The organism is Amycolatopsis sp. NPDC028719 (genome assembly GCF_055565395.1).
This window is the reverse complement of the sequence record NZ_JBVHUL010000003.1, coordinates 913,226-969,959: the sequence shown is the minus strand read 5'-3', so window position 1 is coordinate 969,959 and position 56,734 is coordinate 913,226. Positions and strand designations below refer to the sequence as shown.

At 71.0% G+C, this 56,734-nt stretch carries 48 protein-coding genes and 3 tRNA genes; 29 read left to right on the top strand and 22 right to left on the bottom strand.

Going from position 1 to position 56,734, the window contains the following annotated elements:
- Window positions 1-34 precede the first annotated feature (34 nt).
- A complete protein-coding gene (locus ACZ4TR_RS18045; RefSeq protein ID WP_465288048.1) occupies window positions 35-1,219 on the top strand; it encodes an acyltransferase family protein in 1,185 nt (394 codons plus the stop codon).
- A gap of 54 nt (window positions 1,220-1,273) precedes the next feature.
- Here the strand turns inward: ACZ4TR_RS18045 and ACZ4TR_RS18040 are convergent, their stop codons facing one another.
- The 4 genes from ACZ4TR_RS18040 to ACZ4TR_RS18025 all read right to left on the bottom strand — a co-directional run bounded on the left by ACZ4TR_RS18040 (window position 1,274) and on the right by ACZ4TR_RS18025 (window position 6,496).
- A complete protein-coding gene (locus ACZ4TR_RS18040; protein WP_465288047.1) occupies window positions 1,274-2,116 on the bottom strand; it encodes an SCO6745 family protein in 843 nt (280 codons plus the stop codon).
- A 168-nt stretch (window positions 2,117-2,284) separates the two neighbouring features.
- A complete protein-coding gene (locus ACZ4TR_RS18035; protein WP_465288046.1) occupies window positions 2,285-3,625 on the bottom strand; it encodes an extracellular solute-binding protein in 1,341 nt (446 codons plus the stop codon).
- The gene (locus ACZ4TR_RS18030; protein WP_465288045.1) at window positions 3,622-4,983 is read right to left on the bottom strand and encodes a condensation domain-containing protein; all 1,362 of its coding nucleotides are present in this window, start codon (window positions 4,981-4,983) and stop codon (window positions 3,622-3,624) included. Before ACZ4TR_RS18030 ends, ACZ4TR_RS18035 begins: the two co-directional genes overlap by 4 nt.
- 16 nt (window positions 4,984-4,999) lie before the next feature.
- The gene (locus tag ACZ4TR_RS18025) at window positions 5,000-6,496 is read right to left on the bottom strand and encodes a 4-hydroxyphenylacetate 3-hydroxylase family protein (protein WP_364524428.1); all 1,497 of its coding nucleotides are present in this window, start codon (window positions 6,494-6,496) and stop codon (window positions 5,000-5,002) included.
- A gap of 279 nt (window positions 6,497-6,775) precedes the next feature.
- Between ACZ4TR_RS18025 and ACZ4TR_RS18020 the strand changes: the two genes are divergently transcribed.
- From ACZ4TR_RS18020 to ACZ4TR_RS18005, 4 genes are read left to right on the top strand one after another with little or no spacing between them, the layout of a single operon-like run.
- A complete protein-coding gene (locus ACZ4TR_RS18020) occupies window positions 6,776-7,687 on the top strand; it encodes a hypothetical protein (protein WP_465288044.1) in 912 nt (303 codons plus the stop codon).
- On the top strand, window positions 7,684-8,727 hold the full coding sequence (gene dmpG, locus ACZ4TR_RS18015; protein WP_465288043.1) for a 4-hydroxy-2-oxovalerate aldolase: 1,044 nt from the start codon (window positions 7,684-7,686) through the stop codon (window positions 8,725-8,727). The genes ACZ4TR_RS18020 and dmpG overlap by 4 nt, the downstream gene beginning before the upstream one ends.
- Window positions 8,724-9,740 (top strand): beta-ketoacyl-ACP synthase III, encoded by a 1,017-nt coding sequence (locus tag ACZ4TR_RS18010; RefSeq protein ID WP_364524434.1) that lies wholly within the window; start codon window positions 8,724-8,726, stop codon window positions 9,738-9,740. The genes dmpG and ACZ4TR_RS18010 overlap by 4 nt, the downstream gene beginning before the upstream one ends.
- Window positions 9,741-9,769: 29 nt before the next feature.
- On the top strand, window positions 9,770-10,006 hold the full coding sequence (locus tag ACZ4TR_RS18005) for an acyl carrier protein (RefSeq protein ID WP_364524436.1): 237 nt from the start codon (window positions 9,770-9,772) through the stop codon (window positions 10,004-10,006).
- 22 nt (window positions 10,007-10,028) lie between these two features.
- On the opposite strand, the gene ACZ4TR_RS18000 is transcribed toward ACZ4TR_RS18005, so the two are convergent.
- Genes ACZ4TR_RS18000 through ACZ4TR_RS17990 form a run of 3 tightly spaced genes read right to left on the bottom strand, consistent with a single transcriptional unit; the run spans window position 10,029 to window position 12,494 of the window.
- The gene (locus ACZ4TR_RS18000; protein WP_465288042.1) at window positions 10,029-10,796 is read right to left on the bottom strand and encodes an SDR family NAD(P)-dependent oxidoreductase; all 768 of its coding nucleotides are present in this window, start codon (window positions 10,794-10,796) and stop codon (window positions 10,029-10,031) included.
- Entirely contained in the window at window positions 10,789-11,952 is a 1,164-nt protein-coding gene (locus ACZ4TR_RS17995; protein ID WP_465288041.1) for a pyridoxal phosphate-dependent aminotransferase, read from the bottom strand. Before ACZ4TR_RS17995 ends, ACZ4TR_RS18000 begins: the two co-directional genes overlap by 8 nt.
- 2 nt (window positions 11,953-11,954) lie before the next feature.
- Window positions 11,955-12,494: a phosphopantetheine-binding protein gene (locus ACZ4TR_RS17990; protein ID WP_465288040.1), complete on the bottom strand. Its 540-nt coding sequence runs from the start codon at window positions 12,492-12,494 to the stop codon at window positions 11,955-11,957.
- A gap of 328 nt (window positions 12,495-12,822) precedes the next feature.
- Between ACZ4TR_RS17990 and ACZ4TR_RS17985 the strand changes: the two genes are divergently transcribed.
- A complete protein-coding gene (locus ACZ4TR_RS17985) occupies window positions 12,823-13,989 on the top strand; it encodes an epoxide hydrolase family protein (protein ID WP_465288039.1) in 1,167 nt (388 codons plus the stop codon).
- Window positions 13,990-13,994: 5 nt separating this feature from the next.
- Window positions 13,995-15,239: a cytochrome P450 family protein gene (locus ACZ4TR_RS17980; protein ID WP_465288038.1), complete on the top strand. Its 1,245-nt coding sequence runs from the start codon at window positions 13,995-13,997 to the stop codon at window positions 15,237-15,239.
- 351 nt (window positions 15,240-15,590) lie between these two features.
- Here the strand turns inward: ACZ4TR_RS17980 and ACZ4TR_RS17975 are convergent, their stop codons facing one another.
- From ACZ4TR_RS17975 to ACZ4TR_RS17965, 3 genes are all read right to left on the bottom strand, one after another.
- A complete protein-coding gene (locus ACZ4TR_RS17975) occupies window positions 15,591-15,794 on the bottom strand; it encodes a hypothetical protein (RefSeq protein ID WP_465288037.1) in 204 nt (67 codons plus the stop codon).
- Window positions 15,795-16,141: 347 nt separating this feature from the next.
- Window positions 16,142-16,218, bottom strand: a tRNA-Arg gene (locus ACZ4TR_RS17970).
- A gap of 749 nt (window positions 16,219-16,967) precedes the next feature.
- A complete protein-coding gene (locus tag ACZ4TR_RS17965; protein ID WP_465288036.1) occupies window positions 16,968-17,351 on the bottom strand; it encodes a peptidase inhibitor family I36 protein in 384 nt (127 codons plus the stop codon).
- 254 nt (window positions 17,352-17,605) lie between these two features.
- Here ACZ4TR_RS17965 and ACZ4TR_RS17960 point away from each other — a divergent pair, with 254 nt between their 5' ends.
- Together ACZ4TR_RS17960 and ACZ4TR_RS17955 are read left to right on the top strand one after the other, a co-directional pair.
- On the top strand, window positions 17,606-18,781 hold the full coding sequence (locus ACZ4TR_RS17960) for an MFS transporter (protein ID WP_465288035.1): 1,176 nt from the start codon (window positions 17,606-17,608) through the stop codon (window positions 18,779-18,781).
- A 199-nt stretch (window positions 18,782-18,980) separates the two neighbouring features.
- Entirely contained in the window at window positions 18,981-20,141 is a 1,161-nt protein-coding gene (locus tag ACZ4TR_RS17955) for a sensor histidine kinase (RefSeq protein ID WP_465288132.1), read from the top strand.
- Here the strand turns inward: ACZ4TR_RS17955 and ACZ4TR_RS17950 are convergent.
- Entirely contained in the window at window positions 20,115-20,753 is a 639-nt protein-coding gene (locus tag ACZ4TR_RS17950; protein WP_465288034.1) for a histidine phosphatase family protein, read from the bottom strand. The two genes, ACZ4TR_RS17955 and ACZ4TR_RS17950, sit on opposite strands and share 27 nt — an antisense overlap.
- A gap of 56 nt (window positions 20,754-20,809) precedes the next feature.
- Between ACZ4TR_RS17950 and ACZ4TR_RS17945 the strand changes: the two genes are divergently transcribed.
- From ACZ4TR_RS17945 to ACZ4TR_RS17910, 8 genes are all read left to right on the top strand, one after another.
- A complete protein-coding gene (locus tag ACZ4TR_RS17945) occupies window positions 20,810-22,828 on the top strand; it encodes a bifunctional copper resistance protein CopD/cytochrome c oxidase assembly protein (protein WP_465288033.1) in 2,019 nt (672 codons plus the stop codon).
- A 136-nt stretch (window positions 22,829-22,964) separates the two neighbouring features.
- The gene (gene ettA, locus ACZ4TR_RS17940) at window positions 22,965-24,641 is read left to right on the top strand and encodes an energy-dependent translational throttle protein EttA (RefSeq protein WP_364524457.1); all 1,677 of its coding nucleotides are present in this window, start codon (window positions 22,965-22,967) and stop codon (window positions 24,639-24,641) included.
- 16 nt (window positions 24,642-24,657) lie between these two features.
- Window positions 24,658-27,324, top strand: a complete 2,667-nt coding sequence (locus tag ACZ4TR_RS17935; RefSeq protein ID WP_465288032.1) for a hypothetical protein — start codon at window positions 24,658-24,660, stop codon at window positions 27,322-27,324.
- 467 nt (window positions 27,325-27,791) lie between these two features.
- Window positions 27,792-32,777: an NAD-glutamate dehydrogenase gene (locus ACZ4TR_RS17930; RefSeq protein ID WP_465288031.1), complete on the top strand. Its 4,986-nt coding sequence runs from the start codon at window positions 27,792-27,794 to the stop codon at window positions 32,775-32,777.
- The gene (locus ACZ4TR_RS17925) at window positions 32,774-33,193 is read left to right on the top strand and encodes an acyl-CoA thioesterase (protein WP_155545552.1); all 420 of its coding nucleotides are present in this window, start codon (window positions 32,774-32,776) and stop codon (window positions 33,191-33,193) included. Before ACZ4TR_RS17930 ends, ACZ4TR_RS17925 begins: the two co-directional genes overlap by 4 nt.
- Window positions 33,186-33,821 carry a DUF8010 domain-containing protein gene (locus ACZ4TR_RS17920; RefSeq protein WP_465288030.1) on the top strand — a complete coding sequence of 212 codons (636 nt, stop codon included), beginning with the start codon at window positions 33,186-33,188 and terminating at the stop codon, window positions 33,819-33,821. Before ACZ4TR_RS17925 ends, ACZ4TR_RS17920 begins: the two co-directional genes overlap by 8 nt.
- A 55-nt stretch (window positions 33,822-33,876) precedes the next feature.
- On the top strand, window positions 33,877-34,125 hold the full coding sequence (locus tag ACZ4TR_RS17915) for a hypothetical protein (protein WP_465288029.1): 249 nt from the start codon (window positions 33,877-33,879) through the stop codon (window positions 34,123-34,125).
- Window positions 34,126-34,179: 54 nt separating this feature from the next.
- A complete protein-coding gene (locus tag ACZ4TR_RS17910) occupies window positions 34,180-34,617 on the top strand; it encodes a hypothetical protein (RefSeq protein WP_465288028.1) in 438 nt (145 codons plus the stop codon).
- Here ACZ4TR_RS17910 and ACZ4TR_RS17905 read toward each other — a convergent pair.
- The 3 genes from ACZ4TR_RS17905 to ACZ4TR_RS17895 all read right to left on the bottom strand — a co-directional run bounded on the left by ACZ4TR_RS17905 (window position 34,614) and on the right by ACZ4TR_RS17895 (window position 37,646).
- Window positions 34,614-36,176 carry a glycoside hydrolase family 13 protein gene (locus ACZ4TR_RS17905; protein ID WP_465288027.1) on the bottom strand — a complete coding sequence of 521 codons (1,563 nt, stop codon included), beginning with the start codon at window positions 36,174-36,176 and terminating at the stop codon, window positions 34,614-34,616. The genes ACZ4TR_RS17910 and ACZ4TR_RS17905 overlap by 4 nt on opposite strands.
- The gene (locus ACZ4TR_RS17900; protein WP_364524483.1) at window positions 36,176-36,559 is read right to left on the bottom strand and encodes a globin; all 384 of its coding nucleotides are present in this window, start codon (window positions 36,557-36,559) and stop codon (window positions 36,176-36,178) included. The genes ACZ4TR_RS17905 and ACZ4TR_RS17900 overlap by 1 nt, the downstream gene beginning before the upstream one ends.
- 142 nt (window positions 36,560-36,701) lie before the next feature.
- Complete coding sequence (locus ACZ4TR_RS17895; RefSeq protein ID WP_465288026.1) at window positions 36,702-37,646, bottom strand: mechanosensitive ion channel family protein; 945 nt, start codon at window positions 37,644-37,646, stop codon at window positions 36,702-36,704.
- Window positions 37,647-38,046: 400 nt separating this feature from the next.
- Here ACZ4TR_RS17895 and ACZ4TR_RS17890 point away from each other — a divergent pair, with 400 nt between their 5' ends.
- Window positions 38,047-38,544 carry an HNH endonuclease gene (locus ACZ4TR_RS17890; RefSeq protein ID WP_350310664.1) on the top strand — a complete coding sequence of 166 codons (498 nt, stop codon included), beginning with the start codon at window positions 38,047-38,049 and terminating at the stop codon, window positions 38,542-38,544.
- A gap of 175 nt (window positions 38,545-38,719) precedes the next feature.
- Here ACZ4TR_RS17890 and ACZ4TR_RS17885 read toward each other — a convergent pair whose 3' ends face one another.
- Window positions 38,720-39,082 carry a hypothetical protein gene (locus ACZ4TR_RS17885; RefSeq protein ID WP_465288025.1) on the bottom strand — a complete coding sequence of 121 codons (363 nt, stop codon included), beginning with the start codon at window positions 39,080-39,082 and terminating at the stop codon, window positions 38,720-38,722.
- A gap of 278 nt (window positions 39,083-39,360) precedes the next feature.
- On the opposite strand from ACZ4TR_RS17885, the gene ctaJ reads away from it, so the two are divergent.
- Both ctaJ and ACZ4TR_RS17875 read left to right on the top strand, forming a co-directional pair.
- Entirely contained in the window at window positions 39,361-39,612 is a 252-nt protein-coding gene (ctaJ, locus tag ACZ4TR_RS17880) for an aa3-type cytochrome oxidase subunit CtaJ (protein WP_284742167.1), read from the top strand.
- The gene (locus ACZ4TR_RS17875) at window positions 39,599-40,087 is read left to right on the top strand and encodes a DUF5130 family protein (protein ID WP_465288024.1); all 489 of its coding nucleotides are present in this window, start codon (window positions 39,599-39,601) and stop codon (window positions 40,085-40,087) included. Before ctaJ ends, ACZ4TR_RS17875 begins: the two co-directional genes overlap by 14 nt.
- Before the next feature lie 1,151 nt (window positions 40,088-41,238).
- Here ACZ4TR_RS17875 and pepN read toward each other — a convergent pair.
- Window positions 41,239-43,806, bottom strand: coding sequence for an aminopeptidase N (pepN, locus tag ACZ4TR_RS17870; protein WP_465288131.1), 2,568 nt, complete (start codon window positions 43,804-43,806; stop codon window positions 41,239-41,241).
- Between the two features lie 161 nt (window positions 43,807-43,967).
- Between pepN and ACZ4TR_RS17865 the strand changes: the two genes are divergently transcribed.
- On the top strand, window positions 43,968-44,588 hold the full coding sequence (locus ACZ4TR_RS17865; RefSeq protein ID WP_465288023.1) for a mycothiol-dependent nitroreductase Rv2466c family protein: 621 nt from the start codon (window positions 43,968-43,970) through the stop codon (window positions 44,586-44,588).
- A gap of 7 nt (window positions 44,589-44,595) precedes the next feature.
- On the opposite strand, the gene ACZ4TR_RS17860 is transcribed toward ACZ4TR_RS17865, so the two are convergent.
- Together ACZ4TR_RS17860 and ACZ4TR_RS17855 are read right to left on the bottom strand one after the other, a co-directional pair.
- Window positions 44,596-45,405, bottom strand: a complete 810-nt coding sequence (locus tag ACZ4TR_RS17860; protein ID WP_465288022.1) for an MBL fold metallo-hydrolase — start codon at window positions 45,403-45,405, stop codon at window positions 44,596-44,598.
- Window positions 45,402-46,124 carry a 2-phosphosulfolactate phosphatase gene (locus tag ACZ4TR_RS17855; protein WP_465288021.1) on the bottom strand — a complete coding sequence of 241 codons (723 nt, stop codon included), beginning with the start codon at window positions 46,122-46,124 and terminating at the stop codon, window positions 45,402-45,404. The genes ACZ4TR_RS17860 and ACZ4TR_RS17855 overlap by 4 nt, the downstream gene beginning before the upstream one ends.
- A gap of 45 nt (window positions 46,125-46,169) precedes the next feature.
- On the opposite strand from ACZ4TR_RS17855, the gene ACZ4TR_RS17850 reads away from it, so the two are divergent.
- Window positions 46,170-46,643 (top strand): ribose-5-phosphate isomerase, encoded by a 474-nt coding sequence (locus ACZ4TR_RS17850; RefSeq protein ID WP_465288020.1) that lies wholly within the window; start codon window positions 46,170-46,172, stop codon window positions 46,641-46,643.
- On the top strand, window positions 46,643-47,452 hold the full coding sequence (locus ACZ4TR_RS17845) for an Fpg/Nei family DNA glycosylase (RefSeq protein ID WP_465288019.1): 810 nt from the start codon (window positions 46,643-46,645) through the stop codon (window positions 47,450-47,452). The genes ACZ4TR_RS17850 and ACZ4TR_RS17845 overlap by 1 nt, the downstream gene beginning before the upstream one ends.
- An 85-nt stretch (window positions 47,453-47,537) precedes the next feature.
- Here the strand turns inward: ACZ4TR_RS17845 and ACZ4TR_RS17840 are convergent, their stop codons facing one another.
- Window positions 47,538-48,368: a hypothetical protein gene (locus tag ACZ4TR_RS17840; protein WP_465288018.1), complete on the bottom strand. Its 831-nt coding sequence runs from the start codon at window positions 48,366-48,368 to the stop codon at window positions 47,538-47,540.
- 148 nt (window positions 48,369-48,516) lie between these two features.
- On the opposite strand from ACZ4TR_RS17840, the gene ACZ4TR_RS17835 reads away from it, so the two are divergent.
- Both ACZ4TR_RS17835 and ACZ4TR_RS17830 read left to right on the top strand, forming a co-directional pair.
- A complete protein-coding gene (locus tag ACZ4TR_RS17835; protein WP_465288017.1) occupies window positions 48,517-49,392 on the top strand; it encodes an LLM class F420-dependent oxidoreductase in 876 nt (291 codons plus the stop codon).
- A 5-nt stretch (window positions 49,393-49,397) separates the two neighbouring features.
- Complete coding sequence (locus ACZ4TR_RS17830) at window positions 49,398-49,844, top strand: nuclear transport factor 2 family protein (protein ID WP_465288016.1); 447 nt, start codon at window positions 49,398-49,400, stop codon at window positions 49,842-49,844.
- Window positions 49,845-49,919: 75 nt separating this feature from the next.
- Here ACZ4TR_RS17830 and ACZ4TR_RS17825 read toward each other — a convergent pair whose 3' ends face one another.
- Entirely contained in the window at window positions 49,920-50,300 is a 381-nt protein-coding gene (locus tag ACZ4TR_RS17825; protein ID WP_465288015.1) for a winged helix-turn-helix transcriptional regulator, read from the bottom strand.
- Between the two features lie 52 nt (window positions 50,301-50,352).
- Here ACZ4TR_RS17825 and ACZ4TR_RS17820 point away from each other — a divergent pair, with 52 nt between their 5' ends.
- The 3 genes from ACZ4TR_RS17820 (at window position 50,353) to ACZ4TR_RS17810 (ending at window position 53,398) form a co-directional block, all read left to right on the top strand.
- Entirely contained in the window at window positions 50,353-51,132 is a 780-nt protein-coding gene (locus tag ACZ4TR_RS17820) for an NAD(P)H-binding protein (RefSeq protein WP_465288014.1), read from the top strand.
- Window positions 51,129-51,926, top strand: a complete 798-nt coding sequence (locus tag ACZ4TR_RS17815; RefSeq protein ID WP_465288013.1) for an alpha/beta fold hydrolase — start codon at window positions 51,129-51,131, stop codon at window positions 51,924-51,926. The genes ACZ4TR_RS17820 and ACZ4TR_RS17815 overlap by 4 nt, the downstream gene beginning before the upstream one ends.
- Window positions 51,927-52,240: 314 nt before the next feature.
- Window positions 52,241-53,398 (top strand): outer membrane protein assembly factor BamB family protein, encoded by a 1,158-nt coding sequence (locus ACZ4TR_RS17810; RefSeq protein WP_465288012.1) that lies wholly within the window; start codon window positions 52,241-52,243, stop codon window positions 53,396-53,398.
- Window positions 53,399-53,768: 370 nt separating this feature from the next.
- Here ACZ4TR_RS17810 and ACZ4TR_RS17805 read toward each other — a convergent pair.
- Window positions 53,769-53,842: transfer RNA gene (locus ACZ4TR_RS17805), tRNA-Pro, on the bottom strand.
- 79 nt (window positions 53,843-53,921) lie between these two features.
- Here ACZ4TR_RS17805 and ACZ4TR_RS17800 point away from each other — a divergent pair.
- Window positions 53,922-53,995 (top strand) — tRNA-Gly (locus tag ACZ4TR_RS17800).
- Here ACZ4TR_RS17800 and ACZ4TR_RS17795 read toward each other — a convergent pair.
- A partial coding sequence (locus ACZ4TR_RS17795) for a HAMP domain-containing protein (RefSeq protein ID WP_465288130.1) occupies window positions 53,947-56,734 on the bottom strand: 2,788 nt, incomplete at its 5' end. The genes ACZ4TR_RS17800 and ACZ4TR_RS17795 overlap by 49 nt on opposite strands.

The following is a 56,734-nucleotide window of genomic DNA, read 5'->3' as shown; positions in this document are numbered from 1 at the left end:
GCCAATCACGAAAGCAGGAGCAGGGAGTAGATCCATGTCGCAGGAAGCAACCCAATCCCGTTCGGGGCCGGCCCCGGCGCGAAATCTGACCACGCGTTTGCCGTCGCTGACCGGACTCCGTTTCATCGCGGCCTTGATGGTGTTCGCCTTCCACGCGATCGTATTGGCTCCCTTCGCCTCGAAAGGCGCCCAGACCGTCACGAACACGGTGTTCGGCGGCGGCGGCTTCACCGGCGTGACCTTCTTCTTCATCCTGAGCGGGTTCGTCCTCACCTGCGCCCTGCGGCCGCGGGACACCGCCCCGAAGTTCTGGCGCAGAAGGTTCTTCAAGATCTACCCCAACCACCTGATCACCTTCGCGGTCGCGCTCATCCCGGTGACGGCGATCACCGGCACGGTGCTCCAGGGCGGCGTGCTGAACGCGCTGCTGCTGCAGAGCTGGAGCCCCAGCCTCGACGTCCGCACCAGCTTCAACCCGGTCGCCTGGTCGCTGTCGTGCGAGCTGCTGATGTACGCCGCGTTCCCGTTCATCATCAAGCTGATCAACAAGGTCCGGCCGGAGCGGCTGTGGCTCTGGACGCTCATCTCGGCCGCCTCGGTGCTGTCGCTCCCGAGCTTCGCCAAGCTGCTGCCGGCCGGCCAGCAGTTCCCGCAGGGCTTCAGCGACCTCGAGCTGTGGTTCGTCTTCCACTGCCCGGCGGGCCAGCTGCTGACGTTCGTCTTCGGCATCTTCATGGCGAAGGTCGTGCTCGCCGGGCGCAAGCTCCCGCTGAAGCTCGGCGGAGCGGTCGCCCTGACCGTCGGCGCCTACTTCGTCACCCCGCTGTTCGGACCGCTCTACCAGTTCAGCGCGGTCATGCTGATCCCGCTCGGCCTGCTCATCGCCGCCGGCGCGCGGGCCGACCTCGACCGGTTGCCGACGTTCCTCGGCAGCCGGCTGATGGTGTGGCTGGGCGACATTTCGTTCGCCTTCTACATGTGGCACCACCTGGTGCTCGTCACCGGCCACAACCTGCTGGGCCAGGGCGAGAACTGGAGCACGCTGACCTCGGCCGCCGTGCTGGCGCTGCTGTTCGCGGTGACCCTGCTGCTGTCCTGGTTGACGTTCAAGTTCGTCGAACAGCCCATCATGAAACGGTTCGCCACGTCCCGCCGCGGACGCGGCACGGCCGTGATCACGTCCGTCCCGACCGGCACCCAGGTCGACCGCGCCGCCTGACGCGCCGCCGCACGAAGAAGGGCGCCCGGAGTGATCCGGGCGCCCTTCTCGTCGTCAGTTCCGGACCGGCGCCGGGATCCCCGCGGCCACCAGCGCCGCGGTGATGGGGGTCAGCGCGGCCACCAGCTCGTCGAGCTCGGCGGGCGAGAGAGCGTCGTACGGCGGGGTGGCGAGGTCGTCGGTGAGGGCTTCGACGTGCTGCTTGGTCTTGCGGCCGGCGTCGGTGAACCAGCCGTCCTCGTCGACGAACCCGCGTTCGCGCAAGCCGGCCATGACCGCGGCCAGCCGCTCCTTCGGCAGGTGGTGGACGCGCCCGAACGACTCCGGCGGATGGATCCCCATCTCCAGCGCGGACAGCACGTGGGCCTCCGTGCCGCCGATGGACGCGCCGACGAGCGCGGCGATGTGCCCGTCACAACGGTGCTCGCGCAGCATGGTCGCGGAATGCCACAGCCGGGCGACCGGGTCGCCCGGCACCGGGAGGGCGCGCATCGCGGCGTACATCATCCGGCCTTCCGTGGGTGCGCTCGTCGCGGCCTTGGTGGTCAGTTCGGCGGCGCATAGCAGGCCGGGGGAGCCGGCCTGCTCGTCGCCGAGGATCCGCCGGAGGGAGGCCGCGCTGCCCCGCTCGCGCGCGGCGAGGGAGGCCTCGGGCGGGATCGTCTCCCACGCGCTGGGGATGTGCCGCGCGGCCTCGCCGTCGGCGAAGCTGTAGAAGGCCGCGTGCACGACGGAGGCCGGCACCCGCCCGAGTGGCGCGGCGCGGCTGGCGAAATAGCCGTCCCAATAGGTGCGGTGGCCGAGCGCGGCCAGTTCCTCGTTGCATTCGTCGGCGAAGAAGGTGACCAGGCAGATCGGCTCCAGGAGCTCGAACATGCGACGGGCAAGGCAAGTCATGACGGACATCATGCACGCGGTCACGTTGCGTTGACCAGACCGGCCGGCGCGATTCCCGCCGATCGTGCATTCCGTGGCCGCGGGCATCTCCGAAAGTGCGGAGTTCCTTGACAGCGAAAGGTCCTTTCCCCGCGGAATGCGCGAAGAAAGGACCGTTCGTGGAGTGCGTCAGCCGGCCAGGAGGTCGTCCGGGGTCACGGGCGGGTAGGCGAGGGCCGCCGCGTTGTAGCGGTCGAGCAGGTGCTGCGCTTCCTCGGTCGCCGCGCGGAAGCGGGCCGCCGGCTCCGCGTCCCGGAGCAGCACGTCCGCCATCGCCTCGGTGAGGACGACGTTGATGCCGTTGAGGTTGCCGACCATCGGGCCGGCCGCCGCCGGGGTCTGTTCGGCTGACGTCACTTGCGCTGTGGCGCACTGGAAACCGGGGAACGGATCGGCCCAGTCGTCCGCCTTCGTGCGCTCGTGAGCGGCCTGGGTGATCGGCAGCGAGGTCATCGGGTTCCCGGGAACGCTGATCCGGGTCACCGCGTGCTCCGCGTTCAGCTGGTGCTGGAGGAAAGCGAGAGCGCCGTCCTCCTTCTCCTTCGGCAGCCCCGCGGTCAGGAAGAGGGAATGGCCGCCGAGGGGGCCGCCGGGGGAGCGCTGCTCGTCCGGGCGCGGCAGCTGGCCCGCCGTGAGTTCGAAGCCGGCTTCGGCGGCCATGCCGACCATCATCTGGCCGACGGCCGAAGACGTGACCACGAACGCGATTTCCTGCCGCGCGAAGGCCTGCATGCAGGTGAAGTAGTGGAGTTCCTCGGTCGGGAGGTAGTACCCGCTCTCGAGCATCTCCTTCCACCAGCTCGCGTAACCGAGCAGCTCCGGCGAGTCCAGGAAGACGCGGGTCGCGCGGCCGGTCCGGCCGTTGCCGCCGTTGGTGAGCAGCGCGTCCTGGCCGGCGAGCTCCTGGTGGAACACCCAGCCGTAGTTGGGCCAGCTGACGCCGTGCCCCGGTCCGTCCGGCAGCGCGGCGAGGATCGCGCACGCCGCCGTGAGGTCCTTCCACGTCACGGGCATCCGCTCGATCCCGGCGCGGTCCAGCACGGTTTTGTTGCCGTACAGAAGGTTCGTCGTCACCATGCTCGGCACGGAGACCAGTTCACCGCCGACGCTGTAGTACCGGCGGACGGCGGGCACGAGGTCGTCGACGACCACCGGCTCGCCGAGGATCTCGGTCCGGCCGGCGATCGCCCGCTGGATCGGGACGAACATCGGTGCGCCGTCGGCCGCGCGCGTGTCCAGTGCCGTCTGGGTGGACGAGTACGTGTACTCCACGACGTCCGGGGGATTCCCCTGGGCGATCGCCTCGACGACCGCTTCGGGCATCAAGTGGACCTCGACCCGGCGGATGCGCACCTCGAACTCCGGGTGCGCCCGGTTGAACGACTCGGCCGCGAGCACCAGCGGGTCGCCGAAGCCGGGAAGGGTGCTGCCGGGGCTTTCCGTGATCCAGAGATCGATGACTGTCGTCACGAGAGTCCTCCGCCGTTGTCCGACTTTCCCGACGCCTGCCCGCGGGCCCAGACCTGGTCCGGCCGGTCGGCCATCGCCAGGATCAGGTCGATGTACTCGGCACCCCAGCGATCGACCGTGCTCGCGTCCACCGCGCTGGGCTCGTACTCGACGACACAGCGGAATTCCCCCGAGGGCACGACGAGGAAGGTCCAGATGAACGCGCCGCGGCGGAACGACGAGGGCTGTTCTTCGGCCAGGGTCACCGGTTCGACGCTGGTGGTGAACCCGGTGTCCTCGTGGTCCGCCGGCGAGCTGATGTAGTTGAACCCGGCCGGCAGGGCCAGCGGATCGCCCGGGCCCTTCATCAGGTCGGGGTACAGCTCGAGGATCGACCCCAGGGGAAGCTGGTGCTGCTGGGCTTCCGCGCTCGCCTTCCGGGCCCGGAGCATGAGGTCGGCGTAGCTCACGCAGTCGTCGAACTCCAGGCGGACGGGCACGAGGTTGGCGAAGAACCCGATGGTGTCGTAGAACTCCCGCGCCGGCCGGCCGCTGTTCACGGTCAGCAGGGTGAGGTCGGCCCGGCCGGAGATCTTTTCCACGAGCGCCATGTAGGCGGCGAGGAAGACGTGCCAGACGCTGCACCGGTGCCGGGCGGCGCCGGCGGTGACCTTCGCCAGGGTGTCCGGGTCGATGGTGAAGTTCCGCACCGCGGCCCGCGGCGCCTGGGTTTCGGGGCTGAAGGGCCGATCGGTGGGCATCGTGCACATCTCGGCGCCGGCCAGCTTGCCCTGCCAGAAGCGCCGGGCCGCCGTCGCCCGTTCGCTGCGCAGGAACTCCTGTTCCCAGGACGCGAACTCGCGGTACGGAACCGGCTTCGGCAGCGTGTGCGGCACCCCGGTCACCCGGGCGCGGTAGCAGGCCGCGATCTCGCGGCGGAGCACACCGATCGACCAGCCGTCGCTGAAGAGGTGGTGGGAGACGACGGTGAGCACGGCGTCACGGTCGTCGAACCGGTGCAGGGTGGCGTGCAACGACGGCGTGACCGCGAAGGACACCGGCTCTTCGTTCACCGCGGTGAGCAGCTCGATGGCGATCTCGTCGCGGGACTTGCCGGCCGCCGGCGCGACGTCGTGCACGGCGAGCGGAACCGGCAGCGGCGGCAGCACCACCTGGACCCCGCGGGTCCCGTCCGTCTCGTCGTAGTCGAGCCGGGTGCGCAGGGCCTCCTGCCGCCGCACCACCTCGTCGAGCGCGCCCTCGAGCGCGTCGACGCGCAGTTCGCCCTTGATGCGCAGGGCGAGGGCGACGATGTGCCGGGGTGAGCGGCCCAGGCCGTCCGGGTCCAGCTGCCGCGAACTCAGCGGATACACGTCCACAGTGGAGCTCCATACTCTATCGGGTGAGGTCGGGTACCTGCCAGCCGTCCAGGTCGTACTCGGCGAGGCAGCGGTCGACGAACGCGCGGTAGCTGTCCAGCTTCCCGTCGCCGATCTGGCCCCGCAGCAGCTCGATCCTGGTGTTTTCGTGGTTTCCGGTGTAGTTGAGCTCGTAGAGCTCGTGCCGGCCGCCGAATTCGGTGCCGACCGCGTCCCACAGCAGCTTCATCACCTTCACCCGCTCGACCGCGTCGACACCGTGCGAGCCGCGCAGGTAGGCGTCCAGGTACGGCCGGATCTCGGCGTTGTGGAAGTCGTCCGCGCCCGAGGGCAGGTAGATCAGCCCGCTCGCGATGTCCTGCAGCACGATCTCCTTGACCCGGGCGTAGCCGACCTGGGAGAACCACCGGTAGGCCATGATGTAGTCCGGGTTGGGCAGGACGGCGTTGTCCCGCCACATCACCGGGTTCCGCGCCGCCGCGTCGGACAGGCCCCAGAACAGGTTCCGCCAGGCGAGCACCTCGCCCAGCCGGGCCTGCACGCCGTGGAAGCCGGCGGCCCCGGTGATGTCCAGGGCCTTGGCCAGCAGCCCGGCGATGAACTCCAGCTTCACCGCGAGCCGGGTGCAGCCGTGGAACATGGCCCGCTCGAAGAACCCGGAATGCCCGCTGAACATGCCGACCTTGACGGCGTCACCGTAGATGAACACGTTCTCCCACGGGATCAGCACCTTGTCCATCACCAGGATGGCGTCGTTCTCGTCCATCCGGGACGACAGCGGGTAGTCGAACGGGCTGCCCGTCGCCTCCGCCGCGGCCGAGTACGACTGGCGGCAGATCAGCTTCAGGCCGGGAGCGTCCATCGGCACGGTGGCCACGATGGCGAACTTGCGGTCCTTGATCGGCAGGCCGGTGTGGGCGATGAAGTTGTAGTGCGTGAGCGCGGAGTTCGTCGCGACGACCTTCGCGCCGGTCACGATCACCCCGCTGTCGGTCTCCCGCTCGACGTGCACGAACACGTCGCCGACCTGGTCCGGAGGGAGATGCCGGTCCACCGGCGGGTTCACGATGGCGTGGTTCCAGTAGAGGACCTTCTCCTGCGACTCCCGGTACCAGCGCCGCGCGTTGGCGGCGAAGGGGTTGTAGAACTCCGCGTTCGCGCCGAGCGTGCCGAGCAGCGAGGCCTTGTAATCCGGGCTGCGCCCCATCCAGCCGTAGGTCAGCCGGGACCACGTGGCGATGGCCCGCTGGTCGGCGACCAGGTCCTCGGCGCTGTGCGGCGTGGTGAAGAAGCGGTGCGTGTAGCCGTCGGAACCTTCGGCGTCGGTGGCGGTGGTGAGCACGTCGCGGTGCTCCGGGTCGTGCAGCGCGTCGTAGAGCCGGGCGATCATCCGGGCCGGGTTGCGGAACGCCGGGTGCTCGGTGACGTCGTCGACCCGCTTGCCGTGGTGGTAGATCTCGCGTCCGTCGCGGATGCTCTCGAGGTACTCGGCGCCGGTCAACGGCCGTGTCATGGCATTCTCCGGTTTGGCTCGGCACATTCGGCTGGAGGTCGGGAAAAGAACACGCGCGGCATTTCTCGCGGGATCGTCTTCGCGTTCTCGGTAAGTATGCTCCGGTCTCGGATCCGGTCATCTTCATGCTTGCTCGCCCCGGCCGGCCGGTGGCCACGCAACCTGGAAGACGTTGGCCGGCGCTCTTTCCGGCAATCATGGATGCCCATGGGCTCTCCGCCCCTCGACGATTTCCCGCGACAGATCACTCGAGCCGTTCTCTCACGTCAGGAGTGACGAATGATCCACAACGACAACCGGACGGCGCCCGGCCGGCTGTCCGTGGCTGTGCTCGGCGCGGGCCTCATCGGCATCGACCTCATGACCAAGGTCCTCCGTTCCGACCGGCTGGAGCTCGGGCTCGTCGCGGGCCGGGACGAAGCCACGTCGGGACTGCGGCAGGCGGCCAAGCTCGGCGTGCCGGTCGCGGCGGGCGGCATTCAGTCCCTGGTGGACAACGAGCGTCCGTTCGACGTGGTGTTCGACGCCACCAGCGCCGCCGCCCACGCCGAGCACGTGGCGAAGCTCGCGCCCTTCGGCACGATGCTCATCGACCTGACGCCCAGCCGCCACGGGCAGATGATCTTCCCGACCGTCAACCGGGCGGACATCGCCACGCACCGCGACTTCAGCATGGTGAGCTGCGGCGGGCAGGCGGCCGTGCCGATCCTGCACGCGATCACGCGGTCCCACGCGATCGACTACATCGAGGTGGTGACGACCGCCGCCACCCTGAGCATCGGCCGCGGGACGCGCATGAACCTCGACGAATACGTCGACACCACGCAGGAAGCGGTCCGCAGCTTCACCGGCGTCGCGGACGTCAAGTCGATCCTCAACATCAGCCCCGCGCGGCCGCCGGCGACCTTCCGCGTGGCCATGTCCCTGCTGGGCGAGGACCTCACCACCGAATCGTTGCGCTCGGCCGTGCAGGGCGCCGCGGCCGAAGTCCGGTCCTTCGCCCGGGGCTTCGAAGTGAAGGCGTGCAGCGCGGACGACGGCAAGGGCTTCGTCGCCGTGGAGGTCACGTCGTCCGGGGACCGCATCCCGCGCTACGCCGGGAACCTCGACATCATCAATTCCGCCGCGCTCCTGGTCGCGGAGAGCTACGCGGCGGACCGGCTCCCGATGGCAGGCGTGGTGAACTCATGAGCGAGGCAACGACCCCGGACGCCGTCCCCGGCAAGCCGATCCAGATCCACGACCCGAGCCTCCGGGACGGCCACCACGCCGTCCGGCACAGCCTGAGCGCCGAGCAGCTGCGCGCCTACGCGCTGGCCGCGGACGCCGCGGGCGTCCCGGTGGTCGAGGTCGGCCACGGCAACGGCTTGGGCGCCTCCTCGCTCCAGGTCGGCCGGGCCAGGCTCAGCGACGACGAGATGCTGTCGGTCACCCGGGACGCACTGACGAACAGCAAGCTCGGCGTCTTCATGCTGCCCGGCTGGGGCACGATCAAGGACCTCGAGAACGCCATCGCGCACGACGTCGACCTGGTGCGCATCGGCACCCACTGCACCGAGTCCAGCCTGGCCGAGCGGCACCTCGGTTACCTGCGCGAGCGGGGGGTCGAGGCGCACGCCGTGCTCTTGATGAGCCACATGGCGACCGTGGAGCAGCTCGCCGGCCACTGCGCGCGCCTGGTCGGGTTCGGTGCCACCGGCGTCGGCATCATGGACTCCGCGGGCCACTACCTGCCGGCCGACGTCACCGAGCGCATCACGGCCATGTGCGGCGCCGTCGACGTGCCGGTGATGTTCCACGGGCACAACAACCTGGGCATGGCCGTGGCGAACTCCATCGCGGCGGCCGACGCGGGCGCGTCCATTTTGGACGCTTGTGCCCGGGGTTTCGGCGCCGGGGCGGGCAACACCCAGCTCGAGGTCCTGGTGCCGGTGCTCGAACGCGTCGGTTACCGCACGGGCATCGACCTGTACCGGCTCCTGGACGCGGCGGACGTCGCCGAACGCGAGCTGATGCCCGCGCCGCCCAAGGTCGACTCCCTCTCCATCGTCAGCGGCCTGGCCGGGGTGTTCTCCGGGTTCAAGCCCCGGGTGCTCGACATCTCGGCCCGCGAGGGCGTCGACCCGCGTGACGTCTTCTTCGAGCTCGGCCGCCGGCAGGCGGTCGCGGGCCAGGAGGACCTCATCGTGGACGTCGCGCTGGCCCTGCGGGGCGCCGGGGACGAGTCGTGACGGATCCGGTGGATCGCGCGGTCGTCTGCGGCATCGGCTATTGGCTGCCGGAGCGGACGGTCACCAACACGCAGCTGTGCGAGCGGCTCGACGTGTCGGAAGACTGGATCGAAGGCCGGACCGGGATCTCCCGGCGCCGCTGGGTCGAGCCGGGGGAGGCGACGTCCGACCTCGCGGTCGAGGCGGGCCGGGCCGCGCTCAAGTCGGCGGGTGGCGGGCCGGTCGACGCCGTCGTGCTGGCGACCACGACCCCGGACTACCGCTGCCCGGCGACCGCGCCCGACGTGGCCGCGCGCCTCGGCCTGAGCGGCGTCGCCGCGTTCGACGTCTCCGCCGTGTGCACGGGGTTCGTCTACGGCTTGGCGACGGCGGCGGGCTTCATCGCGGCCGGGCTGGCCGAGCGCGTCCTGCTGATCGCCGCCGAAGCGTTCTCCACCCTGCTCGACCCGGATGACCCGACGACCAGGCCGATCTTCGGTGACGGGGCGGGCGCCGTGGTGCTGCGGCGCGGGCGGGCCGGCGAGCCGGGCGCCATCGGCCCGCTCGTCCTGGGCAGCGACGGCGACCGCAGCGAGCTGATCACGGTGCGGGCCGGCGGCTCGCGGCTGCCCCTCCGGGAGCCGGCACCCGACGACGGGTCGCAGTACTTCCGGATGCGCGGACGCGAGGTGTTCCGGCAGTCGGTCGAGCGGATGAGCGCTGCGGCGACCGAGGCGCTGGCGGCGGCGGGCTGGCAGCTGGGCGACGTCGACCGCGTGATCACCCACCAGGCGAACGCGCGCGTCAGCGCCGCCCTGGCCACCCGGCTCGGCCTGCACCGGGACGCGGCGACGACGAACATCGCCGAAGTCGGCAACACCGCCGCCGCCTCGATCCCGGTCCTGCTCGCCCAGGCGGCCGCGAACGGGACCCTCGAGCCCGGCCACCGGGTGCTGCTCGCCGCGTTCGGCGGCGGCCTCACCTGGGGCGCCACCACGCTGACCTGGCCCGAGCTCGACATCCACGACGCATAGGCATCCGGCAACGGACACGGGAGGACGCAATGTACGAGCTGCTGAAGTCGGTCATGACCGAGGTGCTGCTGCTGGACGCCGACGCGGTGAGCCCGGACGCGAGCCGCGAAGACGCGGGCCTGGACTCCCTCGCCGTCGTCGAGCTGTCCATGGTGCTCGGCGAGCGCCACGGCATCGAGATCAGCGACGACGAGCTGCTCGAGCTCGACACGGTGGCGGAGATCGTCGCGCTCATGGAGCAGCGGAGCCGGAGTGCCGCGGCCTGAAGTCGCCGGCTCCACCGCCCGGTCAGGTCCGCAGGTACGAGGCGCCGTTCAGGTCGAGGATGGTGCCGCTGGCCCACTCGGCCTCGGCGGAGGCCAGGTAGAACACGCCGGCGGCGATCTCGGCCGGCTCGGCGACCCGGCCGAACGGGCTCTGCGCCCGGATCTCGTCGCCGCCCGGCGGCTTGAGCCAGTCCGTGGTCATGTCCGTGGCCACGAAGCCCGGCGCCACGGCGGAGACCGCGATCCGGTGCGGCGCGAGCGCGATCGCCAGTGACTGGGTCAGGGAGTTCAGGGCCGCCTTGCTGGCCCCGTAGGCCGGCACCTCCGGCTCGCCGCGGAACGCACCCCGGGACGAGACGTTGACGATCCGCCCCCCGCGTCCCTGCTCCTTCATGTGCTTGACCGCGCACCAGGTCACGTTGGCCGCGCCGATGAGGTTGACCCCCAGCGTCAGCTCCCAGTGCTTCTGCCAGGTCGCGTAGTCGACCTCCGTGATCGGGTGCGCGACGAAGATGCCGGCGTTGTTCACCACGACGTCCAGCCCGCCGAGCTGCCCGGCGGCGGAGTCCACCGCCGCCGACACGGCGTCGCCGTCCAGCAGATCGGCCTCGACGACGACGTGCCCCTCGCCGTCGAGCCCGGCCACCAGGTCCCCGGCGAGGGCGGCCGGCACCTTGTCCAGGACCGCCACCCGGTCACCGGCCGCCGCGAACCGCCGCGCGATGGCCTGCCCGATACCCCGGGCCGCGCCGGTCACGAGCACCGCGCGGCCCCTCACGTTCTCACCCATGGGTCAGTACCCCGTTCGCCAATCGGTCGACAGCTTCGGCAATTACCTCGTCCGGCAGGGAGAAACAGGCGCGCACGTACGGACGGTCCGGCGGGTCCAGGTAGAACGCTTCGCCGGGCACTGTGCCGACGAGGGCGTTCTCCAGCAGGATCTCGGCCGCTTCCACCCCGGTCGCCACGCCCATCCGCGAGCAGTCGACGAACAGGTAGTAAGCGCCTTCCGGTTCGTTGGGCGACAACCCGGCGGCGGCGAAGCCCGCCGCCAGGGCGCGGCGTTTCCGGTCGTACATCGCGCGGAAGTCGCGGTAGTAGTCCTCGCCCAGGTTCAGCGCACGCGCGCCGAGCTCCTGCAGCGGAGCCGGCGCGCAGACCACGAACGCGTCGGCCGCGACCCGGATCGCGCCCATCAGCTGTTCCGGGCCGCAGGCGTACCCCAGCCGCCAGCCGGGCACGCTGAACGACTTCCCCAGCGATCCCAGCGTCACCGTGCGTTCGGCGAGGTTCCCGACCGTCGCCGCGGCGAGGTGCGGCTCCGGGCCGAAGTAGATGTCTTCGTACACCTCGTCGGTGATGACGAGCAGATCGTGGTCGGCCGCGACGGCCGCGACGATCTTGAGCTCCGCCGCGGTCAGCCGGCGCCCGCTCGGGTTGTTCGGCGTGCAGATGATCATCGCGCGCGTCCGCTCGGTGACGGCCGCCCGCAGCGACTCCTCGGTGATTTCGAAACCCGGTCCGGTCAGCCGGACCGGCTCCGGGCGCAGGTTCAGCATCCTGGCCGCGGAAAGGTAATAGCCGTAGAAGGGTTCGAAGACGATGACGCCGTCTCCCGCGTCGAGCAGCGCCGTGAGCGTCGCCATGAGCGCGCCCGTCGCGCCCACCGTGGCGACGACCTGGGTGGCGGGCTCGACGCCGAGCCCGCTGGACCTCTTCACCTTGTCGGCGACGGCTTCGCGGAAGACGGCGAGTCCTTCGGGCTGGCTGTACGAATGCCCGGCGTGTTCGAAGTTCCGCGCGGCCTCCGTCAGCAGCGAGGCGGGCGGCGGAACCCGGCTGAGTCCCTGCGCGAGGTTGACGGCGCCGATTTCCTGGCAGCGCACCGTCATGGCCCCGATGACGGACGCCTGCAGGCCCCGCATCCGGTCGGCGATCTTGACCATCGTCAGCCTCCGGTGCTCATCCGGTCCAGGAGCTGGTCGAGTTCCGCGACGGTGGGCGCGTCGAACAGTTCGTTCATCGAGATCTCCAGGCCGAACGCCGGGCCCACCCGGCTCGCGATCAGCATGGCGTCGATCGATTCGCCGCCCATGATGAAGAAGTCGTCGTCGACCCCGCACCGGGTCCGGGAGAGCACCTCGGCGAAGATCGTGCACAGCGCTTCCTGGCGAGGGGTGCCGGGTGACCGGTAGGGCAGGAGGCCACGCAGGTCGGGTGCGGGGAGCGCTTGCCGCTCGGGCGTTCCGTCGGAGTCCACCGGGATGGCGTCGACGACCACGATGGTGGCCGGCACCGCGCTGCCCGGCAGCAGCTCCCGGACGTACTTGTGCAGCGCCACCAGGTCGAGGCCCGGGCTGGTGGGCACGACGTAGGCCACCAGGACCTCACCGACGGGTTCCTGGACGTGCGGCACGACCGCGACGTCCGCGAGTCCGGGGTAGGCGGCCAGCACGTCTCGCACGTCCTGGATCGCAGTAACAGCCATCAGCCGCTCACCTTCCATTCGGGCTTCGAGAGTCTCCCGGACAACCTTCGCAGGCCCGGGCGGGCCGGCAACCTCCCGCATTGCTCAGATTCCGGTGCCGGCCCGGCAATTCAGGAGTTGTGTTCCCGGTAACGGGAGCGGCACGGTAATGCTCGAACTGCGCAATTGCGGCGGTGCGCGCCGGGTCGCGGGACGAATGGCCGAAAGACCCGGCAACGTAGGAGGTGCGCCGCCATTCGGCGTAGCGCGAGGATGGGTTCGCCGGACCTCGGGCACACATTCCGGCCGATTTCCCCGACAGCCGCGATCGTACTGATTTGAGGCGAGCATGCAGCCGTACCGAGTCGAGATCCCGCAGGCAGCCATCGACGATCTGCGCGAGCGGCTGGCCGCCACGCGCTGGCCGGAGGAACTGCCCGGCACGGGGTGGGACCGCGGCGTGCCGCTCGCGTATTTGCGGGAGCTGGCCGAATACTGGCGCACCTCCTACGACTGGCGTGCCACCGAAGCGGCGCTGAACAGCCACCCGCAGTTCGTCACCGAAATCGACGGCGCGCCCGTTTACTTCCTGCACGTGCGTTCGCCGGAACCCGATGCCCGCCCGTTGCTGCTCACCCACGCCTGGCCCGGTTCCGTCGCCGAGTTCCTCGACCTGATCGGCCCGCTGACCGACCCGCGGGCGCACGGCGGCGACCCGGCCGACGCCTTCCACGTGGTGATCCCCGCGCTGCCCGGCTACGGTTTCTCCAGCCCGCTGCGCGAGACCGGCTGGGACGTGCCGCGCATGGCGCAGGCCTGGGCCGAACTGATGCGCAGGCTCGGTTATCGCGAGTACATCGCCCAGGGCGGCGACGCCGGCGCGGTGATTTCGTTGGCACTGGGCACTTTGGACCCCGAGAACTGCGCGGGCGTGCACGTCAACATGCTCATGACGTTCCCGAGCGGCGACCCCGCCGAGCTCGCCGCGCTCGGCGAGGAAGACCTGGCGCGCCTCGGTTTGCTGGCCAAGTTCGACGAGGAGCTGTCCGGCTACATGAAGCTCCAGCAGACGCGCCCGCAGACGGTGAGTTACGCGCTCACCGATTCGCCGGTCGGCCAGCTGGCCTGGATCGTCGAGAAGTACAAGGAGTGGACCGATTCCGACAAGGTGCCCGAGGACGCGATCAGCCGCGACAAGATCCTCGACGCGGTCTCGATCTACTGGCTGACCGCGACCGCGGCCACGTCCGCGAACTTCTACTACGAGGGCGCCGCCGCGTTGCGCGCCATCGCCGCCGGCCAGAAGCCGCCACCGCCCGCCGTCCCGGTCGGGGTCGCGGTGTTCCCGCACGACATCTTCCTGCCGGTCCGCAGCTTCGCCGAACGCGACCTGCCGACGCTCGCGCACTGGACGGAGTTCGACCGCGGCGGTCACTTCGCCGCGCTCGAGCAGCCCGAGTTGCTCGTCGGCGACATTCGCTCCTTCGCTCGTTCTCTCCAGCCGCTCGAAAGGTGAACCCGATGGAAAGCCGTTGCCCAGTCCTGGACACGACGGGACGTGACATCCACGGAGAGGCCGCTCGCCTGCGGGCGCTGGGCCCGGCGACCCGGGTCGAGCTGCCCGGTGGGGTGCTCGCCTGGTCGGTCACCCGGGCCGAGGTGATCAAGAAGCTGCTCGCCGATTCGAGGGTCACCAAGAACGCGCGCAACTACTGGCCGAAGTTCATCAACGGCGAGATCCCGCCCGACTGGGAGATGATCAGCTGGGTCGCGATGGACAACATGGTCACCGCCACCGGCAAGGACCAGGTCCGCCTGCGCCGCCTGGTCGGAAAAGCCTTCACCCCGAAGCGAACCGAGGCCATCCGCCCCCGGATCGTGGCCCTGACCGAAATGCTGCTCGACGCGCTCGCCGCAGCGGGGCCGGACGAGGTGGTCGACCTGCGCGAGCGGTTCGCCTACCCGCTGCCGGCGATGCTGGTCGCCGAGCTGATCGGAATGGACGAGCAGGCTCGCGCGGCCACCGCCAAGGTGATCGACATGATGGTGGACACGACCGTCACCCCCGAGCAGGCCCAGTCGGTCCTCGCCGGCTGGCGCGGCGCGATGGACGAGCTGATCGCGACCAAGCGCGCCAACCCGGGCGAAGACATCACCAGCGACCTGATCGCCGCCCGCGACGAGGACGGCTCGCGCCTGTCCGAGCAGGAGCTCGCCGACACGATCTTCGCGATCCTCGGCGCCGGCTCGGAGACCACGATCAACTTCTTCGACAACGCGATCACGGCGCTGCTCACCCACCCCGACCAGCTGGCGCTGGTGAAATCGGGAGAGGTCGCCTGGAGCGAGGTCATCGACGAGACCCTGCGCGTCGAGTCCCCGCTCGCTTCGCTCCCGCTGCGCTACGCGATGGAGGACATCGACCTCGGCGAAGGCGTCACGATCCCCAAGGGCGACCCGATCCTGGTCAACTACGCGGCCATCGGCCGCGACCCGTCGCTGCACGGCGAGTCGGCGTGCGAGTTCGACATCACCCGAGCGGACAAGGAGCACCTGTCCTTCGGCCACGGCCCGCACTTCTGCCTCGGCGCGGGCATCGCCCGCCTGGTGGCCACGGTCGGCTTGTCCAGCCTGTTCGAGCGCTACCCCAACCTGGCGTTGGCGGTCGATCCGGCCGACCTCCAGCCGTTGTCGACGTTCATCATGAACGGCCACCGTGCCCTTCCGGTGCACTTGAAGGGCGTGGAGCCCGCGACGGGCGTGTAGTTCTCTGCCCGCTCGTGAAGGCGGCCTCTGTCCGGCAGGTGCTGGGCAGGGGGCCGCCTTTTCGCGCCTGGCGCGCGGTGGCGCATCGCCGGCTTGCCAGGCCGTGCCGCCCAAACGCCGGGCGTGCTCAGCTGCGTGCTGGGCACCGCGCCGGCGTCTGGTGTGCGTTCGGCCGCGGGGCGGGTGGCGCATCGCTGCTCACCGGGCTGCGCCGCCCGGCGGACTGGGTCGCAGAGGGCGGTGAACGCCCGGTCCAGTGCCGGGATGCCCGGCCGCGTCGCCGGGTCTGGTGTGCGCACGGCTGGGCAGTCGCCGGCGCCTGCCGCGTGTCGGGAGCGGTCGTGAGGGCGGTCAGGCGGCGTCCGACGTGGAAGTCGGTGCCTCGGTGGGTGGCTCTCCGGGCTCCGGTTCCCGTCCGGCTCGGTCGGCCAGGTAGCGCAGCTTGGTCAGGTGGCGCCGGACCAGGCCGGCGCGGCGGGCTTCGTCCAGGGCCGTGCGCGTGGCGCGGTTGGCGCGGCGGCGCCGGTGGCGTCCGGCGGGTTGTTCGGCGTCCACGGTGGGGTCGGCCTCCTTCGTTCGGGTCGCGGTCGGATTCGCTCGATCGGGTGGTCTTGGTGATGCCGGTCGTACCGGGGATGCCCTTGCTGGGCGTGACGGTTCGGCTGCGCAACAGCGGCTTCGCCGCCGGAGGTCACAAGGTTGTCTCGGGATGAACTCGGTAGGGCCCCGTTGAGCCACCTGGCCGCTCACGCGGTGCGACTTCCGGACTCCTCGGGCGCGGGAACGCGCACGGTGACCGTCCACAGTGGGGCACGCCGACGGCGCGCGAGCAGGGTCCCGGCGTGGGACCGATCACGTGACCAGGGTGCGTCGTGCGCAGCCGCGCACGACGTCTTCCCTGGTGGCGCCCCCGGCAGGACTCGAACCTGCGACCTAGAGATTAGAAGGCTCTTGCTCTATCCAGCTGAGCTACGAGGGCCCGCGCCGACGGCTGCTGCCGGTAACCCGGCACTGGCAGCTTAGTCGTCGCCATCCTCTCGATCGTTCGACACCGGCGAATCGTTTCAGGTCTCGTTCGACGGAATTCGGAAGTTCGGGCCAAGCGTCGTCGAGAACGTGGTGTGGACCTCCTTGAGTGTCGGGTGCGGTGCTGAGGGTGACCGAACGGGCTTCCCGGCACGCCGCGAACCTGTAATCTGGCGATCAGAAGGCTCTTGCTGTGTCCAGCCCGACCACGCTCGCCCGCACGACCAGCGGCCGGGCAGGCAGCGCCGCGAGCGTCCGCACGCCGCTGCCTCCCAGCCGCGGCGGGCGGCGCGGTCGTCACCTCACCTCCGTAAACGTGTCGTCGCCACTCTGCGGGCTCTGTCGGCCCCAGCCTGGCGCGAGTGGGCGCCGGCGGCCGGCTTGGATCACTCAGCCGGTAGAGGGCCGGCTGAACCCGGCGTGGGCCGCCGGGCCGTCCGCAAGCCTCGCTGACGCGTTGCGTGCCCCTCAATGACCGAGGGGACGCACAGCGGTCGTCGAACCGGTCGAGAGTGCCCCCGCCCGACCGCCAAACCTCCGCGAGCCCCGCGAGCCGTGGGAAGCCCGTGGGCGCGCCCCGCCGCTGGGGCGCGCCCACGGGGTGGGGCCGCTGTCGGGGGAGCGGCCCCGGTCGGGTCCGGCCGCCGCCGCGAGCCGGCTCTCCCTCTGGAGCGGACGGCGGTGCGGGCCCGGATCAGGCCGTCACTCCCAGATCTGGATCCCGCGGACCAGGAACGGCGCGTCCGGGACGAACGTGCCGCCACCCGGGTAGGTGACGAAATCTCCCTCGGTCGAGCATTCCTCGCTCTGGTACACCGTGACGTCCCGCGTCAGCAGATTCGCGAACGACGATCCGGCGAATCCCTCCGGTAGGGAAATGCATTCCCCCGGATTCGCGGTGCGCAGGTCGAAACGCTGGGCGTCGCCGCCGTAGTCGCCGGTGGGCCACAGGCAGAATTCGCCCTTCTGGCACCCCGGATCTTCCTGCGCCGACGCGGCTTGGGCGGTTCCGACGCTGGTCAGCAGGCCCAGTGCGGCCAAGACCAGCAGGTGCGGCAGCCGGGCACGGAGACGGCGTGAAGACATCGTGGATTTCCCCTCTGGAATCGCGGCTTCGGGGCCGCGGTGAACTGGTGATTCCAGATTGACGGGCGACGGAAGATTTGTCAGCCCGCGATTTCGGATCTGTGGACAGGTCGCCGGGCGGGAGCCGGTTGTCCACAGATCCGCGAACGGTCTTGCGGACGAAAGAAAACGGTGCTAAGCGTGGCCCGGCCGCCCGCCTCGGCCACGCTGGAGACCACGCTGAGGCCACCCGGCACCACGGAAAAGGGGGATGGATGCGGGACCGGATCGCGGTGTTCGCCGTCTTCGCGCTCAACGGCCTCGCGCTGGGCTCCTGGGCGTCGCGCACCCCGGCACTGGCGGCGCAGGTGCACGCCTCACCAGGCGTTTTCGGACTGGCGTTGCTCGGCGCGAGTGTCGGGATGCTCGCCGCCGCGTCGGTGTCCGGCCGGATCATCGAACGGGCCGGTGCCCGCGTCGTCGTGGCCGGCAGCACCGTGAGCGCGGCCGGCTCGATGGTGCTGGTCGGGTTCGCGCCGACCGTGCCGCTGCTGGCCGGCGCCCTGCTCCTGATCGGCGCGAGCGTCGGGATGCTCGACGTCGCGATGAACGTCGCCGCGGTGGCTGTCGAACGCCGGATCCGCCGCCCGATCATGCCGGAGTTCCACGCGGGCTTCAGCTTCGGCGCGCTCGCCGGTTCGCTGGCCGCCGGCCTCGCCGCCGGCCACGACTGGTCTCCCGGCCGCCACCTGAGCGTGGCCGCCGTCGTCGCCGTCACGATGCTGCTGGTCATCATCCGCGCGGTTCCCGGGAGCCGTCCCGAGCACAGCGAGAAAGCCGCGCCGAGCCGCGCGCCGGTCCGCCGTCCGGTGCTGTGGCTGCTCGCCGCGGTCGCGCTCTCCTCGGCCATCGCGGAGGGTGCGTCCTCGGACTGGTCCGCCTTGCTGATGGCCGCCGAACGCGGCGTCGGCCAAGGCGCCGCGCCCCTCGCGTTCGCCGGCTTCCAGCTGGTCATGGCGCTGACCCGGCTCGCGGGATCGTGGGCGCAACGCCGGTTCGGCCCCACCCGCTGCCTCGCCGCGGGTGCGGTTCTGGCCGCCGCCGGACTGCTCGCCGCGGCCGCGATCCCGGTCGCCGCCGTCGGATACGCCGGCTTCGCGCTCGCCGGTGCGGGCCTGGCCGCGTCGTTCCCGCTCGCCCTCAGCCTGGCCGGCGACGCCGGGAAACGCGGCGACGGCACCGGCGGCGAACGCGAGATCGGCTTCGTCACGGCCATCGCCTACACCGGCTTCCTCGGCGGGCCGCCGATCGTCGGCGGCATCGCGCAGGTGACGGACTACAGCGTGGCGTTCGGGTTCGTCGGGCTGGTCGCCGCGCTGATCTTGCCCGCCGCCCTCGGCGCCCGGCGGGCGCGGAAGCGCGAAGACGCCGCGCTGATGGCCGAATCGTGACAAAAAGCCGGGAGCCGAGGCCTCCCGGGTCGCGTCTCTCTTCGCGAACGGCCCCTATCGCCGAAGCCCCCGTTGACAGTGTGGAACCAGGCGGGGCAAGCTGAGCTCGTCGTAAACTGAGATGAATGCACCGACGTTACGAGTTCAGGTGGGCTGGTCAGGGTAGGGGCCTTGACCCGGGGAGGACGTCGTGAGGGTTGTGCTGCTCGGCGGCGCGGGGGCGCTCGCCGGCGGGGCCGGGCTCCCGCTCGTGCAGGGGGCGGTGCCGAGGCTCGTGCTCGTGCCGGTCGCGTTCCGGCTCGCCTTGTTCCTGCAAGCGATCTGGGCCGGCGGCCCGCTGGGCGCTCCGGTGCTCGCGCTCGCCATCGTGCTCTACCTCGTGCCGAACCTGGCCGAGGTGGCCTGGGTCTTCCACCGCAGCACCGGCATCCGGCGGGTGCTCGCCGCCGACACCGCGTACACGCTCGTCACGAGCCTCGCGGCGGCGGCGTTCGCGCCCGGTCTCCTCGCTCTGACCTGGCCGAACATCATGGGCACGGTCATGGTCTGGACGCTGCTGCGCGGCGCCCCGGCCGGCGCGATCGCGATCACCGGCGCCGTGCTCCTGCGCTACGGCATGGCCGTGGTGTCCGGCACGTCGGCGCCCGCGACGTGGATCGTGCTCGCCCTGGTCGCGGCCGCCGCGACGGCGCTGGCGATCGTCATGCTCGTCGCCGGGGCGATGCGGTTCGCGCACCGGCTCGGGGAGCAGCGCGGCCGCGCCGCCGAACGGGAGCGCTACCGGCGCGACCTGCACGACACGGTCCTGCAGGTGATGGAGTCGCTCGCGCTGCCGGCGCCCCGCGACGGCCTCGACCCGGTCGGCAGCCTCGACCAGGTCCGCCGCATCGCCCGCGCGCACGCCCTGCGCCTGCGGCTGAGTCTCGACGGCGACGCGCCCGCGGAGCCGGGCGGCCTCGAGCACCGCCTCGGCGCGCTGGCCGTCGAGATGACGGCGGAGGGCCTGCGAGTCGACCTCGTCTCGCTCGCGAAGCCCGCCGAAGTCCCGGAGAGCGTTGTCAACTCCCTGCACGACGCGGCTCGCGAAGCGCTGCGAAACACGTTGAAGCACGCGAAAACGGCCAAAGCCGTCATGTGCCTCGAAGAGCACGACGGCATCGTCACGGTGTCCGTGCGCGACCACGGGACCGGCTTCGACGTCGGCGCGCACCGTGCCGGGTTCGGCATCGAGAACTCGATCCACGCCCGGCTGGCCGAGATCGGCGGCACCGCGCGCATCGATTCGGCGCCCGGCCAGGGCACCCGTGTCGTGCTGACCGCGTCACTGGAGCCGTCAGAGCTGCGTTTCCCCGTCGGGTGAGTCCCGCCACTGCGCGAACGGGTGGTCCAGCGCCCACTTGCCGTCCTGCTCTTCGAGGACGCGGTACTCGCAGGTCCCCGGGTTGGACAGCGACTCGAACAGCTCGATGCTCCAGCCGAAGAGCCGGCGGCACAGCAGCCGCATCGTGAGCCCGTGCGACACGATCAGCACCGTCTCCGGGTGACTTTCGTCGCGCAGGCGCAGGTCCGAGAGGAACGCCGCGACGCGGTCGTCGACGTCCGCGCCCGACTCGCCGAACGGCAGCCGGTAGAAGAAGTGCCCGAACTCGTTGCGCCGCGCCCGCTGGATCTCCTGCTCGGCCGGGTCCTGGAGGTTGCCCCAGTCCTGCTCGCGCAGCCGCGGCTCCTGCAGCAGCCGCTCGCACGACGCCCGGATGTCCAGCAGCCGCAACGTTTCCCGCGTCCGCAGGTACGGGCTGACGTAGACGGCGGGCCGCTCGCCGTCGAGCAGCCGGGCGATCTCCGGTCCGGCGGCAAGCGCTTCCCGCTCGCCCTTGTCCGTCAGCGGCAGGGCGTGGTCCGGGATCCGCGTGTAGGCGAGTTCGTCGACGTTGCCGAGCGACTCGGCGTGCCGCAGCAGGATCATTCTCACGCTCCCATCCTGCCCGTCACACCGGCCTGACCGGGGCTGGGCATACCCTCTGGGGCGTGTCCAGCGAGCCCGTGACGAAATCCGACGTTCCCGCGCAGCGCCGGGCCAGCGTGCTGCCCCTGATTTCGGTCGGCGTGCTGCTGGCCGCCGTCGTCGCGATCGGGCTGATCGCGCTCACCGGCGGGGCCGGCTACGCCATCGCCGGCCTGCCGGATCCGGGGCTGGTCACCAAGTACGGCATCACGGTCATGCGCGTGCTCTCCGAGGCCGCGTCGGTGATCTGCGTCGGGGCGCTGCTGCTCGCCGCGTTCCTGGTGCCGCCGCAGAAGTCCGGCACGCTCGGCCCGGAGGGCTACGGCGCTCTCCGCGCGGCCGGCATCGCCGCCTGGGTCTGGTTCGGCGCGGCCCTGCTCTCGGTCGCCTTCACCGCCGCCGACACCGCCGGGAAGCCGTTCGGCGAGGTCTTGGACCCGCAGACGCTGCTCGACCTGGTCGGCGCCATCGAGCAGCCGAAGGCCTGGCTGTGGACCGCGCTGATCGCGGTCCTCGTCGCGCTCGGCTGCCGGCTCGCGCTCTCGTGGGGCTGGACGGCGGTGCTGTTCTTCCTGGCCGTCGGCGGCCTGGTCCCGGTCGCGGTCACCGGCCACTCTGCCAGCGGCGGCTCGCACGACGTCGCCACCAACAGCCTGCTGTTCCACCTCGTCGCGGCGTCCCTCTGGGTGGGCGGGCTGGTCGCGCTGCTGGCGCTGGGCTACCGGCGCGGGAACCACCTGAGCCTGGCCGCGCAGCGGTTCTCGCGGCTGGCGCTGGTCTGCTGGATCGTGATGGCGATCTCCGGCGTGGTCAACGCGCTGGTGCGGATCGGCTTCAACGACCTGTTCACCACCGACTACGGCCTCCTGGTCGTCGCCAAGACGGTCGCGCTGCTGCTGCTCGGCGTCTTCGGCCACCAGCAACGCCGGAAGGGCGTCGCGGACCTCGTCGACGGCAAGGGCGGCGGCCAGCTGACGCGGCTGGCCGCGGTCGAGATCCTGATCATGTTCGTCACGCTCGGCATCGCGGCCGGGCTGGCCAGGACGCCACCCCCGGCGGACGCCGTCACCCAGCCGTCCACCACCGAACTGCTGATCGGCTACGACCTCGACGGCCCGCCGACGGTGTGGCGGTTGCTCTTCGACACCCGTTTCGACCTGGTCTACGGCACCCTCGCGCTCGTCCTCGGCGGGCTGTACCTCGCCGGGGTGCAGCGGCTGCTGCGCCGCGGCGACTCCTGGCCGGTCGGCCGCACCGTCGCGTGGATCGCCGGCTGCGTCGTGCTGCTGATCGCGACGTCGTCGGGCATCGGCCGCTACGCGCCCGCGATGTTCAGCGTGCACATGGGCAACCACATGCTGCTGTCGATGGTGGCGCCGGTGCTGTTCGTGCTCGGCGGGCCGGTGACACTCGCCTTGCGCGCCCTGCCGGCCGCGGGCAAGGACACCCCGCCGGGGCCGCGCGAGTGGCTCGTCGCGGCGGTGCACTCGCCGGTGTCGCGGTTCCTGACCCACCCGGTGGTCGCGCTGCTGCTGTTCGTCGGCTCGTTCTACGCGCTGTACTTCTCCGGCCTGTTCGACAACGCGCTGAACTACCACTGGGCGCACCTGGCGATGAACGCGCACTTCCTGCTCGCCGGGTACGTCTTCTACTGGCCGGTGATCGGCGTCGACCCGTCGCCGCGGCGGATCCCGTACCTCGGCCGGCTCGGCATGATGTTCGCCGCGATGCCGTTCCACGCCTTCTTCGGCGTGATCCTGATGAGCAAGCAGACCGTGATCGGGCAGGCGTTCTACGGCTCGCTGCACCTGCCGTGGGTGCCGGACCTGCTCACCGACCAGCGGCTCGGCGGCGGTATCGCCTGGGCGTCGGGCGAGCTCCCGGTGCTGCTGGTGCTGATCGCGCTGCTGGTGCAGTGGTCGCGCCAGGACGAGCGCGAGGCGAAGCGGCGAGACAGGCGCGAAGCGGCGACGGGCGACGAAGAGCTGAACGCCTACAACGCGATGCTGAAGAATCTCGCGGACGGCAAGCGGGCCGACTGAGTCTCGACTTCCGGTTGAGGGTGAGACCCGTCCGGAGCCCGGCAAAACGACGGTTTCGGTGACGCCGGGCTGACTTTCGGTAGTCCGACGGTGACCGGCGTCGGGTCGCGATCAGGTGCGCTCTACGATCGTGGGTATGGCCGAGTTCATCTACACCATGAAGAAGGTGCGCAAGACCGTCGGGGACAAGGTCATCCTCGACGACGTCAGCACCGCGTTCTACCCCGGCGCCAAGATCGGCGTGGTGGGGCCGAACGGTGCCGGTAAGTCCACCGTTCTCAAGATCATGGCGGGGATCGAGCAGGCCAGCAACGGCGAGGCGTTCCTCCAGCCCGGTGCGAGCGTGGGCATCCTCATGCAGGAGCCGGAGCTCAACGAGGAGAAGACGGTCCGGCAGAACGTCGAGGAGGGGCTCGGCGACATCAAGACCAAGCTGGACCGCTACAACGAGATCGCCGAGCTGATGGCGACCGACTACAGCGACGCCCTGATGGAGGAGATGGGCCAGCTCCAGGAGGAGCTGGACCACGCCGACGCCTGGGAGCTCGACTCGACCGTCGAGCAGGCGATGGACGCGCTGCGCTGCCCGCCGCCCGAAGAGGGCGTCACGCACCTGTCCGGTGGTGAGCGCCGCCGCGTCGCGCTGTGCAAGCTGCTGCTGTCGGCGCCCGACCTGCTGCTGCTCGACGAGCCCACCAACCACCTGGACGCCGAGAGTGTCCTGTGGCTGGAGCAGTTCCTCTCCCGCTACGCCGGCGCCGTCCTCGCCGTCACCCACGACCGGTACTTCCTGGACAACGTGGCCGAGTGGATCATGGAGATCGACCGCGGCCGCGTCGTCGGGTACGAGGGCAACTACTCGACGTACCTGGAGAAGAAGCGTGAGCGCCTCGAGGTCCAGGGCAAGAAGGACCAGAAGCTCGCCAAGCGCCTGAAGACCGAGCTCGAGTGGGTGCGGTCCAACGCCAAGGCCCGCCAGACGAAGTCCCGGTCCCGGCTCGACCGCTACGAGGAGATGGCGGCGGAGGCGGACAAGCACCGCAAGCTCGACTTCGAAGAGATCCAGATCCCGCCGGGCCCCCGGCTGGGCAACGTCGTGGTCGAGGTCGAGAAGCTCCGCAAGGGCTTCGACGACCGCGTCCTCATCGACGGCCTGTCGTTCGACCTGCCGCGCAACGGCATCGTCGGCGTGATCGGCCCGAACGGCGTCGGCAAGACCACGCTGTTCAAGACCATCGTCGGGCTCGAGGAGCCGGACGACGGCATCGTCAAGATCGGCGAGACGGTCAAACTGTCCTATGTGGACCAGAACCGCGGCGGGATCGACCCGAAGAAGACCGTGTGGCAGGTCGTCTCCGACGAGCTGGACTACATCCACGTCGGGCAGACCGAGATGCCGTCGCGCGCGTACGTCAGCGCGTTCGGCTTCAAGGGCCCGGACCAGCAGAAGCCGGCGGGCGTGCTCTCCGGTGGTGAGCGCAACCGGCTCAACCTGGCGCTGACGCTCAAGCAGGGCGGGAACCTGATCCTGCTCGACGAGCCGACGAACGACCTGGACGTCGAGACGCTGGGCTCGCTGGAGAACGCGCTGGAGCAGTTCCCCGGCTGCGCCGTCGTGATCTCCCACGACCGGTGGTTTCTCGACCGGGTCGCGACGCACATCCTGGCCTGGGAAGGCACCGACGAGAACCCGTCGCAGTGGTTCTGGTTCGAGGGCAACTTCGAAGGGTACGAGAAGAACAAGGTGGAGCGGATGGGCGCCGAGGCCGCCCGCCCGCACCGTGTCACCCACCGCAAGCTGACCCGCGACTGAGGGGGCGGGTTTCCCCGTGGAAGCCAGCAAGCAGCACCGGACGGGCCCGTCCTCCCGATTGGAGGGCGGGCGCTCCGCCACTGCCGGGGGAACCCTCTCCGCGGTCGGACGGCTGATCGAGCGGGCGGACGCCCTGCACCTGCGCGCGCCCGAGCTCGCGCTGGTCCTGGGTGAGCGCGCGGCCGCGTTGTCCGAAGCCGCCGGCGCCGACGAGCAGTGGATCCGGTCCGAGAGCCTGGTCGTGTCCGCGCGCGTCCGGCTCGGCGAGCGGCCGGGCACGGTCGGCCGGGCGGTCGCTGCCCTGCGCGCGGCCGAACACGCCGGCTACGGCGACATCGCCGCCCGGCTGCGCATCGACCTCGCCGTCTGCGCCCGCAGCCTGGGCGTGCCGCTGACCGGCCTCGCCGCGCTGCGGCCGGTGCTCACCGATCCGGTCGTCTCGCCGGTGCACCGCGCCGCCGCGCTGACCCACCTCGTCGGCTGCCTCGGTCTGCTGGGCCGGAAGGCCGAGCTGGACCGGGCGCTCGTCGAGGCGGACAAGCTCGTCCTCGGCGACGAGTCCCTCGGCGGCGACACCCAGCTGCTGGTGCGGGCGCTGCTGCGCGTCGGCACGGCCGCACATCGGCGCCGGCACGGCGACCTCACCGCGGCCGCCGACGCGGCCCGGACCGGCCTGGGCTTCCTGGAGAAGCTGGACAACCCGGCCGACGACGGCGGTCTCGTCCGGATCCGGCTCGTGCTGCTGCTGGTGAGCACGCTGCTCGACCGCGGCGACGCCGAGATGGCGTACGAGATCGCCGAGCCGGTCCTGGCCGAGCCGGTGCGGGCGGCCGGGGTCGCGCCCATGGGCTGGCTGCGGCTGGCCGTCGCGACCCGCATCCACCTGCCCTCGGGCTCGGGCGAAGCCGCGATCGAGCAGGTCCGCGAAGCCGTGGCGAGCACCGACCGGCACGGGCTGTCCGCGGTCACCGCGAGGTTGTGGCTGGAGCTGGCGCAGCTGGAGGAGCGGTTCGGGCAGGCCGAAGAGGCCATCGCGTGCCTGTACCGCTCGCGGGCGGCCGAGCAGCTCCACGCGCGAGCCCGGCGGCAGGCGTGCGGTGTGCTGGCCGGCGAGTTCGGCACGGGTGAGCCGGCGTCGGTCGACCTCGACGAGGTGCTGAAGGCAGTGCCGTCGCGGCCGGTCCCGGTCGTGGCGGCGGCCCCCGCCGCCGAGCCGGTCGCCCCGGAGCCTTCGCCGCGGACACCGGCCTGGTCGTTCGACCGCGAGGAGACGTCCGCACCGGAGCCCGAGCCGCGGCAACCGGCGCCCGCGTGGTCGTTCGAACGGCTGCGCGTGACCGCCGACGCGGCCGAGACGTCGGTGATGCCGGCGGTGCGGGACGAGCCCGCGGAGCCGCGCGTGCGCCCGGAGCCGGTGGTCGTCGAGCGGCGGCGGCCGGAGCCGGTCGAGGTGCGATCCGGGACCGAGGCCCAGCCGGGAGGACGCCGTCGGGAGCCGGAGCCGATCGAGGTGCGGTCGGGGTCCGAAGTTCCGCCGGGGGGCCGTCGTCGTGAACCGGCCGTGGTTCGGCCGGAGTCCGATGCGCAGCCGGCTGGGCGCCGCCACAAGCCGGAGCCGATCGAAGATCCGGCCGAGTCCGAGGTTCAGCCCGCCGGACGCCGCCGGGTGCCGGAGCCGATCGAGGTGCGGTCGGGATCCGAGGTCCAGCCGGGGGGCCGCCGCCGGGCGCCGGAGCCGGTCGAGGTGCGCTCGGAGTCCGAGGTTCAGCCGCCCGGGCGCCGCCGCGAGCCGGAGCCGGTCGACGTGCGGCCGGCACCCGAGGTCCGGGCCGAACGTCCTCGTGAGCCGGAGTTCCGGGCCGAGCCGGCGCGGCCGGCCACGCCGGAGGTCCGTCCGGAGCCGGTGGAAGTCCGGCAGGAGCCGGAGCGCCGGAGCGAGCCGGAGCGCGAGGCCGCCGAAAGCGGGAAGACCAAGTTCTCCTGGGCGGCGCTCGCCGAAGCGCGGCTGCGGGAGACGGCCGCCGAACGCGAGTCGGCGCCCACGCGCGTCACGCCGGCGTTGCCGCTCGCGCCCGAGCCCGCCGCCGAGCGGGAACCGTGGGAGCCGGAGGCGCGGCGCGAACCGCAGCCGTCGACCCGGCACGACGCCGAACACGGCTCGGAAGCCGCCCGGTCGGTGCTGGACCGCCTGGGGATCTCGTCGTCGGGTGGTGGTGCGGGCCGGGGCCGCCGCCGGGCGGAAGACGCGGAAAGCACGCACGAAACCGGCAGCGAGGACAGCCCGCGCCGCGAACGCGCCGAGCCCGAGCTGGCGCCACCGCCGCGGCCGGAGGACCAGCCGCCGTCGGTGCCGGACTACCGCGACGAAGCCGAACCCTGGCTGCCGCGGCTGCGGATGCCGCCCGCGCTGGAGCCGATGGAGGACTTCGGCCACTGGACCCCGGCGACGGCCCCGTTCCCGGAGAGCTACGCGCGCGCGATCGCGGAGGACGAGCCCCCACCGGATGCGGGCCTCGCCGACCTGCTGGCCCGCGCGCTGGCCGAGCACCAGGCGGGCACGGCGAGCGCGGCGGCGCTGGTCAAGCAGCTGGGGCCGAACGACACGGGCCGCCGCAACGGCCACGGCCGCAACGGTCACGGCGCCGAGGTCGGGGACTCCCGCCGCCACGGCACGGGCGACTGACCGGACCCGCCTTCATCGCCGGCGACGTCATGAGCGAGCCGTTCAGCGCGCCGGACCCCATGAACGAGCCGGCGGCCGATCGCGCCCCGGGTCGGCCAGACCCCCCTATTCGTCGCCGACCTGCCCGGGGCCGCCGGACAGTGGTGTCCGTCGCACCCCGGCGTCGCCGACCGGCCGACAACGTTCGCCGAACGGCTTCGCCGGGCCTCAGCTGAACCGATCATGTCGGCCCCACCTCAGGTGATGCCCGACGGGCCCGGCTGGTCAGGGCCGCGCGGACGCTCCGGACGCAACCCGTCAGTAGCTTGACCGATCACGCGAATCCGCTGGCCCGGAAGGGTTTTCCGAGACTGGGGAACCCCCGGGTCTTCATGTGATCCCCGACCGCCGCGCATTAGTGTGGGGTCGTCCGGTTCACCGTCGAACCGGCGCGGTGCCACCTCACGAATACTGGAGAGTTGCCTCAAATGAGCTCGACCGGAGTCTCGTCCCTACCCGGAACCGGAGCCGAAACCGAACCCGAATTCGGTCAGCGCTCCCCGGTCAGCCCGGAGCAGATCAGGGACGACCTGATCGACGTCGCCGCCGGCCTGGCGCCGGAGATCGGGGAGCTCATCCGGCTCTACTACCGGCACATCCCGGCCGAGGAGATCGTCGGCGACGAGCCCGTCAACCTGGTCGGCGCGGTGCGCTCGCACCTGCAGCTCGCCCGGTCGCGGATGCCCGGCCGCCCGGCCGTGCGGCTGCTCAACCCCACCGTCGCCGAAGACGGCTGGGCGCGCGAAGCCACCGTCGTGCAGGTCGTCACCGACGACATGCCCTACCTGGTCGACTCGATCGCCGCGGAGTTCGCCCGGGACGGCGTGCAGGTGCAGCGGATCGTCCACCCGATCGTCGTCGTCAGCCGGGACCTGACCGGCGAGCTCCTGGAAGTCCACCCCGACGCCGACCCGGCCGAGCCGCCCGCGAACTCGGCCGCCGAGTCGTGGATGTACATCGAGATCGACTTCGTCACCGACCCGAACCGCGCGCGCGAGCTCGACAACCGCCTCTCCAGCGTTCTCGGGGACGTCCGCGAGGTCGTCGAGGACGCCGAGAAGATGGCCCAGACGGCCTGCCAGCTCGCGAGCGAACTGGAAACCGAGCCGCCGCAGCTGCCGCAGGCCGAGGTCGCCGAGGGCGCCCGCCTGCTGCGCTGGCTGGCCGACGGCCACTTCACCTTCCTCGGCTACCGCCGCTACGAGCTCGTCGACAACCCGCACCCGGACTCGGACGAGCCGGCCCTGCGCGCGGTGCTGGCCTCCGGGCTCGGCGTGCTGCGCCAGGACAGCCTGGCCGCCCGCGGCCTGACCGCCGGCCCGGACACCGCCGCGTCCGCCCTCTCGCCGACGTTGCTGGTGCTGACCCAGGCGAGCGCGCCCTCGACCGTGCACCGGCCGGTCTACCCGTACTACGTCGGCGTGAAGACCTTCGACGCCGAAGGCACCGTCACCGGCGAACACCGCTTTCTCGGCATGTTCACCACCACCGCGCTGCACGAGAACGTGCTCGACATCCCGGTGGTGTGCAAGCGGGTCCGCGAGGTCATCCACCGCGCCGGGTTCCCCATGGAGTCGTTCTCCGGCCAGCGGATGCTCGAGGTGCTGCAGAACTGGCCCCGCGCCGACCTGTTCTCCGCCGACACCGATTCGCTGTACTCGACGACCACCGGCGCGATCACGCTGTCGGACCGCCGCCGGCTGCGGCTGTTCCTGCGCCGCGACCCGTACGGCCGCTTCTACTCCTGCCTCGTCTACCTCCCGCAGGACCGCTACACGACGCGGTCGCGGCTGGCGATGCAGGAAGTCCTGCTGGAAGAGCTCGAAGGCACCCAGCTCGAATACAGCGCGCGCATCGGCGAGACCGTCCTCGCCCAGGTGCACTTCATGGTCCACACCGACCCCGCGCGCCGGCTCGAGCCGGACACGGCGAAGATCCAGGACCGCCTCAACGACGCGGTCCGCAGCTGGGACGACCGGATGGTCGAGGCGGTCCTCGACGAACGCCGTGAGCGCTCGGACGGCGGCGTCGCCGTCGGTGTCCTCGGCGAGGAGTCGGCGACCGAGCAGGGCCAGCGCTTCGCGAGCGTCTTCCCCGAGGGCTACAAGGAGGACTTCTCGGCCGGCGAGGCACTGGCCGACCTTCGCGCGCTCGACTCGCTGACCGACGAGGGCGACCTCGCGCTGTCGTTCTACCGGCCGGCCGACGCCGAGCCGGGCGAACGGCGCTTCAAGCTCTACCTGCGCGGCGAAGGCGTCACCCTCTCGAAGGTGCTCCCGGTGCTGCAGGCCATGGGCGTCGAGGTGGTCGACGAACGGCCGTACGAGCTGCACCGCGAAGACGGCGGCGCCTGCTGGATCTACGACTTCGGCCTGCGCGTCTCCCAGAAGATGCTCGACGAGGGCGACGACCACGCGGTCGACCAGCTGCGCGGCCGCTTCCAGGACGCCTTCGAGGCCGCCTGGCGCGGAGACGCCGAGGTCGACGGGCTCAACGGCCTGGTGCTGCGCGCCGGGCTCACCTGGCGCCAAGCCGCCGTGCTGCGCGCCTACTCGCGGTACCTGCGTCAGGCCGGCAGCGCGTTCTCGCAGGACTACATCCAGAACACGCTGCTCAACCACACCCAGGTCGCGACGAAGCTGCTGCGGCTGTTCGAGGCCCGCTTCGACCCGCACCTGGGTGACGCCGACCGCGAGGCCGCCACCGAAGCGCTGATGAGCGAGCTGAGCGCGATGATCGACGAGGTCACCAGCCTCGACGAGGACCGCATCCTGCGCCGGCTGATGGCCGTCATCCGGGCCACGCTGCGGACGAACTACCACGTCACCGACGCCGACGGGAAGACGCGGCCGTACCTGGCGATCAAGCTCGACCCGGCCGGCGTGCCCGACCTGCCCGAGCCACGGCCGCGCTTCGAGATCTTCGTGTACTCGCCGCGCGTCGAAGGCGTGCACCTGCGCTTCGGCGAGGTCGCGCGCGGTGGCCTGCGCTGGTCGGACCGCCGGGAGGACTTCCGCACCGAGATCCTCGGCCTGGTCAAGGCGCAGGCGGTCAAGAACGCCGTGATCGTGCCGGTCGGCGCGAAGGGCGGCTTCGTCGTGAAGCGCCCGCCGGCCACGACCGGCGACTCGAGCATCGACCGCGACGCCCAGCTGAACGAAGGCATCGCCTGCTACCGCATGTTCATCTCCGGCCTGCTCGACCTGACCGACAACCGCGTCGAGGGCAAGACCGTGCCCGCGCCGGGCGTCGTCCGGCACGACGCCGACGACTCGTACCTGGTCGTCGCGGCGGACAAGGGCACCGCGAAGTTCTCCGACATCGCCAACGAGGTGTCCGCGCGGTACGGCTTCTGGCTCGGGGACGCCTTCGCGTCCGGCGGCTCGGTCGGCTACGACCACAAGGCCATGGGCATCACGGCGAAGGGTGCCTGGGAGAGCGTCAAGCGGCACTTCCGCGAGCTGGGCAAGGACACCCAGGCCGAGGACTTCACCGTCGTCGGCATCGGCGACATGATGGGCGACGTCTTCGGCAACGGCATGCTGCTCTCGGAGCACATCCGGCTCGTGGCCGCGTTCAACCACATGCACGTGTTCCTCGACCCGAACCCCGACGCGGCGTCGACGTTCGCCGAGCGCCGCCGGCTGTTCGACCTCCCGCGCAGCTCGTGGGACGACTACGACCGGTCGCTGATCAGCGAAGGCGGCGGGATCTACCCGCGCTCGGCGAAGTCGATCCCGATCAGCCCGCAGGTCCGCGAAGCCCTCGGGCTCGACGAAGGGGTCACCGCGCTGGCACCGATGGACCTGATCCAGGCCATCCTGCTGGCGCCGGTCGAGCTGCTGTGGAACGGCGGCATCGGCACGTACGTCAAGGCGGAGTCCGAAACCCACGCCGCCGCCGGCGACAAGGCCAACGACGCCATCCGCGTCGACGGCAAGCAGCTGCGCGTCAAGGTGTTCGGCGAGGGCGGCAACCTCGGCCTGACCCAGCTGGGCCGGATCGAGTTCGCCCGCAACGGCGGCAAGATCAACACCGACGCGCTGGACAACTCGGCCGGTGTCGACTGCTCCGACCACGAGGTCAACATCAAGATCCTGCTCGACCACCTGGTGCAGACCGGGAAGCTCGAGGAGGCGCAGCGCAACGAGCTGCTGGCGGAGATGACCGACGAGGTCGGCGCGCTGGTGCTCGACGACAACTACCGGCAGAACGCCGTCCTCGGCGTCAGCCGGGCGCACGCCGCGCCGATGCTGTCGGTGCACGCGCGCCAGGTCCAGGCGCTGGTGGCCGCGGGTGCCTTCGCCCGGAAGCTCGAGGCGCTGCCGAGCAACTCCGAGTTCCGCGAGCTGGAGAAGGCGGGCAAGGGCCTCACCTCGCCGGAGCTCGCGACCCTGCTCGCGCACGTCAAGCTGGAGCTGAAGGACGAGCTGCTGGCCAGCGACCTGCCCGACTCGAAGGTGTTCGCCGGCCGGCTGTCCGAGTACTTCCCGAAGCCGCTGCGCGAGCGGTTCGCCGACGCGATCGGCGAGCACCCGCTGCGCCGCCAGATCATCACCACGATGATCGCCAACGAGGTGGTCGACGGCGGTGGCATCTCCTTCGTCTACCGGCTGATGGAGGAGATGAGCGCCACGGCGACCGACGCGGTGCGCGCGTACGCCGTCGTGACCCGGGTGTTCGACCTGCCGGCCCTGTGGAAGGAGATCGACGCGCTCGACAACGTCGTGCCCACCGACGTCGCCGACTCGATGGTGCTGGAGACGCGGCGGCTGCTGGACCGGGCCGCGCGCTGGTTCCTCACCAACCGGCCGCAGCCGCTGGCGCCGCTGTCGGAGATCAAGCGCTTCGGCCGGGTGCTGAGCAAGCTCGTCCCGAAGATCGGCGACCTGCTCCGCGGCCGTGAGGCGGAGTCCGTGCAGGCGAAGGCGGACGAGCTGATGGCCGCGAACGTCCCCGAGGGGCTGGCCCGCCGGGTCGCGCTGCTGCTGCACACCTACGGCCTGCTCGACGTCACCGAGGTCGCCGAGCTCGCCGAGCAGCAGGTCGGCGTGGACGCCCCGCACAGCCCGGCGGAGACGGCGGAGCTGTACTACGCGCTCTCGGACCACCTGGACGTCGACAAGATGCTGACCGAGATCAGCGCGCTCGAACGCGGCAACCGCTGGCACGCGCTCGCCCGGCTTTCGCTGCGCGACGACGTCTACGGCTCGCTGCGGGCGATCACGCTGGACGCGTTGCGGCACAGCGACCCCGGTTCGTCCGGGGACGCGAAGATCGCGCAGTGGGAGAAGACGAACGCCTCGCGGCTGCAGCGGGCGCGCGCCGCGCTGGACGAGATCCACAAGTCCGGCCGGCTCGACCTCGCGACGCTCTCGGTGGCGGCCCGGCAGATCCGGAGCACGGTGCGGTGACCTACGTTGCGCACGTCCGTCCGCGCTGGACGGACATGGACGTCTACGGCCACATCAACCACGCGAAGATGGTGACGCTGCTCGAAGAGGCCCGCATCCCGCTGCTGTTCAAGGGCGCCGTCGAGGCGGGGCTCGACCAGCTGCCGAAGGGCATCGTCGTGGTCAAGCTGGAAGTGGCCTACAAGGCGCCGATCGTGGTGTCCGGGCAGGAGCTGCGCGTCGGCATCGACCTGACGGAGCTGCGCGCGGCGAGCTTCACGCTCGCCTACCGCGTCCACACCGGGCCGGCGGAGTCCGACCCGGTCGCGGTGACGGCGGAGACGGTGCTGGCGCCGTACGACACGGTCGCGTTGCGGCCGCGTAGGCTCAGCCCGCCCGAGTCGGAGTTTCTGAAGCAGGGGTTCGCGGATGCCTGAGTTGTTCGTGCCGGACGCGGCGGACCGGGAGACCCTCGGTGCGTTCGTCGCCCGCGCGGTCCGGCTGGACGGCCAGACGGCCGTCCGGCTGCGGCAGCGCGGCGACGGCGTCGTCGAGGCCTGGACGGCGACGCCGTTCGAATGCTTCGCGACCCGCGCGGTGGCCGGGGACGTCACCCCCGGCGACGTGACGGTGTCCGGCAACGAGCTGCTGGCGGCGCTGACGGTGGCGGGTGGGCCGCGGATGGACCCGGGCCCGGCCCGCGACCTGCTGTGGCACGGCGAACTGCCCCCGTCCGGCCGCTGGCCGCTGGTCGACGAGCTGCCGGCGCGGGTCGTCGCGGAGCTGGCCGACCGGGGCGTGACGCTGGCCAGGGACAACGCCGGCCCGCACGGCAACCCGCCGTCGTCCCTGATGGACCAGGCGGTGCTGACCGTGTCCGGCGATGCGGTCGAGGTCAAGGTCCAGATGCGCTGCCTGTTCGCGATGTCCGGCATGGGTTTCGTGGATGCGGACCTGGCCGAGGACGTCGTCCGCGTGTCGGCGACGGATTCGTGGCTGCGCCTGGACGCGCGGTACGGCGCGATCGTCCGGCGCCGGCACGCGCTGCTGCCGCTGCTGTTCTGATTACGGAGTTCTTGCGTCCCGGGCGTGCGCCGGGTTTCGGTGGCACGCTGGAGCCATGCCCCCGGAAGACGATCCGACGGCGGACTTCCTCGACGAAGTCCGTGCGGAGGAGACGCCCTGGCGTCTCGAGCGTCCGCCGGGGGAGCAGGCGCCGGAACGCGCCGAGCGTCCTGAGAGGTGGGGCCGCACGCGAGCGGCGGGCCGGGCGGCCGCCCAAGCGGCGCCCTACCTCCAGGCCGCGGCGCTGGCGGCGTGGCTGGCGAGCGGCGCCTTCGACGACGGCTCGGGCGACCAGAGCGGTTGACAGGCTCGTGACCGATTGGTTACAGTCCGCGCCTTCCCGGAGGTGAGCCAGTTGATGAGGTTCCCGGCGTTCACCGTGGCCGTGACCCGCGAAGCCGGTCTGTGGACGGCGAAGGTGACCGACGGTCTCGACGGCGCCGAGGGTGGGTTCAAGCAGTTCGGCGACGTCGACCCCGGCATGCGGAAGATCGTCGCGAACCTGACCGGCCTCCCGGCCGAGCGGTTCCACCTCCGGTGGCGCTACGAGTTCGACGACGCGGACGCGACCGACCTCGTCCTGCAGTACCAGGAGGCGGAGAGGCTCGCCGAAGAGGTGGCGCAGTGGCGGGAAGGGGTCCGCGCCCGCCTGGTCGCCACGCTGAACGGGCAGATCCCGCAGCGGGCGATCGCCGACCTGGTGGGCTTGTCGCACCAGCGCGTGAACCAGATCGCGCGCGGCCCCGCGCCCGAGGCGGCCACCGTGGCCAAGCCCGGCCGGTGGGTGCCGCTCTAGACGAGCCAGGCGGCCGAGTCCGCCGGCAGCTTCCCGTCCACCAGCGGGCTGCTGCTCAGCAGCACCTCGCCCGGCGGCAGCGCGATCGGGCTCGCGGACGTGTTCAGCGCGCACACCAGCCCGCCGCTCTTGCGGCGGAACGCGAAGCAGCCGGCCGGGGCGCCGTACCACTCCAGCTCGTCGCCGCTGAACGCCGGATGCGTCTTCCGCAGCTCGATCGCCTGCCGGTACAGCGAAAGCGTCGAATCGGCGTCTTCGATCTGCTTCTCGACCGTCAGCCCGGCCCACTCGCCCGGCATCGGCAGCCACGTTCGCGGGTTGCGGGAGAACCCGAACGGCGGCAGGTCGCCTTCCCACGGCAACGGCACCCGCGAGACGTCCCGCCCGAACTCGGCCCCGCTGGTCTTCGCGCGCGGGTCGGCCATCTCCTCGAGCGGGATGTCCACGTTGGCCAGGCCCAGCTCTTCGCCGTTGTACAGGTAGACCGCGCCGGGCAGCGCCAGCTCGACCAGCGCCATCGCCCGCGCGCGGCGCACGCCGGCGGCGCCCCCGCCGTAGCGGCTGACCTGGCGCCAGACGTCGTGGTTGCCCAGCGTCCACGTCGCGGGCGCGCCGACCTTCGCCGGCACGGTGAGGGAGCGCTGGATGGCCGTGCGCATCGCGTCCGCGTCGAAGTGGGTGAGCACCAGCCGGAAGTTGAACGCCAGGTGCAGCTCGTCGGGCCGCAGGTAGCGAGAGAGGCGTTCTTCGTCGGTCACCCAGATCTCGCCGACGGCCATCGCTTCCGGGAACTCGTCGAGCACCTTGCGGATCATCTGGTGGATCTCGTGGACGCCGTCGTGGTCCCACCGCGGGTCGTAGTAGTGGCTCGGCCCGTGCGCGTCGGCGCGCGGGTCCATGTCCGGCAGGCCGGGCGGCTTGGCCATGCCGTGCGCGACGTCGATGCGGAAGCCGTCGACGCCGCGTTCGAGCCAGAAGCGCAGGGTCCGTTCGAGATCGGCGGCGACCTCGGGGTTGGTCCAGTTGAGGTCCGGCTGCTGCGGCGCGAACAGGTGCAGGTACCACTGGCCGTCCGGCACCCGGGTCCACGCCGGGCCGCCGAACGCGCTGACCCAGTTGTTCGGCGGGTCCTCGCCCTTCGGGCCGACGCCGTCGCGGAAGATGTAGCGGTCGCGCTCCGGGCTGCCCGGCTTGGCCGCCATCGCGGACTTGAACCAGGCGTGCTGGTTGCTGGTGTGGTTGGGCACGACGTCGACGGTGACCTTGATGTTGCGCTTGTGCGCCTCGGTCAGCAGCACGTCGAAGTCGCCGAGGGTGCCGAACATCGGGTCGACGTCGCGCGGGTCGGCGATGTCGTAGCCGTGGTCGGCCATCGGGGAGCGGTAGAAGGGCGTCAGCCACAGCGCGTCGACGCCCAGCAGCTCCAGGTAGCCGAGCCGGGAGTGGATGCCTTCCAGGTCTCCGACGCCGTCGCCGTCCGAGTCGGCGAACGAACGGACGTAGACCTGGTAAAACACCGCATCACGCCACCAGGCGGGTTCTCCCGGCTCCGGTCTCATCAGACGAAGCTGTTCATCATGCTGTGGGCGGCCATCTCCAGGTAGGCCCAGAGCTGCCCGCGGTAGGGCTCCTCGAGGTTCTCCTCGTCGACGGCGATCCGGATGCAGCGCAGCCAGGCGTCGCGCTCGATCGGCCCGATCTTGAACGGCGCGTGCCGCATCCGCAGCCGCGGGTGCCCGCGCTGGTCGGAGTAGGTGTGCGGGCCGCCCCAGTACTGCATGAGGAACAGCCGGAAGCGTTCCTCGGCCGGCCCGAGGTCCTCCTCGGGGTAGAGGGGGCGCAGGATCTCGTCTCGCGCGACTTCTTCGTAGAACCGCGCGACGATCCGGCGGAACGTGGGTTCGCCGCCCACCGCTTCGTAGAGGTTCGCCGGTTCGCTCACTGCAGACACGCCTTCCATTTTGCCCTCCGGGTGCGGGTTCCCGACGCCCGGTCCCGCCCCTCGCCGGAAGGTCGCGAACCCGTTTCCCAGCGTAACCACGCGGGCCGGGTCGTGAGCCATCTCACGACCCGGCCACGGGACGCTACTTCTTCGCGGCCACCGAGGCGGCGTTGGGGAACAGCCGGCCGAGCGGGGGCTCGAAGCCGGCCTCTTCCAGGGCCCCCAGCAGCTGGGCCCGCAGGGCTCGCTGGACCGCCCACTGCTTGCCCGGCCGCACCTTCACGGTCAAGCGCAGCTGCAGCCCTTCCGGGGTGACGCTTTCCACGCCGAGCATCTCCGGGGGCTCGAGGATGTTGTCCTTCAGCAGGTCGCTCTCGGTCGCGGCCGAAGCCGCCTCGCCGAGCACGGTGGTCGCGCGCTCGACGTCGGCGGAGTAACCGAGCGGGACGTCGACGACCGCGACCGCGAAGCCCTGGCTCGAGTTGCCGACGCGCAGGATCTCGCCGTTGCGGACGTACCAGACCGTCCCCTTGAGGTCGCGCAGCGTGGTGATGCGCAGGCCGACCGATTCGACGGTGCCGGAAGCTTCGCCGACGTCCACGACGTCGCCCACGCCGTACTGGTCCTCGACCATCATGAAGATGCCGGACAGGAAGTCCTTGACGAGGTTCTGCGCGCCGAACCCGATCGCGACGCCGATGATGCCGGCCGAAGCGATGATCGGGCCCAGGTTGATGCCCAGTTCGCCCAGCACGAGGATGAACGCGAGCCCGTAGATCAGGAACGTCGCCATCGACTTCAGCACGGAGCCGATGGTCTGCGCGCGCTGGCGGCGCCGTTCGATCACGGCGGAGCCCAGCACCTCGGGGGCGCGCTCACGCAGGGGACGCAGCAGCGCGGGGAGCTTCCCGCTGCTGCGGGGGAGCGTGGTGACGCGGTTGACCAGCCGCCGCACGAGGAGCCGCACGACGAACGCGATCACGATGATCATCAGGATCTTCAGCGGCTTGGTCAGCAGCCAGTTCGCCGAACCTGCCAGCCACTCGTTGTTCGTCGCCAGATACACCTGGTGACAGAAGGTGCTCACGTCGTCGACGCAGGGCGGCTTGGCGGAGGGGAGCAGGGGGGACACGGGAGTTCGATCATCCTTCCGATCAGGTCGGTGAGCCCAACTGTAAGTGGATGTTGGGTCGCGCGGATGTGACACGTCTTGTAACACACGTGCGCTGGGGGGCTGTTTTGTGGTCGACTATGCCTACGCCCCTGGAGGTGGTCGAGTGCCAGACCGACAACCCAGCCCCCGCGGCGTCTCCGGCCAAGCCATGGCCGCCGAGACGCCAGAGGTGGTTCTGCGCGCCTATCCGGGGGGTTCCGCATCCGGCGGAGCCGTCCCGGCCGGGCCGGGGAACCGCCCAGGGGGAATTACCCGCCCGCCCGGACAGCGTAGAGGCCGGGATCCGGCCGCCCCCTCGTGGGGCAGGCGCCGGGTGCTCCTGCTCAACGCCACTTTCGAGCCGCTGACCGCGTTGCCGTTGCGCCGAGCCGTCGTGCTGGTGATGTGCGGCAAGGCCGAAGTGGTGCACGGTGATCCCGGCGGCATCGAGCTGCATTCGGCGAAGGTGTCGCTGCCGGTGCCCTCGGTGATCCGGCTCAGCACCTACGTGCGCGTGCCCTACCGGGCGAAAGTGCCGCTCACCCGCGCCGGGCTGATGCACCGCGACCGGTACCGCTGCGCCTACTGCGGGGGGCGGGCCGAAACGATCGACCACGTCATCCCGCGCAGCCGGGGCGGGCCCCACGCCTGGACGAACTGCGTCGCCTGCTGCGCCAAGTGCAACCACCGCAAGGCGGACCGGCTGCTCTCGGAGATCGGCTGGCGGCTGCGCGTCGTCCCGCGGGCTCCCCATGGCCCGCACTGGCGGCTGCTCGCGCACTCCAAGGAGGCCGATCCGCTCTGGCGTCCGTATCTGGGCTCCGCCGCCTGACTGTTTTCGGGGGCTCCGGGTGGCGGAGCCCCCGGCCCGGTGCGAAGCCTCGGACAGTACAGGGCTCTCACGGCGGAGCCTGGACATGCCGGCGCCCCGGCTGCCTTGCGGCGGACCGGGGCGAGCCGGGTGCTTGCGCGTGTTCAGGTAAGGCGTACGGACCTGGAGCGAAGGGTCAGGCAGCGAGCGCGTAGTCGCTCTGGCAGGTGACGCGGGTCCCCATGGTGACGCGCGTGCCGCGGGTGACGCGCGTGCCTCGCGTGACCCGGGTGCCGCAGGTGACGCGGGTCCCGGCCGTCACGCGCGTGCCCATCGTGACGCGGGTGCCCCGGGTACCTCGCGTGACCCGCGTCCCCGCCGTCACCCGGGTGCCCATGGTGACGCGCGTTCCCGCCGTGACGCGTGTACCGCGAGTGACGCGTGTACCCCGCGTAACCCTTGTGCCCGCCGTCACACGCGTTCCGGGCACGAATTCGATTTCGCTGGGTGACGAGGTGGCCTCGGTGATCGCCTGTGCGGGGGTGTGGACGCTGTTCATGGCAAGGCCTCCTGGGACCGGTGCGTTACCTGCTGGGGCTGGGGAGCGGGGCGCAAGGCCCGTACAGGTGAAAAAGCTACGAGGATTTCAAGGCTGCGACAAGACGACAGCGGCGGGTGCGGCCGCCTGTACGTTGAGTTGCAACCTTTCGGCCCGACGCTCTTCGCCCCAACGTTCCAGTGGCCGCGAGCCAAGCGGCGGACGGCAGTCGGCTTACGACGAACGGTCGAGTGCGGCGCGCGCGGTGGGCGCGGAGGTCATCCGATACGCTCAGCGCCGTGAACGTTGTCGAGACGATCGTGGTCTTCGCCGTGATCCCGCTGGCCATCTACGGCCTCGCCGGGCTGCTGACGCTCCGGCGCAGGTCCGGCGGTGCCCCGCGGCACCGGTCCGGCCAGGCCTGGGACTACCCGGCCATGTGGTGGAGCGCCAACCCCGAAGGGGTCGGTGCCGGGCACCACGCCGCCACCGAGAACAGCGCGCCCGAGGGCGCCCCGACCGCGGCAGGAGGCGCTCGTGGCAACTGGTGAGCTGACGAAGCGCGTCGACGAGTCCGAACTGGGCTACGGCGAAGCTCTCACGTCCAGCGGCCGCGTGTCGGCCGCCAAGATGTACGAGCCGGAAGCGCCGACGAGCCCGTTCAACACGCGCCAGCTGGCCCGCCTCGACGAGGCGCTGACGTTCGCGAGCCGCGAGACCGGTCTGGACTTCAGCCTGTACCTCGGCGAGCTGGGAGCGGACAGCCGATCGGCGGCGGAGAAGCTCCACGCGACGACGGCGAACCCGGCGAACTCGGTCCTGATCGCGGTTTCCCCGGGCGAGCGCTTGATCGAGATCGTGACCGGCAAGGCGGCGTACGTCCGCCTCCCCGACCGCGGCGCCAAGCTGGCGGTGGCGAGCATGGTGGCGTCCTTCAAGGAGGGCGACCTGGTGCGCGGGTTGGTGAACGGCCTGGTGAACGCGCTGCGCATGCTGTCCGACCAGGCGGGCCCCGCGCCCCGCTGACCTTCTGGCACGAAAAGAGCCCCGCACCTCGACGAGGTGCGGGGCTCTTTCACGTCCGGCGCCGGCTTGACCCGGTTGTCCACACCACCGCCGTGATGTGGACAACCAGACCCTCGCGGCGGCCGATCCGCGGCTTTCGTCGGGCGCCCCCGATACGCTGGACAAGGGCACGCCCCCCTTGGGAGGGCGGGGGCCGCTCTGGGCGGGGCTGGGACCCGGCAAAGTCGCGGGTTCAGCCACCTGGCCTCCGCCGCTACAGCGCAACGGAATCCAGCCCACTCGTCCGCGCCCGCGGTTCGGACGTCGCGAATGACTCATTCGGGACTTCAGACGCCCCCAATGACTCATTCGCCTCCGCCTCGGCAGGGCCCGCCTCGACCGCCGCAGCCGGATCCAGGGGTCTTGAATGGGTCATTCAGGTCTTGGGAGGTCCTGAATGACCCGTTCAAGATGTTTGCCCAGGGCACCGCGCCCGTGGCCTGCGCCGGGGGCAGCCAGGCTGGGTGACTTTGCCGGAACCCTGCCTTGGGAGGGCGGGGGCCGCTCTGGGCGGGGCTGGGACCCGGCAAAGTCGCGGATCAGCCGCCTGGCTTCCGCCGCCGGCGGGTAATGAATCCCAGCAGGCTCGCCTGCTTCCGCGATCCGAGCGTCGCGAATGACTCATTCGCGGCACCGAATCCGGCGAAGCCGGGTTCAGTAGCGCCTCCACCTGGGCAGAGGGCCGCCTCGACCGCCGCAGCCGGATTCAAATGTCTTGAATGAGTCATTCAGGTCTTGGAAGGTCTTGCATGACCCATTCAAGACGTTTGCCGAGGCACCACGTCGACCTGTGCCGGGGCGGCCTGGCCGAGCGCCTTCGCCGGAATCCCGCCTTGGCGAGGGCTGCTTTCAAGTGGTGGACCTCAGGTCCGGGCGTCGAAGTCGTGCGCAGTGAATGACTCATTCCTGGCGCCGGACGCCAGGAATGAGTCATTCACTGCGAGAGTTCGGGCCCTGCGACGGGCCCGGGCTCTGGGGGCGGTGCTGCTGCGTCGTTCACCACGTCCGGCGCGGGTCTCGCGCGCCCCAATGTGGCCTTCGGTGCGTCAGACGCACCCAAGGCGGCCTTCGGTGCGTCAGACGCAACCAAGGCCGCCTTGGGGCGCCCGAACTCAAGCCTGAGCGTCGAAGTCCCGAGCGGCCAAAGCCCGCACGATCCCCGCACGGCCCTCCGAAACCAGCCGCCGCAGGGCCTGCGAGTGCTCGCCAGCCAGCCACTCGTCCGACGCCGTCACCGTCTCCGGGGCCACCGCCCACGACGGGTACAGCCCGATCGCGATCGGCTGCGCGCGCTCGCTCGACCGGCGCTGCCACACCTCGTCGATCACCTCGAAGTACCGCGCCACGTACGCACCCAGCAGTGCCCTCTGGCCCGGGTGGGAGAAGCCCGAGATGAGCGAGTCGCTGACCGCGTTCGGCAGCTCGTCGTCGTACACCGCTCGCTGCCACGCGTCCGCCTTGGCCTCCGCCGTCGGGCGCAAGGCACGCGCGCGCTCGGCCTGGCGGCGGCCCGTCGCCGTGTTGTCGCGGGCCAGCTCGGCGTCGATCTCGGCCGTGTCCGCCCTGCCGTGCGCCACCAGCGCGTGCAGCAGGCGCCAGCGCAGGTCCGTGTCCACCGTGAGGCCGGGAAGCGGCGCCGATCCGTCCAGCCAGCCGGCCACCACGTCCAGGGAACCCGCGTCCAGCACCGACCCGCAGAGGGAGTTGACGAACGCCAGCTGGTGGTCCGAGCCCGCTTCGGTCGCGTGGACCAGCTCCAGCAGCCGCGTCGTGAACGCCGGCCAGCCGGTCGAGGCCGCCCACTCCTGCTCCGCATACGAGTTGAGCGCCGTCTGGGCCTGCAGCAGCAGCCGCTGGACGACGCCGACCTCGGTCTCGGTGTGGATGCCGCGCTGCACCAGCGTGACGAAGTCGCGGGCCTTCAGCTCGGCCTCGCGGGTCATCTCCCACGCCGCCGACCAGCACAGCGTCCGCGGCAGCGGCTCGGTGATGTCGGCGACGCGGTCGATCAGCGTCGTCAGCGACGCCGGGTCGAGCCGCATCGTGCAGTACGTCAGGTCGTCGTCGTTGACCAGCACGAGCTTGCCCGCCGGCCGCCCGACGAGGTCCGGCACCTCGGTGCGCTCGCCGTCGACGTCCAGCTCCACGCGCTGGGTCCGGACGATCTTGCCCGAGCCGTCCTCGTCGTAGATCCCGACGGCGACGCGGTGCGTGCGCAGCTCACCGGCCCCCGGCTTCGCACCCGACTGCACGACGGCGAACGACGTGAACGTCCCGTCCGCGCCGATCTCGTAGCGCGGGCTCAGCGAGTTCAGCCCGGTGGTCTCCAGCCACTGCGCGCTCCACCACGACAGGTCGCGCCCGGACGCCTCCTCCAGCGCGCCCAGCAGGTCGGCCAGCGTGGCGTTGCCCCAGGCGTGCTTGCCGAAGTACACCTTCAGGCCGTCGAGGAAGTGGTTCAGCCCGACGTAGGCGACGAGCTGCTTGAGCACGCTCGCGCCCTTGGCGTAGGTGATGCCGTCGAAGTTCACCTCGACCGCGTGCAGGTCGACGATGTCGGCCGCGATCGGGTGCGTCGAGGGCAGCTGGTCCTGCCGGTAGGCCCACGACTTCTCGATGTTCGCGAAGCTGGTCCACGCGTTCTTGTACTCGGTCGCCTCGGCCTGGGCCAGGACGCTCGCGAACGTCGCGAACGACTCGTTCAGCCACAGGTCGTCCCACCAGCGCATGGTGACCAGGTCGCCGAACCACATGTGCGCCATCTCGTGCAGCAGCGTCTCGGCGCGCCGCTCGTAGGCGTAGCGGGTGACGCGGCTGCGGAAGACGTAGTCCTCGAGGAACGTCACGGCGCCGGCGTTCTCCATCGCGCCCGCGTTGAACTCGGGCACGAACAGCTGGTCGTACTTGGAGAACGGGTAGGGCGTGCCGAACTTCTCGTGGTAGAAGCCGAAGCCCTGCTTGGTCTCGGTGAAGAGGCGGTCGGCGTCCATGTGCTCGGCCAGCGACGCGCGGCAGTAGATGCCGAGCGGGATGGTCTTGTGCTCGTCGGTGTACTCGTCGGTCCACTCGGCGTACGGGCCGGCGACCAGCGCGACCAGGTAGGTCGAGAGCCGCTCGGACTCCTTGAACACCGTGCGGACGGCGCCCTCGGGCGTCTTCTCCGCGGACTCCGCCATCGTGTTCGAGACGACCTTCCAGCCGTCCGGCGCGATCACGGTGAGCCGGTAGACCGACTTGAGGTCGGGCTGGTCGAAGCAGGCGAACATCCGCTTCGCGTCCGCCGTCTCGAACTGCGTGTACAGGTAGACGCCGTCGTCGACCGGGTCGACGAACCGGTGCAGGCCTTCGCCGGTGTTCATGTACCGGCAGTCGGCGGTCACGGTGAGCTCGTTCGCCTCGGCCAGGCCGGCCAGCGCGATGCCCTTGTCCTCGACGTACGCGCTGATGTCGACGTCCGTGCCGTTCAGGGTGGCCGAGTGCACGCGGTCGGCGACGAGGTCGACCCACGTCCGCTCGCCGGCCCGGGCGCTGGAGAACCGGACGGTCGTCTTCGACGCGAAGGTCTTCTCACCGGGGCCGCCGTGGCCGTCGGTGAGGTCCAGCTCGATGTCGTACGCGGTGACGTCGAGCAGGTCCGCGCGCAGCTTGGCTTGGTCGCGGGTCAGGTTGGGGGCGGGCACAGGCACCTCTGGTCGTTGGTATCGGTTTTCAACTCCTCGCATCCAATCATGGGGACGGGGTGGCGGGCGATGGGGAACAAGCCCGGGTCCGGAGGTGTTGGGCCGCTGTGTGGGGGTGTGCCCGCCCCCGGACCGGACCTGACTTCGCACAGGAGAACCTGATGACCGCTGCCGAGCAGCCCACGAAGGTCGACTTCTACTTCGACCCGATCTGCCCGTTCGCCTGGATCACCTCGCGCTGGATCCTCGAGGTGGAGAAGCACCGCAACCTCGATCTGCACTTCCGGATCATGAGCCTGTCGGTGCTGAACGAGGGCCGCGACGAGCTGCCCGAGCAGTACAAGGAGCTGCTGGCGAAGGGCTGGGGCCCGGTGCGCGTCGCGGTCGCGCTGTCACAGCTCAAGGGCGAAGAGGTGCTGCGCGACTACTACACCGAGTTCGGCACGCGCTACCACAACCAGGGCGTCAAGGACTACGACACGGTGATCAAGGAGGCGCTCGCCGCGATCGGCGCGCCGGCCGAGCTGGCCGAGGCCGCGCACTCGACCGAGTACGACGAGGCGCTGAAGAAGAGCCACCACGAGGGCATGGACCCGGTCGGCATGGACGTCGGCACCCCGACGATCCACATCGACGGCGTCGCGTTCTTCGGCCCGGTCCTGACCTCGATCCCGCGCGGCGAAGACGCCCTGAAGGTGTTCGACGGCGCCGTCGCGCTGTCGAGCTACCCGGACTTCTTCGAGCTCAAGCGCACCCGGTCGGGCGAACTCAACTTCGACTGAGTCTCCTTCAAGGTGTCGCGAGGGCGGCCAAGGTGACGTCGCCGGGGTAGCGCGAAGCCGCCACGGCGGCGGCCTCGGTCGTCTCACCGCGGCCCATCGCCGCCTTGAGCGCGATCAGCTCGTGCAGGCCGTGGCGGTGGTAGCGGACGAAGTCGGCGTCGACCGGCTCGCCGTGGCCGGGCACGATCACCCGGGGCTCGAGGGCCAGGATCGTGTCGAACGTGTCCGGCCAGGCGGTCAGATCCGACTCGGAGCTGAACGAGAACTCGCTGAAGCCGTGCTCGGCGTTCTCGACGATGTCCCCCGCGAAGACCACCCCCGCGTCGGGTACGTGCACGATCACGTCGTGGTCGGTGTGAGCCCGGCCGGGGTGCAGCAGGACGGCCGTCCGGCCGCCGAGGTCGAGCTCGGTCCGGTCGGTGAACAGGTGGTCGGGCACGACGAACGTGGTGCGCGCGATGGCGTCGGCGGTCTCCGTCTTGCCCTGCTTGCGGTAGTGGGCGATCCAGGTGGCGCGCGCGCCCTCCGGGTCCTCGGTCAGCTCGGCGCGGCAGCCTTCGTGCGCCCACACCGGGCAGGGCGCGAAGCGTTCGGTGCCCCAGGTGTGGTCGAAGTGGGCGTGCGTGTACACGACCGACCAGGGCAGCGGGGTCAGCTCGCGGACCGCGGCCGCCAGCTCGGCACCCTGCTCGAGGTCGCCGCGCGTGTCGACGACCAGGCAGCGGTCGGCGCCCACCACCAGGCCGACGGTCAGGTCCAGCTCTTCGTAGCGGCGCGCGTGCACGCCGTCGGCGACCTCGATCCAGCGCCCGTTCATGCCAGTACTCCTTCGCTCAGTACGGGAGCAGCATCGCTCACGTCGAGCTGCGAGGCCAGCGTGACGTCGCCGCCGTGCCCGGCCTCGGTCAGCTCGCGGCCGGACACGCAGCTCGCCAGCGCCGCGACGTCGACCGATCGGGCGGCGAGCGCGGCTTCGGGGGACAACGACAGGCCGAGCCCGGCCAGCGCGGCGGCGATCGCGCCGGCGCCCAGCTGGTCTTCGACGCACGGCCTCAGCGGGCCGGACGTTTCGCCTGCACCGAAGATGTTCACGCCCCAGCGTTCCCCGGCGGCGACGAGCCCGATCGGGCTGCCCACGTCACGCGCCTTCGCGGCGACGGCGGAAGCGTTGCGCAGGCAGCCGGCGAGGACCCGCGCACCGGTCGCCGCGGCGGCGTCGCACAGCGTCGCGCCGTTGGGCGACGGGAGCGCGAGCAGCGTTCCCGGCGGGATTTCCGTCACAGAAGACGGCCTGAGGGTGAACGCGCCCTCGCCCGCGATGACGGCGCCGGCCGCCCGAGCCCGCGCCACCCCGCGCTCGTCGCGCCAGCGGACCGGCAGCACGCGGCCGCCCCGGCCGACCACGAGATCCGTGGTGGTGCTGAAGGAGAGCACGTCGACGACGATCAGCACGGCGCATTCCCGGCCGAGGGCGGCCACGCCTTCGGCGCCCCAGTCGAGCCGGACGTCGTACCCCGTCTGCTCCCAGATGCCCACCCCCGGAGCATGCCCGAAACCGGCCGTGATGGCAGACTCCCAGCCGTGCGTGTCTACTTGGGATCCGACCATGCCGGCTTCGAGCTGAAGAACCACCTGGTGGCTCACCTGGAGAAGCAGGGCCACGAGGTCACCGACATCGGTCCGCACGTCTACGACGCGGCCGACGACTACCCGGCGTTCTGCGTCGAGACGGCGCTGCGCGTGGTGGCCGACGAGGGCAGCCGCGGCATCGTCGTCGGCGGCTCCGGCAACGGCGAGCAGATCGCCGCCAACAAGGTCCCCGGCGCGCGGTGCGGCCTCGCGTGGAGCGTCGAGACGGCCGAGCTGTGCCGGGAGCACAACCACGCCCAGCTGATCGGCGTCGGCGCCCGGATGCACACCGCCGAGCAGGCCACCGAGATCGTCGAAGCCTTCCTGGCGACCGAGGTCTCGCCGGAGGAACGGCACGCGCGCCGCGTCCGGCAGCTGCTGGACTACGAGCGCACCGGCACCCCGCCGGCGCTGCCGGAGGCCTGATGCCCGAGGGGCACACGCTCCACCGGCTCGCGCGGCTGCACAAGCGGCGGTACGCCGGCGCCCCGGTCGAGGTGAGCAGCCCGCAGGGCCGGTTCGCCGCCGAAGCGTCCCGTTTGGACGGTCAGGTGTTCGTCGGCGCCCAGGCGTACGGCAAGCACCTCTTCCACGACTACGGTCCACACGGGACCGTGCACATCCACCTGGGGCTCTACGGCACGTTCGGCGAGTCCCCGCTGCCCCCGCCGGAGCCGGTGGGGCAGGTCCGGCTGCGGCTGGCCGGGCGGACGCACTGGACGGACCTGCGCGGGCCGACCCGGTGCGAGCTGCTGTCCCCCGACCAGGTCGACGCGATCAAGGCGCGCCTCGGCCCGGACCCGCTGCGCCGCGACGCGAAACCCGAACAGGCCTGGGCGCGCATCTCGCGCTCGAAGACGTCGATCGCGGCGCTGCTGATGGACCAGGCGGTGCTGGCGGGCGTCGGGAACGTCTACCGCGCCGAGGTCCTGTTCCGCCACGGCGTCGCGCCGCTGACGCCGGGACGTGCGCTGGACCGGGCGTTGTGGGACGACGTGTGGGCCGATCTGGTCACGCTGATGCGCGACGGCGTCCGCGTCGGCCGGATCGACACGGTCCGCCCGGAGCACCTGCCGGAGGCGATGGGCCGCGCGGCCCGGGTGGACCGCCACGGTGGCGAGGTGTACGTCTACCGCCGGGCCGGACAACCGTGCCTGGTGTGCGGGACACCGGTGGCGAACTCGGAGCTGATGGGCCGCAACCTCTACTGGTGCCCCACCTGCCAGCCCGCCTGATCCCGAGCGCCCCGAGCGCCCCAATGTGGCGTTGGGTGCGTGGGACGCACCGAACGCCACATTGGGGCGCTTGAAACCCGGGGCCTCAGAAGTCGAAGCCACCGCCGCCGTCGAAGCCTCCGCCATCGAAGCCGCCGCCGTCGAAACCGCCACCGCCCCAGTCGCCGCCGGCGTCGCCGCCCATGTCGCCTCCGCCGTCAGCGCCCATGTCGCCTCCGCCGTCAGCGCCCATGTCGCCGCCGTCACCGGACTCGAGCGCGTCCTGCTGGCCCGCGTCGTAGCCCGACTCCCACGCCGAGGCGCTGGCGATGCCGCCCATGCCGGAGAACATCGCGCTGAACAGGAACATCGACCCGAGACCCCAGGCGCCGGCGACGAGCGCGGGCTTCCACCACGGCTCGCTGTACCAGCCCTGCGGCACCGGCCGCCCGGCCACGCGGCCACCGGGGTAGTAGTACGGCGTGTCCTGGCCCGCGTCGGGCGAGGCGGCGTAGTGCTGGCCCTCGACGTCGACGTCGCGGCGCTCGGTGACCTTGCCGGCGCGCTCGCGCTCGGCCTCCTCCGGCAGCTGCGGGCCGGGGTCCATGCCCATCGCGACGCGCGCGGCGCGGACGTAGTAAAGGCCTTCGACGGCGGTGTCCTTGACCAGCCGGGCTTGTTCGATCGTGCGCGCCTGCTCCATCTGGGAGCCGGCCGCGTTGTACCGCTCGGCGGCGTCCGCCATCGCCTGCATCGACGCGGTGTCGTTGCCGTTGAGGTTGAGGACCTGGCCGCCGAGCCGCTCGACGAGGCGCCGGGCGTCGGCCTTCGCGTCGTCGAGTTCCCGCTGCCGGGCCGCGGCGCGCTGCCGCGAGAAATAGAGGCCGCCACCGACGATCACGACGACGAGCACGATCAGGAAGATCGCGGTGCCCATGGACCACTCCCAGAAGCTCGGTGCCCCGGTGACCGGAAGTCACCTTTGATTCGGACAACGCGGACGCTACGCGGAGGGTTCCCGTGACGTGATCCGGCACACCGTCAGAGCTGGCCGAAGAAACTAGAACACGTTATAGTTCGACGCTATGAAGTTCACCCTGTCGATCGCGATGAACCCGCTTGATCAGCTGGGCGAACTCGCCCAGGCCGCCGAGGAGGCGGGCTTCGCGTCCATCGCCCTGCCGGACTCGCTCTTCTACGCCGAGACGGTGTCCACAGACTATCCGTACACGCCCGACGGCAGCCGGTTCTGGACCGCCGACACGCCCTGGGTCGACCCGCTGGTCGCGACGGCGGCCATGGGCGCGGTCACGAGCCGCATCGAGTTCTACACGTCCGTGCTGAAGCTCGGCTCGCGCAACCCGGTGCTGCTCGCGCGTCAGGTCGGCTCGGCGTCGGTGCTCACCGGCGGCCGCTTCGGCCTCGGGCTCGGCGTCGGTTGGCTGCCGCAGGAGTTCGAGTACTGCGGCGTCCCGTTCGAGCGGCGCGGCAAGCGCGTCGACGAGGCCATCGATGTCCTCCGGCTGCTCCTCGACGGCGGCATGGTCGAGTACCACGGCGAGTTCTACGACTTCGACAAGATCCAGATGAGCCCGGCGCCGCCGAAGCGGGTGCCGTTCTACATCGGCGGCCACACCGACGTCGCGCTGCGGCGCGCGGCCCGCGTCGCCGACGGCTGGTCGTCGGCGATGATGAAGCTCGACGAGCTGCGTGACACGATCGCCCGGCTGAAGGAGCTGCTGGCCGAGCGCGGCCGCGCCGACGACCCGTTCGAGTACCAGGCCGTCTGCATCGACAAGTTCGGTCTCGACGGCTACCGCGAGCAGGCCGAGGCCGGCGTCACGGACATCATCACCATGCCGTGGGTGTTCGACGGCGTCGGGTTCGACGCGCCGGTCGAGCCGAAGCTCGAATCCATCCACAAGTTCGGCGCCGAGATCATCGCCAAGTTCGAGGAGTGACTTCCATGGGCGTGCAGGTCAGCTGGGACACGTCGGCGGAGCAGCCGCCCGCGCGGCGTGCGGCGTTCGCGTCGATGACCGCGGTGACGGCGGGGGAGAAGGAGGCGTGGCTGGACCTGTTCGCCCCCGACGCGGTCGTCGAGGACCCGGTCGGGCCGTCGTTCTTCGACGAAGAGGGCAAGGGGCACCACGGCCGCGACGGGATCAGCGCGTTCTGGGACAAGACGATCGGCAACGTCGAGCGCTTCGAGTTCACGATCCGCGACTCCCACGCGGCGGGGGACGAGTGCGCCAACGTCGGCACGATCACGACGTACCTGCCGGGCGGCTACCGCGTCGACACCGACGGGGTGTTCGTCTACCGAGTCGGCGAGGACGGGCTGATCACGTCGATGCGGGCGTTCTGGGAGACCGAACGCGCGATGGCGACGGCCCGGCAGGTGAGCGAGTAGGGTCCCGGCCGGCGGAAATTCATGTCTTCCCACGCGGCATCAAGTCGCCGGCCGGCTACGCGAACGGCACGACGGCTACCTGGTGGAACCGCGGGAGTCGTAGGCCTGCCGCGCCGCTTCGACCTTGCCGAGGTTGGGCGACCAGTCGGCGAGGGTGGCGAACATCGGGCCGAGGCTGCGGCCGAGGTCGCTGATCTCGTACTCGACCCGCGGCGGGACTTCGGCGTGGTAGGTCCTGGTGATCAGGCCGTCGCGTTCCAGTTGCCGCAGCCGCTGGGTGAGCACCTTCGGGGTGATGGTCGCGATGCGGCGCTCGAGTTCGACGAACCGCTGACGCCCGTATTCGTTGAGTGCCCACAGGATCGGCGTCGTCCACCGGCTGAAGACGATGTCGACGATGGGGGCGATCGGGCAGGCGAGCTCGGGTGTGGTCTCGGTCACTTTCACGGCCTCCATCCAATACTTTCCTCTAGGTACCTACTATACGTCCGAATGTAGCGTCGTCCGCATGATCGTGGTGACTGGAGCGACGGGAAACGTCGGACGGCCGTTGGCGGAAGCTTTGACGGCCGCGGGTGAAGAAGTGCGGGCCGTGTCCCGCCGTGGGCAATTTCCGGGTGACTTGTCGGACGCGGCGTCGCTGCGTCCGGCTTTCGAGGGCGCGTCGGCGGTGTTCCTGTTGCTGCCACCGGGTTTCCGGGGCCCGCTTTCGCCGGTACTGGACCAGATGGGCGGTGCGCGGGTCGTGCTGCTGTCCTCGCAGGGTGTCGGAACGGGCCGGCACCCCGCGTTCTTCGAGGACGCGGTGCGCGGGTCGGGTCTGGAATGGACGGTGCTGCGCCCGGGAGGCTTCGCGTCGAACGCGTTGCAGTGGGCGGAAAGCGTGCGTTCGTCACGGACGCTGGCAGCGCCGTTCGGCGATGTCGGGCTACCGGTGATCGACCCGGCAGACATCGCTTCGGTGGCGGCAGCTTGTCTCCTGGATCCCTCGCACGCGGGCCGAACGTACGAGCTGACGGGTCCGGCTCCGATTTCTCCGCGGGAGCAGGCGGCGGCCATCGGCACGGCATTGGGCGAGCCGGTGCGCTTCATCTCGCAGACTCGCGAGGAAGCGCTTTCGGCGATGTCGGGCTTCATGCCCGCTGAGGTCGCCGAGGCGACGCTGGACATCCTGGGCACGCCGTTGCCCGGGGAGCAGCGGGTGAGCCCGGACGTCGCGGAGGTACTGGGCCGCCCGGCGCGCCCGTTCGGCGACTGGGCGGCGCGCACCGCGGCGGCGTTCAAGTGAGCGTGCTGGCCCACCGCGAAGAGGGCGAGGGCGCACCGGTGGTGTTCCTGCACGGCAACCCGACGTCGTCGTACTTGTGGCGCAAGGTGCTGCCGTCGGTGCCGGGCCGCAGGCTGGCCCCGGACCTGATCGGCATGGGCGCCTCGGAGCGTCCGTCCATCGAGTACTCCTTCGACGACCACGCCCGCTACTTGGACGCGTGGTTCGACGCCCTTTCCTTGGAGGACGTGGTCCTGGTCGGCCACGACTGGGGAGGAGCGCTGGCGGCGGACTGGGCGTCCCGCCACCCCGGTCGCGTCCGGGCTCTGGCGTTCACGGAGGCGATCCTGAAGCCGATGAGTTGGGAGGAGTTCCCGCCGGCGGGGGCGGAGGTGTTCCGCGCGATCAAGGCGCCGGGAGTCACCGACCTCCCGGACTTCCTCGGGAGTCTCCCGCCTGAGTACGCGAGTATGTATCCGACGCCGTCGTCGCGGATCCCGTTGCTGCGCTGGGCCCAGTCCCTGCCCTTGGGTGGCTCACCGCCCGAGGTGGTGGCGCGGATCGGGAAGTTCGACGACTGGCTGGCTTCGTCACCTGCGGTCCCGAAGCTGCTGATGACGTTCGAGCCGGCGTTCGACACGATGCTGACCCCACCGATGATCGACTGGTTCACGCGGACGTTCGCGTCGCTGGAGGTGGTCCACCACCCGGTGGTGGCGGGCCACCACACGCCGGAGGACCAACCGGAGCTGATCGCCTCGACGCTGACCGAGTGGCTGGTTCACCTACCGGCGGGCCGGGTGGCTTCGTCGTAGCTCGGAGCCGGGATTCCCGCTCGTCGGGACTCACCGCTTTACGTCGTTTTTCGGTGCGCCCGCTGCGAATACCGTGCCGGGCGGGACTGTCGTCGCGGATCACGTACCCGCGGGCCGGTCGCGCTGGCGGTGGGACGCTCATGCCGTCGCGCGATGGTCCGAAAATGTCGGACCCAGCGGATATCGTCCGGGTTCTGTGGGGATGGGTTGCGGGCCGCCGGATCCGGGGGCCGGCCCGCTCCCGCACGTCCCGCCGCGGCGGGGCCGGACCGAGGGGAACACGAGTGAACTTCCGAAGAGCCATTGCCGTTGTGGTGGGTGCTGTCCTGCCGATCGCCGGGTTCGCGGCGCCGGCCGCGCAGGCGGCGCAAACCGGTGTCTCGGTCACCTACCAGGTCGACGCCCGGCACGACGGCACCCTGGTCGACGCCGGTGTGGCCGCGCCGCCGCTCGACCGCAAGTGGGCGCGTGATCTGGGTGGGAACGTGTCGTACCCGATCGTCGCCGGCGGGCGCGTGTTCGTCACGTCGTCGTCGCCGAACGGGTACGGCACCATTCTCCACGGCTTGGACGCGGCGACCGGCCAGGATGCCTGGGCTCCCGTCGGACTCGGCGGCACGTACTGGTGGTCCGCCCTCGCGTACGGGGGCGGCCGGCTCTACGCGCAGAACTACGACGGCGTGCTGAGCGCGTTCAACCCGGCGACGGGGGCGGAGTTGTGGTCCGCCAAGATGCCCGGTCAGTCCGCCTTCAGCTCACCGCCCACCTTCGCGGCCGGTGTGGTGTACACGGGTGGGGCCGGCTCGGGCGGCACCCTGTACGCGGTGGACGCGGCGACTGGCGCGGTGCTGTGGACCCAGGGGGTCGCGAACGGCGACGACAGCTCGCCGGCCGTCACGGCGAGCGGCGTCTACGTTGCTTATGCGTGTGAACAGGCTTACGCCTTCGACCCGAAGTCGGGCACGCCGATCTGGCACCACTCGACCAGCTGCTCGGGTGGCGGCGGCCGCACCCCGGTGGTGGCCGACGGCGGCCTGTGGATCCGCGACGACGCGGGCATGGAGCCCGCGGTCCTCACGTTGGCGAACGGCGCGGTCCGCGGCACGTACGAGGCGGCGGACGGCTGGACCCCGGCTCCGGCGATCGACGGCCACCAGGGCTACTTCGTCGACAACGGCGTGCTGACGGAGCGGCACAGCCGGACGTTGGAGTCCCGCTGGACGTTCGCGGGCGACAACCAGCTGTCGTCGGCCCCGATCGTCGTGAACGGGTACGTGTACGTGGGGTCCCGCACGGGCCAGCTGTGGGCGCTGAACGGCGCGACGGGTGAGCCGGTGTGGTCCACGAACGTGGGTTCCCCGATCGCCGCCCCGGACGAGCACAACGTGTCCCAGCCTCTGACGGGCTTGGCGGCGGGCGGCGGTCTGGTGGTGGTCCCGGCAACGAACACGCTGGTGGCATACGGTCACTGACCAGGGAGGGGTGGCCGCCGCCGGCGGCCACCCACCTGCGGCCACCTGCCCGAGGCAGTTCAGCAGCGGCAGACCACCCAGCTGCAGCCAGGGTCAGTTCAGCAGCGGCGGACTGCCGAGGCGGAGGCGGAAGCCGGTTAAGCGGCGGCAGACCAGTTAGCTGCGGCCAGGGGTGCGAGCCGCGGCGGACTGCCCAGGCGGAGGCGGAAGCCGGTTAAGCAGCGGCAGACCAGTTAGCTGCGGCCAGGGGTGCGAGCCGCGGCAGACCGCCCAGACGGAGGCAGAGGCACCGTGGGGGTCCGGGGGCTCGGCCCCCGGGAGAAATGAAGGAGGGTAAGAGGCGCCCGCGAAGCGAAGCCTCGAACCCGGGTCGGGATGACAGGATTTGAACCTGCGACCCTTCGCTCCCAAAGCGAATGCGCTACCAAGCTGCGCCACATCCCGTGACACCCCCAGGGGGGTGTGCGGTCAGCCTAGCGGGTCACGCTAAGCTGACCTCGCACCCGGGTACCTCCGGGGGCACGCGGGTGTAGCTCAATGGTAGAGCCCTAGTCTTCCAAACTAGCTACGCGGGTTCGATTCCCGTCACCCGCTCCAAACGATGCGGCGTCCGCTTCCAGGGATGCCGCGATCACGTCGAGCAGTTTGTCCGTGTCCACCGGTTTGGTGATGTAGTCGTCGGCTCCGCTGGCCAGGGTGCGGGCACGGTCCTCGGGTGTGGCCTTGGCCGTCACCGCGATCACCGGCAGGTCCGCGTTGGCCGCTTCTGCCCGGATTGCCGCGATCGTCGCGTTGCCGTCCAGCTCCGGCATCATCACGTCCATCAGGACCAGTGCCGTGTCGTCGTGGCGCTCCAGTGCCCGGATTCCGTCCACGCCCGTCTCCGCGTAGACCACCTCCAGGCCTGCCTGCTCCAGGACCGCTGCCAGCGCGAACACATTCCTCAAGTCGTCATCGACGATGAGGACCTTCTCGCCGTGGAAGCGCTTGGGGGTGACGTCCGGGGCCGCCACCAGGACCGTGCTGGGGACCGCCGGCAGGCGAGGTGCGGACAACGCCGTCACTGCCGGGTCCACCAGGTTGGCCGCCGCCACGGGGAGGTACAGCGTGAACGTCGATCCGACGCCCGGCTCGCTCACCACCCGCAGCTCGCCGCCCAGGAGCTCGGTCAGCTGCTGGCTGATGTTGAGCCCCAGGCCCGTGCCGCCGTACTTGCGGCTCGTCGTGCCGTCCGCCTGGCGGAACGCCTCGAAGATCACCGCCAGCTTCTCCTCCGGGATCCCGATCCCGGTGTCCTCGACGGCGAACGCGATGATGCCGGGCGCGTTCTTCAAGCTTTCCTGCTCCACCTCCGCCGGGTCCGCCGCCCGGATGTGGAGGCGGACGCCGCCCTCGTCGGTGAACTTCGCCGCGTTCGACAGCAGGTTGCGCAGGATCTGCTGGAGGCGGTGCTCGTCGGTGTGGACGCTGCCCGGCACCGGCGGGTCGATGTGGACCGCGAACTCCAGGCCCTTGTCCGCCGTCAGCGGGCGGCACAGGGACTCGACGTAGTCCACCAGCTCCGGCAGCGTGATGTCGGACATCTGCATGTCCAGCCGGCCCGCTTCGACCTTGGCCAGGTCCAGGATGTCGTTGATCAGCTGCTGCAGGTCGGACCCGGCCGCGTAGATCGTCTTCGCGAACTGGATCTGCTTCTCCGTCAGGTTGCCCTCGGGGTTCTCCGAGAGCAGCTTCGCCAGGATCAACGCGCTGTTCAACGGCGTCCGCAGCTCGTGCGACATGTTGGCCATGAACTCGGTCTTGTACTGCGACGCCACCGTCAGCTGCCCGGCGCGCTCCTCCAGCTCCTGACGCGCCTGCTCGATCTCGCTGTTCTTGACCTCGATGTCGCGGTTCTGCTGGGCCAGCAGCGCGGCCTTCTCGGCCAGCTCGGTGTTGGACCGCCGCAGCTCGCCCTGCTGGGCCTGCAGCTGCTCCGAGCGCGCCCGCAGCTCCTGGGCCAGCCGCTGCGACTCGGTGAGCAGCGCTTCGGTCCGCGAGTTGGACAGGATCGTGTTGACGTTGACGCCGATCGTGTGCCGCAGCTGCTCCAGCAGGTCCTGGTGGACCGTGCTGAACTCGTTGACCGAAGCCAGCTCCAGCACCCCGAGCACCTCGCCCTGGAACAGCACCGGCAGCACGATCAGGTTCACCGGCGACGCCGAGCCGAGCCCGGACGACACCAGCGCGTACTCCGGCGGTGCGTCCTGGACCAGGATCGTGCGGTGGTCCACGGCGGCCTGCCCGATCAGCGACTCGCCGATCGCGAACCGCAGGCCGGCGCGGGACTGCGCGAGGCCGTAGGCGGCGATGCACTCGAGCACCGTGCCGTCGCGGTCGTCGTCGCGGGCCAGGAAGAACGCGCCCTGCTGGGCCCGGACCAGCGGGGCCAGCTCGGACAGGATCAGCGCCGCGACCGAAGCCAGGTCGCGGTGTCCCTGCATCCGGCCGGACAGCTGCGCGAGGTTCGTCTTCAGCCAGTCCTGCTCGCGGTTGGTCCTCGTCGTCTCCTTGAGGTTCGCGATCATCTGGTTGATGTTGTCCTTGAGGTCGGCGACCTCACCGGACGCGTCGACCGTGATGTGCCGGGTCAGGTCGCCCGCCGTCACCGCGGTCGCCACCTGCGCGATCGCGCGGACCTGGGTGGTCAGGTTCCCGGCCAGCTGGTTCACGCTCTCGGTGAGCCGCTGCCAGGTGCCGGACACGCCGTCGACCTCGGCCTGGCCGCCGAGCTTGCCCTCGGTGCCGACCTCGCGCGCCACGCGCGTGACCTCGGAGGCGAACGCCGAGAGCTGGTCGACCATCGTGTTCATCGTGGTCTTGAGCTCGAGGATCTCGCCGCGGGCGTCGACGTCGATCTTCTTCGTCAGGTCGCCCTTCGCGACCGCGGTGGTCACCTGCGAGATGTTGCGCACCTGGCTGGTCAGGTTGTGCGCCATGAAGTTGACGTTCTCGGTCAGGTCCTTCCAGGTCCCGGCCACGCCGGGGACCCGCGCCTGGCCGCCGAGGATGCCTTCGGTGCCGACTTCGCGCGACACGCGGGTGACCTCGTCGGCGAACGCGCGCAGCGTCTCGACCATGCCGTTGAGCGTCTCGGCGAGCGCCGCGACCTCGCCCTGGGCGACGATCGAAATCTTCTTCGACAGGTCGCCGTTGGCCACGCCGGCCGCCACCGTGGCGATGCTGCGCACCTGGTCGGTCAGGTTGGTGGCCATGACGTTGACGTTGTCGGTGAGGTCCTTCCAGGTGCCCGCGACGCCGCGGACGGTGGCCTGGCCGCCGAGCTTGCCTTCGGTG

Coding starts and splice junctions, on each gene's coding strand:
- ACZ4TR_RS18045 (WP_465288048.1), top strand. CDS start 35: ATGTCGCAGGAAGCAACCCAATCCCGTTCGGGGCCGGCCCCGGCGCGA.
- ACZ4TR_RS18040 (WP_465288047.1), bottom strand. CDS start 2,116: ATGACTTGCCTTGCCCGTCGCATGTTCGAGCTCCTGGAGCCGATCTGC.
- ACZ4TR_RS18025 (WP_364524428.1), bottom strand. CDS start 6,496: ATGACACGGCCGTTGACCGGCGCCGAGTACCTCGAGAGCATCCGCGAC.
- ACZ4TR_RS18020 (WP_465288044.1), top strand. CDS start 6,776: ATGATCCACAACGACAACCGGACGGCGCCCGGCCGGCTGTCCGTGGCT.
- dmpG (WP_465288043.1), top strand. CDS start 7,684: ATGAGCGAGGCAACGACCCCGGACGCCGTCCCCGGCAAGCCGATCCAG.
- ACZ4TR_RS18005 (WP_364524436.1), top strand. CDS start 9,770: ATGTACGAGCTGCTGAAGTCGGTCATGACCGAGGTGCTGCTGCTGGAC.
- ACZ4TR_RS18000 (WP_465288042.1), bottom strand. CDS start 10,796: ATGGGTGAGAACGTGAGGGGCCGCGCGGTGCTCGTGACCGGCGCGGCC.
- ACZ4TR_RS17995 (WP_465288041.1), bottom strand. CDS start 11,952: ATGGTCAAGATCGCCGACCGGATGCGGGGCCTGCAGGCGTCCGTCATC.
- ACZ4TR_RS17990 (WP_465288040.1), bottom strand. CDS start 12,494: ATGGCTGTTACTGCGATCCAGGACGTGCGAGACGTGCTGGCCGCCTAC.
- ACZ4TR_RS17985 (WP_465288039.1), top strand. CDS start 12,823: ATGCAGCCGTACCGAGTCGAGATCCCGCAGGCAGCCATCGACGATCTG.
- ACZ4TR_RS17980 (WP_465288038.1), top strand. CDS start 13,995: ATGGAAAGCCGTTGCCCAGTCCTGGACACGACGGGACGTGACATCCAC.
- ACZ4TR_RS17965 (WP_465288036.1), bottom strand. CDS start 17,351: ATGTCTTCACGCCGTCTCCGTGCCCGGCTGCCGCACCTGCTGGTCTTG.
- ACZ4TR_RS17960 (WP_465288035.1), top strand. CDS start 17,606: ATGCGGGACCGGATCGCGGTGTTCGCCGTCTTCGCGCTCAACGGCCTC.
- ettA (WP_364524457.1), top strand. CDS start 22,965: ATGGCCGAGTTCATCTACACCATGAAGAAGGTGCGCAAGACCGTCGGG.
- ACZ4TR_RS17930 (WP_465288031.1), top strand. CDS start 27,792: ATGAGCTCGACCGGAGTCTCGTCCCTACCCGGAACCGGAGCCGAAACC.
- ACZ4TR_RS17920 (WP_465288030.1), top strand. CDS start 33,186: ATGCCTGAGTTGTTCGTGCCGGACGCGGCGGACCGGGAGACCCTCGGT.
- ACZ4TR_RS17915 (WP_465288029.1), top strand. CDS start 33,877: ATGCCCCCGGAAGACGATCCGACGGCGGACTTCCTCGACGAAGTCCGT.
- ACZ4TR_RS17910 (WP_465288028.1), top strand. CDS start 34,180: ATGAGGTTCCCGGCGTTCACCGTGGCCGTGACCCGCGAAGCCGGTCTG.
- ACZ4TR_RS17905 (WP_465288027.1), bottom strand. CDS start 36,176: ATGAGACCGGAGCCGGGAGAACCCGCCTGGTGGCGTGATGCGGTGTTT.
- ACZ4TR_RS17885 (WP_465288025.1), bottom strand. CDS start 39,082: ATGAACAGCGTCCACACCCCCGCACAGGCGATCACCGAGGCCACCTCG.
- ACZ4TR_RS17865 (WP_465288023.1), top strand. CDS start 43,968: ATGACCGCTGCCGAGCAGCCCACGAAGGTCGACTTCTACTTCGACCCG.
- ACZ4TR_RS17860 (WP_465288022.1), bottom strand. CDS start 45,405: ATGAACGGGCGCTGGATCGAGGTCGCCGACGGCGTGCACGCGCGCCGC.
- ACZ4TR_RS17845 (WP_465288019.1), top strand. CDS start 46,643: ATGCCCGAGGGGCACACGCTCCACCGGCTCGCGCGGCTGCACAAGCGG.
- ACZ4TR_RS17840 (WP_465288018.1), bottom strand. CDS start 48,368: ATGGGCACCGCGATCTTCCTGATCGTGCTCGTCGTCGTGATCGTCGGT.
- ACZ4TR_RS17835 (WP_465288017.1), top strand. CDS start 48,517: ATGAAGTTCACCCTGTCGATCGCGATGAACCCGCTTGATCAGCTGGGC.
- ACZ4TR_RS17830 (WP_465288016.1), top strand. CDS start 49,398: ATGGGCGTGCAGGTCAGCTGGGACACGTCGGCGGAGCAGCCGCCCGCG.
- ACZ4TR_RS17825 (WP_465288015.1), bottom strand. CDS start 50,300: ATGGAGGCCGTGAAAGTGACCGAGACCACACCCGAGCTCGCCTGCCCG.
- ACZ4TR_RS17820 (WP_465288014.1), top strand. CDS start 50,353: ATGATCGTGGTGACTGGAGCGACGGGAAACGTCGGACGGCCGTTGGCG.